The organism is Micromonospora sp. WMMD1102, from assembly GCF_029626265.1.
In the GTDB taxonomy this organism is placed as follows: Bacteria; Actinomycetota; Actinomycetes; order Mycobacteriales; family Micromonosporaceae; genus Plantactinospora.
In genome coordinates this window covers 7784849-7842519 of record NZ_JARUBN010000001.1, presented here as the reverse complement: position 1 = coordinate 7842519, position 57671 = coordinate 7784849, and the positions used below count along the sequence as shown (strand labels likewise).

General features: G+C 70.8%; 38 protein-coding genes, 3 rRNA genes and 1 pseudogene. 17 read left to right on the top strand and 25 right to left on the bottom strand.

Features of this window, described 5'->3' with window-relative positions:
• Positions 1–24: 24 nt before the first annotated feature.
• Positions 25–699, bottom strand: coding sequence for a class I SAM-dependent methyltransferase (locus O7626_RS35615; protein WP_278065358.1), 675 nt, complete (start codon positions 697–699; stop codon positions 25–27).
• Between the two features lie 282 nt (positions 700–981).
• Between O7626_RS35615 and O7626_RS35610 the strand changes: the two genes are divergently transcribed.
• Entirely contained in the window at positions 982–1563 is a 582-nt protein-coding gene (locus O7626_RS35610) for an XRE family transcriptional regulator (RefSeq protein WP_278065357.1), read from the top strand.
• Positions 1564–1697: 134 nt separating this feature from the next.
• On the opposite strand, the gene O7626_RS35605 is transcribed toward O7626_RS35610, so the two are convergent.
• The 6 genes from O7626_RS35605 to O7626_RS35580 form a co-directional block, all read right to left on the bottom strand.
• On the bottom strand, positions 1698–2120 hold the full coding sequence (locus O7626_RS35605; RefSeq protein WP_278065356.1) for a DUF6069 family protein: 423 nt from the start codon (positions 2118–2120) through the stop codon (positions 1698–1700).
• A complete protein-coding gene (locus tag O7626_RS35600; RefSeq protein WP_278065355.1) occupies positions 2113–2580 on the bottom strand; it encodes an SRPBCC domain-containing protein in 468 nt (155 codons plus the stop codon). Before O7626_RS35600 ends, O7626_RS35605 begins: the two co-directional genes overlap by 8 nt.
• Entirely contained in the window at positions 2580–2921 is a 342-nt protein-coding gene (locus O7626_RS35595; protein WP_278065354.1) for a metalloregulator ArsR/SmtB family transcription factor, read from the bottom strand. The genes O7626_RS35600 and O7626_RS35595 overlap by 1 nt, the downstream gene beginning before the upstream one ends.
• Before the next feature lie 114 nt (positions 2922–3035).
• Entirely contained in the window at positions 3036–4982 is a 1947-nt protein-coding gene (locus O7626_RS35590) for an ABC transporter ATP-binding protein (RefSeq protein WP_278066465.1), read from the bottom strand.
• A 152-nt stretch (positions 4983–5134) separates the two neighbouring features.
• Complete coding sequence (locus O7626_RS35585; protein ID WP_278065353.1) at positions 5135–6868, bottom strand: ABC transporter ATP-binding protein; 1734 nt, start codon at positions 6866–6868, stop codon at positions 5135–5137.
• 34 nt (positions 6869–6902) lie between these two features.
• Positions 6903–7559 (bottom strand): TetR/AcrR family transcriptional regulator, encoded by a 657-nt coding sequence (locus tag O7626_RS35580; protein WP_278065352.1) that lies wholly within the window; start codon positions 7557–7559, stop codon positions 6903–6905.
• A gap of 137 nt (positions 7560–7696) precedes the next feature.
• Between O7626_RS35580 and murD the strand changes: the two genes are divergently transcribed.
• Positions 7697–9124: a UDP-N-acetylmuramoyl-L-alanine--D-glutamate ligase gene (murD, locus tag O7626_RS35575; protein WP_278065351.1), complete on the top strand. Its 1428-nt coding sequence runs from the start codon at positions 7697–7699 to the stop codon at positions 9122–9124.
• A 144-nt stretch (positions 9125–9268) separates the two neighbouring features.
• Here murD and O7626_RS35570 read toward each other — a convergent pair whose 3' ends face one another.
• From O7626_RS35570 to O7626_RS35560, 3 genes are all read right to left on the bottom strand, one after another.
• Positions 9269–11278: a cell wall-binding repeat-containing protein gene (locus O7626_RS35570; RefSeq protein ID WP_278065350.1), complete on the bottom strand. Its 2010-nt coding sequence runs from the start codon at positions 11276–11278 to the stop codon at positions 9269–9271.
• Positions 11279–11584: 306 nt separating this feature from the next.
• The gene (locus O7626_RS35565; RefSeq protein ID WP_278065349.1) at positions 11585–12625 is read right to left on the bottom strand and encodes a hypothetical protein; all 1041 of its coding nucleotides are present in this window, start codon (positions 12623–12625) and stop codon (positions 11585–11587) included.
• 266 nt (positions 12626–12891) lie between these two features.
• Positions 12892–17271 carry an ExeM/NucH family extracellular endonuclease gene (locus O7626_RS35560; protein WP_278065348.1) on the bottom strand — a complete coding sequence of 1460 codons (4380 nt, stop codon included), beginning with the start codon at positions 17269–17271 and terminating at the stop codon, positions 12892–12894.
• Positions 17272–17514: 243 nt separating this feature from the next.
• Here O7626_RS35560 and O7626_RS35555 point away from each other — a divergent pair, with 243 nt between their 5' ends.
• Positions 17515–19446 (top strand): VanW family protein, encoded by a 1932-nt coding sequence (locus tag O7626_RS35555; protein ID WP_278065347.1) that lies wholly within the window; start codon positions 17515–17517, stop codon positions 19444–19446.
• 141 nt (positions 19447–19587) lie between these two features.
• On the top strand, positions 19588–20391 hold the full coding sequence (locus O7626_RS35550) for a serine protease (RefSeq protein ID WP_278065346.1): 804 nt from the start codon (positions 19588–19590) through the stop codon (positions 20389–20391).
• A gap of 112 nt (positions 20392–20503) precedes the next feature.
• Here O7626_RS35550 and rrf read toward each other — a convergent pair.
• The 5 genes from rrf to O7626_RS35525 all read right to left on the bottom strand — a co-directional run bounded on the left by rrf (position 20504) and on the right by O7626_RS35525 (position 27870).
• Positions 20504–20620 (bottom strand): 5S ribosomal RNA (gene rrf, locus O7626_RS35545).
• 90 nt (positions 20621–20710) lie between these two features.
• A 23S ribosomal RNA gene (locus O7626_RS35540) occupies positions 20711–23822 on the bottom strand.
• A 344-nt stretch (positions 23823–24166) separates the two neighbouring features.
• Positions 24167–25683, bottom strand: a 16S ribosomal RNA gene (locus tag O7626_RS35535).
• The 16S, 23S and 5S rRNA genes sit together here, the layout of an rRNA operon.
• Positions 25684–26236: 553 nt before the next feature.
• A complete protein-coding gene (locus O7626_RS35530; protein WP_278065345.1) occupies positions 26237–26884 on the bottom strand; it encodes a DUF305 domain-containing protein in 648 nt (215 codons plus the stop codon).
• A 98-nt stretch (positions 26885–26982) separates the two neighbouring features.
• Positions 26983–27870, bottom strand: coding sequence for a DUF1996 domain-containing protein (locus O7626_RS35525; protein WP_278065344.1), 888 nt, complete (start codon positions 27868–27870; stop codon positions 26983–26985).
• Positions 27871–28228: 358 nt separating this feature from the next.
• Here O7626_RS35525 and ligA point away from each other — a divergent pair, with 358 nt between their 5' ends.
• Positions 28229–30484 (top strand): NAD-dependent DNA ligase LigA, encoded by a 2256-nt coding sequence (ligA, locus tag O7626_RS35520; RefSeq protein ID WP_278065343.1) that lies wholly within the window; start codon positions 28229–28231, stop codon positions 30482–30484.
• A 43-nt stretch (positions 30485–30527) separates the two neighbouring features.
• Here the strand turns inward: ligA and O7626_RS35515 are convergent, their stop codons facing one another.
• The gene (locus tag O7626_RS35515) at positions 30528–31301 is read right to left on the bottom strand and encodes a putative protein N(5)-glutamine methyltransferase (RefSeq protein WP_278066464.1); all 774 of its coding nucleotides are present in this window, start codon (positions 31299–31301) and stop codon (positions 30528–30530) included.
• Positions 31302–31678: 377 nt separating this feature from the next.
• Between O7626_RS35515 and O7626_RS35510 the strand changes: the two genes are divergently transcribed.
• Complete coding sequence (locus tag O7626_RS35510; RefSeq protein ID WP_278065342.1) at positions 31679–32941, top strand: sodium:proton exchanger; 1263 nt, start codon at positions 31679–31681, stop codon at positions 32939–32941.
• A 68-nt stretch (positions 32942–33009) separates the two neighbouring features.
• Here O7626_RS35510 and O7626_RS35505 read toward each other — a convergent pair whose 3' ends face one another.
• Together O7626_RS35505 and O7626_RS35500 are read right to left on the bottom strand one after the other, a co-directional pair.
• Positions 33010–33174: a hypothetical protein gene (locus O7626_RS35505; RefSeq protein WP_278065341.1), complete on the bottom strand. Its 165-nt coding sequence runs from the start codon at positions 33172–33174 to the stop codon at positions 33010–33012.
• Positions 33175–33440: 266 nt separating this feature from the next.
• Entirely contained in the window at positions 33441–34673 is a 1233-nt protein-coding gene (locus O7626_RS35500) for a cytochrome P450 (RefSeq protein ID WP_278065340.1), read from the bottom strand.
• Positions 34674–34765: 92 nt separating this feature from the next.
• Here O7626_RS35500 and O7626_RS35495 point away from each other — a divergent pair, with 92 nt between their 5' ends.
• The 3 genes from O7626_RS35495 to O7626_RS35485 all read left to right on the top strand — a co-directional run bounded on the left by O7626_RS35495 (position 34766) and on the right by O7626_RS35485 (position 38184).
• Entirely contained in the window at positions 34766–35107 is a 342-nt protein-coding gene (locus O7626_RS35495; protein ID WP_278065339.1) for a DUF952 domain-containing protein, read from the top strand.
• A gap of 211 nt (positions 35108–35318) precedes the next feature.
• Positions 35319–36215 carry an acetyltransferase gene (locus O7626_RS35490; RefSeq protein WP_278065338.1) on the top strand — a complete coding sequence of 299 codons (897 nt, stop codon included), beginning with the start codon at positions 35319–35321 and terminating at the stop codon, positions 36213–36215.
• Positions 36216–36339: 124 nt separating this feature from the next.
• Positions 36340–38184, top strand: coding sequence for a heavy metal translocating P-type ATPase (locus O7626_RS35485; protein ID WP_278066463.1), 1845 nt, complete (start codon positions 36340–36342; stop codon positions 38182–38184).
• Here the strand turns inward: O7626_RS35485 and fdhF are convergent.
• From fdhF to O7626_RS35460, 5 genes are all read right to left on the bottom strand, one after another.
• Complete coding sequence (gene fdhF, locus O7626_RS35480; RefSeq protein WP_278065337.1) at positions 38156–40873, bottom strand: formate dehydrogenase subunit alpha; 2718 nt, start codon at positions 40871–40873, stop codon at positions 38156–38158. The two genes, O7626_RS35485 and fdhF, sit on opposite strands and share 29 nt — an antisense overlap.
• Positions 40870–42642 carry an NAD(P)H-dependent oxidoreductase subunit E gene (locus O7626_RS35475; RefSeq protein ID WP_278065336.1) on the bottom strand — a complete coding sequence of 591 codons (1773 nt, stop codon included), beginning with the start codon at positions 42640–42642 and terminating at the stop codon, positions 40870–40872. Before O7626_RS35475 ends, fdhF begins: the two co-directional genes overlap by 4 nt.
• Positions 42643–42874: 232 nt before the next feature.
• Positions 42875–43402, bottom strand: a complete 528-nt coding sequence (locus O7626_RS35470) for a hypothetical protein (RefSeq protein ID WP_278065335.1) — start codon at positions 43400–43402, stop codon at positions 42875–42877.
• On the bottom strand, positions 43399–45123 hold the full coding sequence (locus O7626_RS35465) for a PHP domain-containing protein (protein WP_278065334.1): 1725 nt from the start codon (positions 45121–45123) through the stop codon (positions 43399–43401). Before O7626_RS35465 ends, O7626_RS35470 begins: the two co-directional genes overlap by 4 nt.
• Positions 45124–45400: 277 nt before the next feature.
• Positions 45401–46939 carry a non-reducing end alpha-L-arabinofuranosidase family hydrolase gene (locus O7626_RS35460; RefSeq protein WP_278065333.1) on the bottom strand — a complete coding sequence of 513 codons (1539 nt, stop codon included), beginning with the start codon at positions 46937–46939 and terminating at the stop codon, positions 45401–45403.
• Between the two features lie 322 nt (positions 46940–47261).
• Here O7626_RS35460 and O7626_RS41640 point away from each other — a divergent pair.
• The 4 genes and pseudogenes from O7626_RS41640 to O7626_RS35445 all read left to right on the top strand — a co-directional run.
• Positions 47262–47432: pseudogene (locus tag O7626_RS41640) on the top strand (helix-turn-helix domain-containing protein); the annotation flags it as partial.
• Between the two features lie 78 nt (positions 47433–47510).
• Positions 47511–47936, top strand: a complete 426-nt coding sequence (locus O7626_RS41635; RefSeq protein ID WP_347404880.1) for a hypothetical protein — start codon at positions 47511–47513, stop codon at positions 47934–47936.
• Positions 47937–48042: 106 nt separating this feature from the next.
• A complete protein-coding gene (locus tag O7626_RS35450) occupies positions 48043–48957 on the top strand; it encodes an ABC transporter ATP-binding protein (RefSeq protein ID WP_278065331.1) in 915 nt (304 codons plus the stop codon).
• The gene (locus O7626_RS35445) at positions 48957–50606 is read left to right on the top strand and encodes an ABC transporter permease (protein WP_278065330.1); all 1650 of its coding nucleotides are present in this window, start codon (positions 48957–48959) and stop codon (positions 50604–50606) included. Before O7626_RS35450 ends, O7626_RS35445 begins: the two co-directional genes overlap by 1 nt.
• A gap of 255 nt (positions 50607–50861) precedes the next feature.
• Here O7626_RS35445 and O7626_RS35440 read toward each other — a convergent pair whose 3' ends face one another.
• Positions 50862–52154, bottom strand: coding sequence for a cation:proton antiporter (locus O7626_RS35440; RefSeq protein ID WP_278066462.1), 1293 nt, complete (start codon positions 52152–52154; stop codon positions 50862–50864).
• Positions 52155–52433: 279 nt separating this feature from the next.
• Between O7626_RS35440 and O7626_RS35435 the strand changes: the two genes are divergently transcribed.
• Complete coding sequence (locus O7626_RS35435) at positions 52434–53279, top strand: MOSC N-terminal beta barrel domain-containing protein (RefSeq protein WP_278065329.1); 846 nt, start codon at positions 52434–52436, stop codon at positions 53277–53279.
• Positions 53280–53416: 137 nt separating this feature from the next.
• Here the strand turns inward: O7626_RS35435 and O7626_RS35430 are convergent, their stop codons facing one another.
• Positions 53417–55231 carry a carbohydrate-binding domain-containing protein gene (locus O7626_RS35430; RefSeq protein WP_278065328.1) on the bottom strand — a complete coding sequence of 605 codons (1815 nt, stop codon included), beginning with the start codon at positions 55229–55231 and terminating at the stop codon, positions 53417–53419.
• A 253-nt stretch (positions 55232–55484) separates the two neighbouring features.
• On the opposite strand from O7626_RS35430, the gene O7626_RS35425 reads away from it, so the two are divergent.
• The 3 genes from O7626_RS35425 to O7626_RS35415 are packed head-to-tail and all read left to right on the top strand — an operon-like array spanning position 55485 to position 57595.
• Entirely contained in the window at positions 55485–55952 is a 468-nt protein-coding gene (locus O7626_RS35425) for a TOBE domain-containing protein (protein ID WP_278065327.1), read from the top strand.
• A gap of 56 nt (positions 55953–56008) precedes the next feature.
• Positions 56009–56746, top strand: coding sequence for a molybdate ABC transporter substrate-binding protein (gene modA, locus O7626_RS35420; protein WP_278066461.1), 738 nt, complete (start codon positions 56009–56011; stop codon positions 56744–56746).
• Between the two features lie 3 nt (positions 56747–56749).
• Positions 56750–57595, top strand: coding sequence for an ABC transporter permease (locus O7626_RS35415; protein ID WP_278065326.1), 846 nt, complete (start codon positions 56750–56752; stop codon positions 57593–57595).
• The last annotated feature ends 76 nt before the right edge of the window (positions 57596–57671 follow it).

The window sequence follows — 57671 nt, the reverse complement described above, 5'->3', positions numbered from 1 at the left end:
CCCGGCGTCGTCGGATGGTTGGGGTCAGTGCCGGCGGTGGGCTCTGACGACGACGTCGTGCACGGCTACCGTGTGGCCGCCGGGACCGGGCAGGGATCGGTGCCTCTCCTGCGCGGTCACGATCTCCCACCCGGCCGGGTCGAGGCGGCCGGTGATGTCGGCGGCTGTCACGGACGCCGAGGCAGGCGGCTCGGTCCCACCGTGGTCGTGGCCGTGGCCGTGGTCGTGGTCGTGGTCGTGGCCGGCCATGGAGTTCTGGTCGCGGTGGTGCAGGCGGCCGACAATGAGCAGGGTGCCGCCGGGGGCGACCCAGGACGCGATGCGGTCGTAGAAGTCCAACTGCGGCATCGCGGGATGCGCGTAGTGCGTGGTGACCAGGTCGTACCGGCCGGGCGGCTGCCAGGTGGACAGATCCGCCTCGACCCATCTCACCTTGCCGTTCACACCGGCGGCGGTGGCGCGTCCGGCCGCGTGCGCCAGCGCCGCGGCGGCGATGTCGACGGCGGTGACCTGCCAGCCGCGGGTGGCGAGCCAGATCGCCTCGGCTCCGGCACCGCAGCCCGCTTCCAGGGCTGTTCCGGGCGGCGGATCGCCGACCTCACGCACCAGATGTGGGTTCGCCTGGCTGGCAGCCATGGCTTGGGCCCGGTCCCCCCGCCAGATCTGGTCCCAGTACTGCCTGTCGAACGCGTGCGTCATCGAGCTTCTCCCCCGGTGACGACGGAGTCCCGGCCTACTGCCACGGCCCGGCCCGGGTCGTGCCGCACGGCTCCCGTGCGACGTGCCCGGGTCAGCGGCACGGCGGCGCTGAGGCCGGCCGCGCCGCCTCGCACGATCACCACAGCGCGAATCTCACTCGTCTGGCCTGTCACTGGCCGACCTCCGGTCGAGAGCGCGGCTGCCCTTCGGCACCGGCTCCTCGAGGATGCGGAGTAGTCCGACGATGTGGCAAAGAGTTTTGCCGAATGGCAAAATGGCTGCATGGACGACCCGACCAGACACACCCTCGCGGCCGTTGGACCACGCCTCAAACAGCTCCGTCAACGGCGCGACATCACCCTGAGCGACCTCGCCGATCGAACCGGCATCTCGATCAGCACGCTGTCCCGACTCGAAGCCGGCCTCCGGCTTCCCACCCTCGAACAGTTACTACCCCTGGCCCGCGCGTACGGCGTCACCCTCGACGAACTCGTCGACGCACCGCAGACCGGCGACCCACGCATCAACATGCGGCCGATACCCACCACCGATGGCAGGATCATCGTTCCCCTGACCCGCCGTCCCGGCGGCATCCAGGCCTACAAGTTCGTCCTCCCCACCGGACGCGACGACGACGAGCCCCGGCTGCGCACCCACGAAGGTTACGACTGGGCCTTCGTCCTCAGCGGCAAACTCCGCCTCGTCCTCGGCCAGCACGACCTCATCCTCGGGCCCGGCGAGGCCGCCGAGTTCGACACCCGAACCCCGCACTGGTTCGGAGCCACCAGCGCGGGGCCCGTCGAGTTCCTCAGCCTCGTCGGCAAGCAGGGCGAACGCGCACATGTCCGGACAACCGCCTCATAGCACTGCGGCGGTGGGCAAAACTCAGGTCCGCGACCTGGTCGAACACGGCTTCCACCCGTAGCCGGAGATCTCCGTGCTGAACTCCCGGCTGCGAGGTCGGGCGGCAGGTCCGGCCCCGCGCTGGCGACGCCCGATCAAGCCGCGCCCCGACTCGGCCCGGCCCGGCGTCGTGGGTCGAGGGCGGGTACCGCGACAAGGATGATCGGGACGAGTGTCAGGTGGCAGAGGGCCAGGATCGTCTTGCTGGTGGCATCCAGGTCGGCGGGCAGGGTCATCACCGCGATCGTGACGACCGCCAGCGCCGCGCCGACGATCGTCGCGACCCGGCTGATCCAGCCGGCGAGTGGGGCCAGCAGGGCGACGGCGGCGAGGCCGACCAGCAACGGTACGGCGCTGAAGCCGGCGACGGTCAGCGCGTCGACCTCGGCCGGTCCCTGTGGGGTGGTGAACCGGAACGTGCCGCCGGCCGCCCGGCCGACGGCGTAGAGCACGAGGTTGCCCAGCACCGCCGCGACGACGGCGAGCCCGACGATGCCGGGCCGGGGAAGCCTACGCATCCGAGCCGGCCCGGCCGTGCTCCCGGACCAGGTACGCCTCGATCCGGGCGAACGCACCCTGCCACACCTCGCCGACGAAGAAGTCCCGGACCTCGGGTGCGGGGAAGCCGCTCTGCACGACGGTCATCAGGGTGCCGCCGTCCCGCTCCTCGAAGGTGACCTCGACCCGGGTAGTCATGGTCTGCCCGTCCGGGCTGCTGCCGGTGGACTCGGTGACGAGCCGGTGCGGGCGGTCGATCTCGACGAAGGTCTGCGTCTCCCGGAACAGCATGTCCGGGCTCGGTCCCCAGACGGCGGTCTGCTGGCCGCCGATCCGGAGGTCGACCTCGATCTCCACGATGCCGGGTTGTTCGTCCAGGATGCCGTACCAGATCTTCTGCTTCTCGGCGTCGGTGTATGCGTCGAAGACCTCGTCCGGCGTGGCCGGGAGGTGTCGGGTCGTGCGCAGGTCGAGTGTCATCAGTCCTGTTCCTTCGTGCCTCGTCGCAGGGTCAGGTAGGCGTCCAGGCCGTCCAGGCGGCGGACCCAGAGGCGCTGGTAGAAGTTGATCCAGGCCATCGCGTCGTCCAGCGGGGCTTCCCCGAGGCGGCACTGCCGGGACCGGCCGACCTTCTCCGTCACCACCAGGCCGGCGTCTTCGAGCAGCTGGACGTGCTTCTTCATGCCGGTCAGGCTCATCCCGGCGGGCTCGGCGAGTTCGCCGATGGTGGCCGGCCCGTCGCCGAGCCGGACCAGGACCTGTCGGCGTGTGGCGTCGGCCAGGCAGCCGAAGACCCGATCGAGTACCTCTTGCTGAACCATGCGGTTCACCGTACAACACTGAACCTTACGGTTCAACATTGTTGAAGGACAGCGCCGGCGGGCGCGTCGGCAGCGCGCCCGCCGGCTCGGTGTCGCCGAACCCGCGATCCCGGCTCAGGCTCGCTGTCGGGGTGCCCCGGCGGGCACCCCGGCCGCACCGGCCGGCACCGCCGGCTCGACGTCGGCCACCGGCTGGGTGAACTGGGCCTGGTAGAGCCGGTGGTACGCGCCCCGCGCGGTGAGCAGCTCGTCGTGGCTGCCCTGCTCCACGATCCGACCCTGCTCCATCACCAGGATCAGGTCGGCGTCCCGGATGGTCGACAACCGGTGCGCGATCACGAAACTCGTCCGGTCGGCCCGCAACGCCGCCATCGCCCGTTGCAGCAACACCTCTGTCCGGGTGTCCACCGAACTCGTCGCCTCGTCCAGGATCAGCAGCGACGGGTCGGCCAGGAAGGCGCGGGCGATGGTGATGAGCTGCTTCTCGCCCGCGCTGACGTTGCTGCCCTCCTCGTCGATCACCGTGTCGTAGCCGTCCGGCAGGCTGCGTACGAACCGGTCGACGAAGGTCGCCCGCGCCGCCGCCAGGATCTGCTCCTCGCTCGCCTCCGGGTCGCCGTACCCGATGTTGTCCCGGATCGTGCCGCCGAACAGCCAGGTGTCCTGCAACACCATGCCGATCTCGCCGCGCAGGGTGTCCCGGCGCAGCTCGGTCAGGTCGACCCCGTCCAGGGTGATCCGCCCGGCGTCCAGCTCGTAGAAGCGCATTACCAGGTTGACCAGGGTGGTCTTGCCGGCCCCGGTCGGCCCGACGATCGCCACCGTGTGCCCCGGCTCGGCGACCAGCGACAGGTCGTCGATCAGCGGCTTGTCCGGCTCGTACCGGAACGAGACGTGCTCGAACTCGACCCGCCCGCGCCGGTCGGTCAGCCGGGCCGGCTCGGCCGGGTCCGGGCTCTGCTCGTCGGCGTCGAGTACGTCGAAGACCCGCTCCGCCGAGGCGACCCCGGACTGGAGCAGGTTCGCCATCGAGGCGATCTGGGTCAACGGCTGGGTGAACTGCCGGGAGTACTGGATGAACGCCTGCACGTCGCCCAGTGTCATCGCCCCGGAGGCGACCCGCAGCCCGCCGATCACCGCGATCAGCACGTAGCTCAGGTTCCCGATGAACATCATCGACGGCATGATGATCCCGGAGACGAACTGGGCGGCGAAGCTCGCCTTGAACAGCTCGTCGTTCTTCGCCCCGAAGGCCGCCTCGACCTCGCGCTGCCGGCCGAAGACCTTCACCAGCTCGTGCCCGGTGAACGCCTCCTCGATCTGGCCGTTCAGCACGCCGGTGTGCGTCCACTGTGCGATGAACTGCTTCTGCGACCGTTTCGCGATCTGCTTGGTGACCAGCACCGACACCGGCACCGCGACGAGTGCGACAACGGCCAGCAGCGGCGAGATCCAGAACATCACCCCGAGTACGCCGATCACGGTGAGCAGCGAGGTGAGCAGTTGGCTGAGCGTCTGTTGCAGGCTCTGCGCGATGTTGTCGATGTCGTTCGTGACCCGGCTGAGCAGCTCGCCCCGGGGCTGACCGTCGAAGTACGGCAGTGGCAGCCGGTTGAGCTTCGCCGCCACGTCCGACCGCAACCGCCGGATGGTGGCCTGCACCGCGTTGTTCAGGATGTAGCCCTGTAGCCAGCCGAGCAGGCTGGCGGCGAGGAAGAGCAGCACCGCCAGCAGCAGGACCTGGCCGAGCCGGGCGAAGTCGATGCCGACGCCGGGGACGACCTCCATCTTCAGCAGCAGTTCGGCGTAGCCGTCGTTGCCGGCCGCCCGGGCACCCTCGGCGGCCTGCTCGGCGGTGGTACCGGCGGGCAGCTGCCGGCCGATCAGCCCGGCGAAGATCACGTCGGTGGCGTACCCAAGAATCTTCGGCCCGGCCACCGACAGCCCGACGCTCGCGACCGCCAGCAGCACCACCGCGACCAGCGCGAGCCGGTGCGGCCGGAGCAGGCCCAGCAGCCGCCGGGCCGACGGGCCGAAGTTCATCGACTTCTCGGCCGGCATGCCGGCGTTCGCCCATCCCGGGCCGCCCCGGGGGGCTCCGCCGGGCAGCCGGGCCGGGGTGGCCTGCGCCGTCTTCCGGCCGTTCCCGCCCAGCACGCTCTGCTGGCCGTTCCCGCCCGGCGTGCTCTGCTGGCCGTTCTCGCTTGGCGTGCTCACGCGGTCACCCCTACGGTCAGCTGGGACTCGACGATCTCGGCGTAGGTCGGGCAGCTCGCCAGCAGCTCCTCGTGCCGGCCGGCGCCGACCACCGCACCGTCCTCCAGCACGATGATCTGGTCGGCGTCCAGGATGGTGGAGACCCGCTGCGCCACGATCACCACCGCGGCCCCGGCGGTGACCGGTTTCAACGCCGCCCGCAGCCGGGCGTCGGTGCCGAGGTCGAGTGCCGAGAACGAGTCGTCGAAGAGATAGATCTCCGGACGGCGGACCAGGGCACGGGCGATGGCCAGCCGCTGCCGCTGCCCGCCGGAGAGGTTCGTCCCGCCCTGGGCCACCGGTGCGTCCAGCCCGTCCGGCAGCTCGGCGACGAAGTCGCGGGCCTGGGCGACCTCGAGGCTGGCCCAGAGTTCCTCGTCGGTCGCATCGGGGCGGCCGTAGCGGAGGTTGCTGGCGATGGTGCCGGAGAAGAGGTACGGCCGCTGCGGCACCAGGCCGATCCGCTCCCAGAGCAGGTCGGGATCCAGCTCCCGGACGTCCACTCCGTCGACGAGTACCGCCCCGGCGGTGACGTCGAAGAGTCGGGGTACCAGCCCGAGCAGTGTCGTCTTGCCCGCACCGGTACTGCCGATGATCGCCGTCGTCCGGCCGGCTCCGGCCCGGAACGAGACGTCCCGGAGCACCGGCGCCGCCGCGCCCGGGTACTGGAAGCTGACGTCCCGCAGCTCCAGCTCGCCCGCACCGCGCACCTCGCGGACCGGCTCCCGGGGCGGGACCACCGACGACCCGGTGCCCAGCACCTCCATGATCCGTTCGGCGCAGACCGCCGCCCGGGGCACCATCATCAGCATGAAGGTCGCCATCATCACCGACATCAGGATGAACATCAGATAGGTCAGGAAGGCGGTGAGCGCCCCGATCTGGATCTGCCCCGCCTCGATCCGGTGCGCGCCGAACCAGAGCACCGCCACGCTGGAGAGGTTCAGCACCAGCATCACGATCGGGAAGATCAGCGCGCCGAGCCGGCCGACCCGCAGCGCGGTGTCGGTCAGGTCCTCGTTCGCCGCCTCGAAGCGGCGGGTCTCGTACGGCTCCCGGACGAACGCCCGGACCACCCGGATGCCGGTGATCTGCTCCCGTAGCACCCGGTTGACGGTGTCGATCCGGGTCTGCATCAGCCGGAACTGCGGCACCATCCGGCTGATCATCAGACCGATCGCCAGCACCAGCACCGGTACGCAGACAAGCATCAGCCAGGAGAGCCCCACGTCCTCGCGCAGGGCCATGACCACGCCGCCGAGCAGGGTGATCGGCGCCGCGACCAGCATCGTGCAGGTCACCACGACCAGCATCTGCACCTGCTGCACGTCGTTGGTGGTGCGGGTGATCAGCGAGGGCGCGCCGAACTGGCCGACCTCCCGGCCGGAGAAGCCCATCACCCGGTGGAAGATCGCCCCGCGTACGTCCCGGCCGAAGCCCATCGCGGTGCGGGCCCCGTAGTAGACGGCCGCGATCGAGCAGGCGATCTGCGCCAGGGTGACCAGCAGCATCCAGCCGCCGGTGCTGACGATGTAGTCGGTGTCGCCCCGGGCGATTCCCTTGTCGATGATGTCGGCGTTGAGGCTGGGCAGGTAGAGCGAGGCCATCGTGCCGACGAGTTGCAGCAGCACCACGGCGGTGAGTGGCCGGCCGTACGGCCGCAGGTAGTCGATAAGTAGTCGATTCAGCATCGACGATCCCCCGAATCGGTGACGCGGTGGCCGGTCATGACCGGTCCGGTTGGTGGTCTTCGGCGCCCTGTCCCGATCCGTTGCCGGTGCGTTCGCGGACCCCGTCGAGGAGTACGTCGGCGATCGTCTCGGGACTGAGCGGTCTGTTGTCGGTGATCCTCGGGTGCGAGCCGGCGAAGGTCAGCAGTCGCAGCAGGCGGGCCACCTCGGGCAGCGGACAGCGGAAGCGGTCGGCGTCCGGCTCCAGCACCCGGACGATCGCCTGGTAGATCTCCTCGTTCGGCGGCTGGTGCCCGGACGCGCCGCCCGGCCGTTTGGTCGAGTCCTCCGGCGGCCCGTGCATGCCGACCGAGTGCAGCAGGTTGAAGATGCTGGTGAGCCGGCGTTGCAGGATCGAGGCCAGCTCGACCAGCCGCTCCCGCAGTGGGGTCGACAGGTCGATCGCGGCCAGTTCCGCCAGCAGTGGGGCCGGGTCGAGCGCGGTCTCGACGGCGACCCGGACCAGCCCGTCCTTGTGCGGGAAGACCCGGAAGATGGTGCCCTCGGCGACCCCGGCCGCCTCGGCGATCTGCCGGGTGGTGACCTTGATCCCGTGCTCGGTGATCAGGGCCAGGGTCGCGGTGACGAGTGCGGCCCGCCGTTCGTCCGGCGGCAGCGGCCGGGCCCGGCCCGAGGGGGTCTGCGAGTTCACGGCGGCAACACTACTGAGTGAGTCACTCACTCACAAGCGAATTTCCGGAAGCGGTTGTGGAAGCCGGGCGACGTCCCGGCCCGCGGCCCCGGAGGCCGGGACTAGAGTTTGGGCGCGTACCGGAGGGAGTGGGTCAGGTGCAACTGGCAGATCTGCGCGGCCGTCGGGTCGCGGTCTGGGGCACCGGCCGGGAAGGCGTCGCGGCGATCAACGCCATCGCCCCGGTCGGGCCGGCCGAACTCGTCGCGGTGATGGACCGCGAGACGTACGCCGCGAAGCCCTGGACGGGCCGGCTCGCCGAACTGGCCCCCCTGCACACCGGCCCCGCCGCCCTGGCGGTGCTGCTCGGCTCGGACGTGGTCGTCCGCTCCCCGGTGATCGGCGAAACCCACCCCTGGGTGGTACGCCTGCGCGAGCGCGGCATCCCGATCACCAGCGGCACGGCGCTGTGGATGGCCGAGCACGCCGCGAACGCGATCGGGGTCACCGGCAGCAAGGGCAAGAGCACCACCACCAACCTGATCAGCCACCTGCTCACCGCCGTCGACCGGCCCAACGTGATGGGCGGCAACATCGGGGTACCGATGCTCGACCTGCCGCCCGCGCCGCGCTACGTGCTGGAACTCTCCATGTACCAGTGCGCCGACCTGACCGACTCGCCCGAGGTGGCCGTACTCACCTCGCTCGCCCCCGAACACCTGGACTGGGCCGGCGGCGAGGCCGAGTACTACCGGAACAAGCTGAACCTCGTAGAGCACGGTCCCCGGTGGGTGGTGTTCAACGCCCACGACGACCGGCTGCGTACCGAACTCGCCGCCCGGCCCGGACTGCCGCTGCTCCCCGCCGGCACCGCCGTCGACCCCGGAGCCGCCGAACCCGCCTCCCAGGCGACCACCGAACCCGCCTCCCAGGCGACCACCGAACCCGTCTTCCAGGTGACCGCCGAGCCCGACGGCACCCGCTGGGTACGCCTCGGCGACCGGCCGCTCTTCCCACGCGACGCGCTGCCCCTGGTGGGACGGCACAACGAGGGGAACCTCTGCGTGGCGCTCACCGCACTGCGGGCGGTCGGCGTCGACTGTGTCGCCGAACGGGACCGGCTCGCCGCCGCGCTCGGCACCCTGCCGGTCCTGGAGCACCGGCTCACCCCGATCGAGGACCCGTCCGGGATCACCTTCGTGGACGACTCGCTCTCCACGATCCCGCAGTCGGCGATCCACGCCATCGAGGCGTACGCCAACCGGCCGTTGACCGTGATCGTCGGTGGCGAGGACCGGGGGGTGGACTACGGCCCGCTGCGGGACTTCCTCGCCGGGCAGGGGATCGTGGCCACCCTGATCGGCATCCCCGACAGCGGTCCCCGGATCCTGGACGTGGTCAAGGACCTGGGCACCATAACCACGCTGGCCGCCGAGGACCTGCCCGAGGCGGTACGACTCGGCCGGGAGCGAACCCCGGCCGGCGGAGTGGTGCTGCTCTCCCCGGCGGCACCCAGTTACGGCCGGTTCGACAACTACGCGCACCGCTCCCGGGTCTTCCGCCAGGCAATCGAGGAGACCCGCTAACCCCGCCGCTCGCCGGGCCGAAGAGTGCAAGGAAGGGCCCCTTCTTATCGTTTTCTGTTGTAGAGGGGGCCCTTCCTTGCACTCGGACGACGAGAAGGGGCCGGTCTGTCGACCGGCCCCTTCCTTGTTAAACCGTCCTGCTGGTTACCGCTGCTCGAGCCGGTCCTTGAGACCCTCGACAGCCGCCTCCAGCTGCTCCGGGGTACGGACCTGGCTGGGGTCGGCCGCCGCCGCGCGAGCGGTGGAGGAGGTGCCCCGGTCGAGGTCGACGATCCCGATGTTGGTCGGGTTGTTCACCACGGTGTAGCTACCCGGGCCACTGATCCAGCTGCCGATCGGCGCCTGCTGCCCCGCCGAGACGACCGCGGCGGACCCGAAGATCAGCGCGGTGTCCAGCGACCCGCTGTGCTCGTCCAGGAACAGCTCGGGCTCGAAGGAGAGCGTCGAGCTGTTGCCCTGGGTGAGCAGCAGCGGACCGTTGATCGTCGCCATCAGGGCACCGCCGGAGAGCGCGTCCGGCCAGTTGGTCCCGGTGGCGAGACCGGCGAAGTCGGTGCCGCCGAAGAACGACCACGCGACGAAGAGCGAGGTCTCGTAGCGGCTGTCCCCGTAGATCTCGATCGGGAAGTACGGCAGCGTCGCCCCCGCACCCTGCTTGCCGATGCCGACGATCTGCGACGTCGACCGCACCCGGTCCAGGTAGGTCTTGGTGCCGGCCGTCAGCGCGTAGTCGTTGGTGAGCACGACCACCGCGGACTGGCCGCTGCCCGGCACGTTGAACGAGCCGGCCGCGGCACCGGCCGCGAGCGCGTCCGGGAAGTTCATCCCGGTCGCGGCGAGCACGTAGGTCGGGTTCGGGTTGATCTCGTTGGCGATCGCGACCGAGGTGGTGAAGCGGTCCGAGCCGGCGATCCGCTCGGTCTGGTAGCCCAGCGCCTTGATTCGGTCCTCCACCGCGGTGGAGAGCGCACCGGGGCTGCCGAGCAGGTAGACGGTCTTGCCGAGCGGCAGGATCCGCTTGATCTCGGCCTCGATGTCCGCGTTCAACGCGGTCGGCGTGGTCATCAGCAGCGGGCCCTGCTTCGCGGCGGCCAGCGCCGCACCGCCGAGCGCGTCGGCGAACACGTCCGACCGGGAGAGCACGACGGCGTCCGCGAACTGCCGCGCGTCGCCCTGGTCAGCCGCGGTCGCCCAGTGCGCCTGGGAGACGGCGGTGCCCGTGGTGAACCGGTTCGCCCCGGCGAGCCGGGCCACGGTGTCGGTCCGGCGCGGCTGGTAGGAGGGCACCCCGGAGAGTCCGGACACCGGGGTCGGGTTCGCCGCCCCGCTGCCGTTCGCCGGTGCGGTCGCCACTCCGGAGCCGTTGCTGAAGGCGATGGTGTTGCCATCCGGCGACCAGGTCGGGTGGTCGTGGGTCACCGCGTTCGAGGTGATCGCGATGACGCCGGTGCCGTCGATGTCGGCAGCGTAGATCTGACCGCCACGGACGAACGCCACCCGCTTGCCGTTCGGCGAGACGGACGGGTTGCTCGCGTCGTCCAGGATCTCCTGGAAGCTGCTGCCGTCGAAGACGCCGACCTCGGACGGCCCGGACGGTGCGTCGGCGCTGCCGCCCTGCACCTGGTAGACGAAGAGCGCACCCGGGCCGGAGTCCGGGTTGAGGTAGTGCCGGCCGTCACCCGGGGTGATCTGGCGCGGCGGGAAGCCGCCCGAGGCGACCTGCGCCTCGATCCGCCAGGGCGAGCCCGCCTCCTTGGCCGACCAGAGCACGCCGATGCCCTCGCTCCGGTAGACCGGGCTGCGGTACTCGACGTCCGGCGCGCCGTCCCACTTGGGCGAGACCCACCACCAGTTCCCGCCGTCGTTGTGCCGCAGGGTGGCGATGTCGCCGCTCTCGGTGGCGAAGATCGCCCGGCTGCCGTCCGGTGCCCAGGCAGCGCCGTTCACCGTGGTGATGCCCGAGTCCTGGTTGCCGAGTCGCAGCGTCGAACCGCCGTTGAACCTGATGGTGTCGGTGCCGTTGCTGGCGCTCAGCACACTCCCCGAGCCGGGGTGGCTCGCCTGGGCCGCCGTCGCACCGACAAGAGCGGTGGTGGCGCTGAGCGCGACGGCCGAGGCAAGCGCCAGCGGCCGGGAAATAGAACGTGGAGGCAAGGGGACTCCTCGCAACAGAAACGCGTCGCACTGCCCAGATAGGGAACGGTTGCCCCCCCGTGGGGCGACGCCTGGACAACCTTAAGGGTTTCTTTATTCCGCGCGCTGCCCCGTTTCGCTTCCGTGTCCCAAGTTGGTCCGTTAGGCCAGTCACACTCCGACGATCCGGCGGTTCGTAGCCCGATCCGGCGGTCTGCGGCCCCCGAAAGCCATGGTGTAGCACGGTCCGGGCAAGTAATCCGGTTTGCCGTCCACTGCGGACGGTGTATTGGGGCGCACGATCCGGTGCGCGCATCCGGATAGTGATTATCCGAGTACCCGCAACAGATTGCGTATCGACCGGATCGCGGACCGTATCTCCTGAAGGTAGCGGTCCGGGCCCGACGACTCGGCCGGCCCGTACCCGGGCAGCGAGTCCGGGTCCAGCCCCACCGTGTCCACCTCGCACCCGTAACCGAGCGAGAGCGTGCGCAGCGCGTCGACGTGCTGGAACGGCACGTAGAGCTGCGAGGTCAGCACCAACACCCGGTCCCCGGCCGCCGGCCGCAACTCCCCGGCCCAGAAGTGGTACGTGTCGGAGGTGTGCGCCCGCCGGGTCTTCGGCTCCGTCGACGGCGCCGCCAACACCCGCACCACCGGGCGGGCCACCGACCGGCTCGCCGGCCCGGCACCGGTCCGCACCGGCGCCGGCCGGTAGACGGCGACCGACCAGGAGTGGTGGTCGATCTCGCCCGCCGAGCGCCGCTGCTCGACGCTGGTCGGGCAACCGAAGGCGGCCCGGACGCCCAGGTCCATCGCGTCCACCTCGTAACCGCCGTCCAGCCGCGTTCCGGGCCGGTCGGCGGGCAACTGGAGCCGGTCGAGTTCGACCGGACGTAGCGGCCGAAAGCTGCCCAGCGCCGCGACCTCGCCGGCCTCGACGAACCCGGTGTCGAGCAGCCGGGCGGCGTAGGCGGTCCGTTGCAGGCAGGACCGGGCCAGCCCGCCCAGCACCAGCAGGTGGTCGTACCGCCGGCCGGGCACGGGTCGCGGGCCGGCCAGGCCGAGCGCCTCGGCGGCCGACCGGACCAGCTCGGCGACGGCGGGATCGAGTACGGTCTCGCCGACCTCGTCCCGCTCGACCGCACCGTGCCGGCTGCGGAAGTCCCAGTGCCGGGCCGAGAAGTCGTCCAGCCAACCGAGCAGCCCGTCCGGGGGAAGCCGGTCGTCGGGCAGCTCGGCGCCGAACGCGGCGACCAGGTCCCGCAGCGGCCGGGACCGGGCCCAGCCGGTCAGTCCGGCCACCAGGTCGGTCCGGGAGGTCGCACCGGCACCGGTCGGCAACGGTACGGGCTGGTAGCCGCTCACCCTCGTCCCTTCCGCCTCCGGGCCACGCCTCCGGTCCCCGGGGCACACGCGTCCCGACACACTCTCCGACAGACCACTCCGACAACCACCGCGACACACGACTCCGACACACGACTCCGACACACGACTCCGACACACGACTCCGACACACGACTGCGGGCCCGGAACCGGTGACCCGGAACCGGACCCGCAGTCGCGATGGAGCTAGTCGGCCGTCGGTCGGTCACCCCGACCGTCGTCGCCCGGCACCTGACACACCACGTCGTTCACAGCCTGGCACACTGCCCGACCTTCGGGCCCCGGACGGTGTTGATCCGGCCGTCGTTGCCCGGTGCCGGGGAGTTGGCCAGGCAGGTGAGCGGCCCGCTGACGGTGTTGCCGGCGACCAGCACCGGCTGGCTGCCGGAGTTGCCGAGCAGCGAGACCGGGCCGGACGCGGTGACGCCGTCGAGGCGTACCCCGCCGGTGCCGAGCGCGATCGAGACCGCACCGCTGACCCGGCCCTGCTCGACCAGTACGGCACCAGTCGCGGCGACCACGGTGACCGGGCCGGAGACCCGGGTACCGCTCAGGGTCAGCGTCTCCGGCGCGGTGGCGGTGACCGGGCCGGAGATGCTGCCGCCGGTCGCCACCAGCGACCCGCCCGGCAGCACAGTCACCGGGCCGGAGACGGTCGCGTCCTCCAGACAGGTGAGCCCGGCGAAGACGAACACGGGCCGGTTGTGCCGACCGCTGATCGTCGTGTCGCACTCCGGTCCCGGCTGGCCGACCGCCGAACGCGGCGCCGGGTCGGCGGTGACCGGCGAGTTCGCCGCGATGTAGTCGGTGAGCATCGTCAGGTCGTTGTCCCCGGTGGTGACCCGGTCGGTCCCCCCGGCCAGGGTGGTGAAGTTGTCCCCGCCGGCCGCGAGGAACGAGTTCACCGTCAACCGGTAGCTGCCGGTCGGGCTGATCGGGGTGCCGTTCAGGGACATCGAGGTGATCCGGGAGCCCTGCGGGGCCGCCGGGTCGTAGGTGTAGGAGAAGCCCCTGGAGACGCCGAGCCAGAGCACCGGCCGGGAGGCGCCCGCCGGCTGCCACTGCTGCTCCAGCACCTGCTTGAGCTGCGCCCCGGTGTACGTCTTCGTCACCACGTCGTTGGCGAACGGCTGCACCGAGAACGCCTCGGCGTACGTGACGACGCCGTCCGGGGCGTACACCAGGTCGGCCCGGAGACCGCCCGGGTTCATGAACGCGATCTGCGCCCCGCCCCGGCCCGGCGCACTGGTCCCGGCGAGCTGCACGTCGGCGACGAAGTTGCCGAGCACCGACTCCTTGCCCCGGTCCTCGTTGCCGGCCTCGTTGTAGGCCCGCCGGATGTCCGCGGTGATCGAGCCGAGCGCCCGCTGACCCAGCTCCTGGGCCCGGGCCTTCGCCGCCGCCACGATCTCGGCGACCGCCGGGTGCTGCGGCGCACCGACCACGTCGACCAGCGACGCGTCGGCCGCCGTCACCGTGCCGGTGGCCGGGTCGAAGGTCAGCTCGACCTTGCCCAGCCGCTTGCCGTAGTCCTCGGCCTGCACCACCGGGCGCAGCCGGTCGGTGCCGGGGACCGGCACCTCGAAGGCGTACGGCTGGTGGGTGTGCCCGCTGAAGATGACGTCGATCGTCGCGTCGGCCCTGGTGAACTTCCCGAAGACCGGGTCGTTCGCCAGCTCCTCGGCCGAGTCGATGTTCTCGGTCGCCGCCCCCTCGTGGGCGAGCAGCACCACCACGTCGGCCTCGCCGTTGGCCGGGTCGCCGTCGCGCAGCTGTGCGGCCACGGCGTTCGCCTCGGCCACCGGCTCCCGGAAGGTAATCCCGGCGATGCCGTCCGGGCTGACCAGCGAGGCGGTCTGCTCGGTCACCACCCCGACGAAGCCGACCCGGACCCCGCCGACGGTGCTCACCGAGTACGCCGGCAGTGCCCGCTGGTCGCCCCGGTAGACGTTCGCGCCGAGCAGCGGGAAGTCGGCCCGGTCGGTGACCCGGCCGGTGAGGTCGGCGATGCCCTTGTCGAACTCGTGGTTGCCGACCGCCGAGGCGGCCAGCCCCATCGCGTTCAGCGCGTCGATCGTCGGGTTGTCGTCGTCGATCGCCGAGACGAACGTGGAGGCGCCGATGTTGTCGCCGCCGGAGACGAAGGCGGTGTTCGGGTTCTCCGCCCGGAGCTGGTCGACCAGGCCGGCGACCTGGGCGGCTCCGCCGACCGGCCGGCCGTCCGGCGCGTTGCCGGGCGACTCCAGCCGGCCGTGGAAGTCGTTGACGCTGAGCAGTTGCAACTCGACCGGGCCGGTCGCCCCGGTCTCCAGCCCCACGACGATCGGGTTGTGGTCGCTGGCCCGGTACGGGTCCTCGGCGAAGAACGCCGGGTGCCCGTCGTACTGGAAGGCGTACGACTCGTGCGAGTTGATCTGCCAGACGTCGACCCCGGTGACCCGGTCCGCCAGCGACGCCGAGGCGACCGCGTGGTCCAGCGAGCCGGACTCGCCGCCGAAGACGTAACTGGCCTTGCCGGTGCCGTTCAGGTCGACGTACCCGGCGTCGTGCAGGACCCGCATCGGGTCCTCCTGGGTGTACGCGTTGAAGTCGCCGAGCAGCAGCACCTGGTCGCTGCCGCTGTCGGCCTCGAGCTGCTCGACGAAGGCGGCCAGCGCGCTGGCCTGCCGGACCCGGTCGCCGTTGAACGCGCCCTGCCCGTCGCCGCTGTCGGCGTTGTCACCGGTCGCCGAGTCGCTGCTGCTCTTCGACTTGAGGTGGTTGGCCACCACGGTGAAGGTGGTCGCGCCGGCCGTGAAGGTCTGCGCGATCGGTTCCCGGGCGTTGAACCAGACGGTCTCGTCGTTCACCGACCGGGCGGCGCCCTTGGGCTGTGCCCTGGCCGGCTTGAAGATGATCGCGGTGGTGATGAAGTCCTGCTGGGCCGCCGGTGGCAGCTCCGCCGGGGTACGCACGTAGTCCCAGGTGCCGGCCCCGGCAGCCGTGTTCAGCGCGCCGACGAGTCGCTTGAGCGCCTGCTGCGGGTCGGCGGCGTTGAACCGTACCGAGTTCTCGATCTCCTGGAGCGCGACCACGTCGGCGCCGAGTGCGTTGATCGCCGAGACGATCTTCGCTTCCTGGCGGGCGAGCGCCGCCTCGTCCGCGGCGCCCCGGGCGTCGCCGCCGAAGTGCACGAAGTAGTTGAGCACGTTGAACGCCCCGACCTTGAGGTCGCCGCCGACGTTCGCCGGTGCCGGGGTGCGCGGGTTGGTCACCTTGAAGCTGGTCCGGGCGGCCGGCGGGGTGTCGGCGTCGACCGGGGTGGTCGGCTGGAGCCGCCACTCGTCGAACCCGTACGAGAGCACGACCGGCCCGAACGCCTCGACCGAGTCGCCGACCCGCAGCGGGCTGCCCGGCGCCAGGTACGGCGGCAGCAGGCCGGCACTCGCCAGGTTCGTGGTCCGGCCGTCGTCGACGAGCAGCCGGGCCAGCTCGTTCGCCGCCGCCACGTCGCGGGCGGCGTCGGTGCCGGGCCGGGCGACGTCGGTCGGGATCACCGCGGCACGGTCACCGGCGGCGAGCACCACCTCGCCGTACCGGTTGGTGTTATAGACCTCGGAGACGGTGTAGTCGCCGACCGGGGCGACGAGCATCGACTCGACCGACTCCCGGGCCGGGGCGGCCAGCGGCAGCGAGAGCGCGGCCGGTGACGGCAGCCCGACGCCCTGCTCGCAGACCTGCACGTCGGTCCTGGCGCCGATGCTTACCTGGGTGAGCCCGTTGAACTCGCCCGCGGTGCCGCTGATCCGGATCCGGTCGCCGATCGCGACGCTCGGGTGGTTGGCGGCGTTGCTGGTCAGATAGCCGAAGATGCCGTCCGAGGCGGTGCCGGCGGCCGGCGCCCGCCCGCCGCTGCCGGCGGTCTGCAGGTAGATCCCGTTGTACCCGCCGGTGCGGTGGTCGCCGGTGACGACACCCTCGACGGTGACCCTGGTGCCGGAAAGCGGTGTCGCGTCGCCGGTGCCCTGCACCTGGGCGATGGTGTGGCTGACCGGGGCGTCGCAGCCGACCGGGTCCGGGTCGGGGTCCGGGTCGTCGCCGCCGTTGCGGGTGCCGAAGCTGTTCAGCGCGGGTGCCCGCCAGCTGCCGTCGATCCGCTGCAACGACTGGCCGATCGGGGTGCTGCCGGCCTCGGCCACGCCGATGTCGGTGGCCGCCTGCCCGTCGGCCGGTCCGCCGACCCCGGTCATCCCGCCCTCGTAGCTCAGGAACTCGGCGACGGTGCCGTCCGGGGCGACGAGTGCGATCCCGTCCGGGGAGCCGTTCTGGATCCCGTCGGTCGGGTACGTCGCGACGACGACCCCGGCCGCCGGCACCGTCCCACCCAACGTGCGGGTGTGGTACGGCGCCCCGTTGTTGCCGTTGTAGAGGACGAGCTGCCAGCCGGTCAGGTCCGTACCGGCCGGGGCCTCGACCTCGATCGCCTCGCCGGTGTCGGTGCCGGCGTTGTCGTAGTGGATCTCACTGAGCAGGGGCGTCGCCGCGGGCTCGGCGGCGAGGGCCACCGTTCCGCTTGTCACGCCGAGCGCACTGCTGGTGAGCAGCACACCCAGCGCCCGGAGCGAGCGTCCGCGTCTGTTCCGGCGCATCAAGTTGCCTCCGATAGGGGGTAGACGGTCGGAGCATATGCGGGCTCGGTGGCGAACCGAGAGCTGCCAGGTGTACGGAACACCATGGATGTTCGGTCGTACCCGGTCGAAGATCGGACTATTCGCATTTTTGGCTCCCGGGCGGACCCGTCGCCCGCCGCCGCGGAGTTTTGGCTACCGTAGTCGGTCAAGGTCCTCCCGGGCGGCTCTGGTGCCCGCCCGCCGCATCGCGCTGAGGTGTCCGTGAGTCAGTACGGCGAGAAGAGAGTCCCCGCCGACGAGCAGCCGACCGTGCAACTGGCCGCCGTCCGGGAGCCCGCCAAGGATCGCCCGACCATCCAGATCACCGCGGTCAACCTGCCGGCCGGCGGGCCGGGCCAGGCTGCTGGCCCGGCCGGCGGTGCCGGGAGTACCCCGGGGACCGTCACCGCGACGTCGGCCGGCTGGGAGACGCCGGTCCCGGGCTCGGACCCGCCCGGCGGCGGGCACCCGGCGGGGAAGCGCCGGCTGCGGCGGATCCTGCTCGCCGGCGGTACGGCCGCCGCAGTGCTGGTCGCCACCGGCGGCGCCACGGCCGGCTACGCGTACGCCGGTGAGGTGCCCCGGGGCACCAGCGTGCTCGGTGTCGACCTGGGCGGCAAGAGCCGGGCCGAGGCGGTCCAGGCGCTCCGCGCCGGCCTGGAGTCGAAGGCCGCCACCTTTACCAGCCCGGTCCAGGTGCGCGTCGGTGACCAGACCGGCGAGGTGTCGCCGGCCGCGGTCGGGCTGGCGGTGGACGTCGAGGCGACCGTCACGGCGGCGGTCGAGTACCGGCCCGGCCCGCTGAGCCTGCTCTTCGGCTCCCGGAGCACCGAGCCGGTGGTCACGGTGGACGCCGAGAAGCTCGACACCGAACTGCGGAAGGTGGTCGGCAGGGCCGGGCCACGGATGACGATGCCGGCGATCACCTTCAGCGGTACGACCCCGAAGGCGGTCTATCCGAAACCGAGCCGCGGGCTGCGGCCCGAGGAGTCGGCCAGGGCGCTGCGGGAGGGCTGGCTGAGCGGGCAGCCGGTGCAGGTGCCGCTGGTCGAGACGCACCCGGTGACCACCACCGAGGAGGTCGACCGGCTGGTCAGCGAGCTGGCCAGGCCGGCCGTTTCCGCTCCGGTGACGGTCAGCACCGAGCAGGGCAGCTTCACCATCGCGCCGGCCGCGATCGCCAAAAGCCTGGTGCTGACGGCGGACAAGGCCGGGAAGATCGCCCCCCGGGTGGACGAGAAGAAGCTGCGGGCCGCGCTTCCCGGCCAGCTCGACAAGGTCGAGGTGGCACCGAAGGACGCCAGCATGTCGATCCAGGGCAACAAGCCGAAGATCGTGGCCGGCGCCGGTGGCTCCCAGGTGGACACCGCCGCGCTGGCCCGCGACCTGCTGGCGGTACTCCCGAAGACCGACGGCCGTACGGTCGAGGCGAAGCTCAGGCCGGTCGAGCCGAAGCTCAGCGCCGAGGACCTGACCAAGATGGGGATCAAGGAGCGGGTCTCCACCTTCACCACCAAGTTCACCGGCGGTCTCGGCTCGCCGCGCAGCCAGAACATCGTGACGATCGCCCGGGACGTGGACGGCACGGTGGTGAAGCCCGGCCAGACCTTCTCGCTGAACGGGCACACCGGCGAGCGCGGCTACGCCCAGGGCTACCGCGACGCGCCGGTCATCCTGGACGGCAAGCTGGTGCCGGGGGTCGGGGGCGGCACCTCGCAGTTCACCACGACGTTGTTCAACGCCACGTACTACGCCGGGCTGGAGGACGTGGAGCACAAGCCGCACTCGTACTGGTTCAGCCGCTATCCGCCGGTCATCGAGTCGACCATTTTCTGGCCGGACCTCGACTTCAAGTTCAAGAACGACACCCCGCACGGGGTCCTGATCGACACCGCGCACACCGGCAGTTCGGTCACGGTGTCGATCTGGAGCACCAAGGTCTACGACAAGGTGACCACGGAGTGGAGCCCGCGCCGGAACATCACCAAGCCGAAGGTGATCAAGCTCCAGCCCGGCCCCTCCTGCATCCCCACGAACGGGATCGACGGTTTCACCCAGGACGCCTTCCGGCTGTTCCACAAGGGCGGAAAGGTCGTCAAGCGGGAGAAGTTCACCTGGAAATACCTGGCTGAACCCCGGTACAGCTGCGGCTGACCGGCTCCTCGCCCCGGTGGTATGACACAACCGCTATGGCATCGACACATTGCGATACAGCGATAGAGGTCCATACGCTGCCGGCATCGTGATCTGAGGCCCGCCCACGAGGCGGGCCGTCGATGTTCGGAGAGGACCCCCATGGCTCGTTGGCGCACCCTCACCCGCCTGGCCGCCGTCGCGTTCGTCGCGGCAACGGCCGGCGGCGTCACCCTGGCCGCACCGGCCAGCGCCGCACCGGAGAACACCGACGTCACACCCTTCGTCGTCGGCGGCACCCGCGCCGCACAGGGCGAGTTCCCGTTCATGGTCCGGCTCTCGATGGGCTGCGGCGGTTCCCTCTACAGTTCCCGACTGGTGCTCACCGCGGCGCACTGCGTCGGTCGTACCGGAAGCAACACCAGCATCACCGCCACGCTCGGCGTGGTGGACCTCCAGTCGTCGAGCCGGATCCAGGTCCGCTCCAACTACGTGTACCGGGCACCCGGCTACAACGGCAACGGAGACGACTGGGCGCTGATCCGGCTGGCCAGCTCGGTCACCGGGCTCGGCACCCTGCCGATCGCCACCTCCACCGCCTACGACAGCGGCACATTCACCGTCGCCGGCTGGGGCGCCACCCGGGAGGGCGGGGCGCAGCAGCGGTACATGATGAAGGCCAGCGTGCCGTTCGTCAGCGACTCGGTCTGCAACAGTGCCTCCTCTTACCGCGGTGCCGTCATCGCGGCAGAGGAGATCTGTGCCGGCTACCTCTCCGGTGGTGTCGACACCTGCCAGGGTGACTCGGGTGGCCCGATGTTCCGGCAGGGTGGCAGCGGGCTGGTCCAGGTCGGCATTGTCAGCTGGGGTAACGGGTGTGCGCGGCCGAACTATCCTGGCGTCTACACCCAGGTCAGCTACTTCTCTTCGGCGATCGCCTCGGCGGCGGCCAGCCTGGGCGGGTGACCGGTCGGGGTGTGGTCGGAACCGTGGGACCGACCAGCCCTCGCGCAGGCGCCAAGAACTGAAAACAGGAGTGGCGCCGCCCGTAACCGGGTGGCGCCACTCCTGTGAAGATGTCCGGCGGCGTCTTACTCTCCCACACCCTCCCGAGTGCAGTACCATCAGCGCTGGAAGGCTTAGCTTCCGGGTTCGGAATGTAACCGGGCGTTTCCCCTCCGCCATAACCGCCGTAACCCTATCAACAACACAAACAACAACCCACCCACACGTGGGAAACATTGTTCGTTTGCTGTGAATCACACAGTGGACGCGTAGCAACCTTGTAGTCAAGTCCTCGGCCTATTAGTACCGGTCAACTCAACCAGTTACCTGGCTTACATCTCCGGCCTATCAACCCAGTCGTCTCACTGGGAGCCTTACCCCCTAAACGGGGTGGGATACCTCATCTTGAAGCAGGCTTCCCGCTTAGATGCTTTCAGCGGTTATCCCTCCCGAACGTAGCCAACCAGCCGTGCCCCTGGCGGGACAACTGGCACACCAGAGGTTCGTCCGTCCCGGTCCTCTCGTACTAGGGACAGCCCTTCTCAAGTATCCTACGCGCACGGCGGATAGGGACCGAACTGTCTCACGACGTTCTAAACCCAGCTCGCGTACCGCTTTAATGGGCGAACAGCCCAACCCTTGGGACCTGCTACAGCCCCAGGATGCGACGAGCCGACATCGAGGTGCCAAACCATCCCGTCGATATGGACTCTTGGGGAAGATCAGCCTGTTATCCCCGGGGTACCTTTTATCCGTTGAGCGACACCGCTTCCACACGCAAGTGCCGGATCACTAGTCCCGACTTTCGTCCCTGCTCGACCCGTCAGTCTCACAGTCAAGCTCCCTTATACACTTACACTCAACACCTGATTGCCAACCAGGCTGAGGGAACCTTTGGGCGCCTCCGTTACATTTTAGGAGGCAACCGCCCCAGTTAAACTACCCACCAGACACTGTCCCTGAACCCGATAAGGGCCCGAAGTTAGATACCCAAACCAACCAGAGTGGTATTTCAAGATTGCCTCCACCTACACTGGCGTGCAAGCTTCACCGGCTCCCACCTATCCTACACAAGCTAATTCAGATACCAATGTCAAGCTATAGTAAAGGTCCCGGGGTCTTTCCGTCCTGCCGCGCGTAACGAGCATCTTTACTCGTACTGCAATTTCGCCGGGCCTGTGGTTGAGACAGTGGGGAAGTCGTTACGCCATTCGTGCAGGTCGGAACTTACCCGACAAGGAATTTCGCTACCTTAGGATGGTTATAGTTACCACCGCCGTTTACTGGCGCTTAAGTTCTCAGCTTCGCCCCGAAAGACTAACCGGTCCCCTTAACGTTCCAGCACCGGGCAGGCGTCAGTCCATATACATCGAATTACTTCTTCGCATGGACCTGTGTTTTTAGTAAACAGTCGCTTCCCCCTGCTCTCTGCGGCCATACAACGCTCCACCAGCAAGTGGCTTCACGTCTCCGGCCCCCCTTCTCCCTAAGTTACGGGGGCAATTTGCCGAGTTCCTTAACCACAGTTCACCCGATCGCCTCGGTATTCTCTACCTGACCACCTGTGTCGGTTTAGGGTACGGGCCGCTCGGAACTCGCTAGAGGCTTTTCTCGGCAGCATAGGATCACTGACTTCACCTGAATCGGCTCGGCATCACGTCTCAACCATATGATGTGCGGATTTGCCTACACACCGGCCTACACGCTTACCCCGGCACAACCACCGGCCGGGCTCAGCTACCTTCCTGCGTCACCCCATCGCTTGACTACTACCCGCCAGGTTCCCACGCTCCCCACCATTGATCCGAAGATCGCAGGCAGCTCGGGTGGTTAGCACAACGAGGTTCATCACGGGCGCTCCTACACGGGTACGGGAATATCAACCCGTTATCCATCGACTACGCCTCTCGGCCTCGCCTTAGGCCCCGACTCACCCAGGGCGGATTAACCTGGCCCTGGAACCCTTGGTCATCCGGCGGAAGGGTTTCTCACCCTTCTTTCGCTACTCATGCCTGCATTCTCACTCGTGCCGCGTCCACAACTAGGTCACCCCGCTGCTTCACCCCCGGCACGACGCTCCCCTACCCACCCACACACCTGGATGACGTTCGAAAACATCACCGAGTTAAAGTGTGAATGCCACAGCTTCGGCGGTGTACTTGAGCCCCGCTACATTGTCGGCGCGGAACCACTTGACCAGTGAGCTATTACGCACTCTTTAAAGGATGGCTGCTTCTAAGCCAACCTCCTGGTTGTCTATGCGACCCCACATCCTTTTCCACTTAGCACACGCTTAGGGGCCTTAGCTGGCGATCTGGGCTGTTTCCCTCTCGACTACGAAGCTTATCCCCCGCAGTCTCACTGCCGCGCTCTCACTTACCGGCATTCGGAGTTTGGCTGATTTCAGTAACCTTGTAGGGCCCCTAGACCATCCAGTGCTCTACCTCCGGCAAGAAACACACGACGCTGCACCTAAATGCATTTCGGGGAGAACCAGCTATCACGGAGTTTGATTGGCCTTTCACCCCTAACCACAGGTCATCCCCCAACTTTTCAACGTTGGTGGGTTCGGCCCTCCACGCGGTCTTACCCACGCTTCAGCCTGCCCATGGCTAGATCACCCCGCTTCGGGTCTAGAACACGCGACTACACGCCCTATTAAGACTCGCTTTCGCTACGGCTACCCCACACGGGTTAACCTCGCCACATGCCACTAACTCGCAGGCTCATTCTTCAAAAGGCACGCCGTCACCCACAAAAGCAGGCTCCGACGGATTGTAGGCGAACGGTTTCAGGTACTATTTCACTCCCCTCCCGGGGTACTTTTCACCATTCCCTCACGGTACTCGTCCGCTATCGGTCACCAGGAAGTATTTAGGCTTACCAGGTGGTCCTGGCAGATTCACGGCAGATTTCAGGAGTCCGCCGCTACTCGGGAACACCCACAAGAAAGACCAGATGCTTTCACCTACCGGACTATCACCGCCTACGGTTGGCTTTTCCACACCATTCAGCTAACACCTGGTATTTGTAACTTTCCGGATGGTTGTCAGCCCACCCCATGGAGTCCCACAACCCCGACCACGCAACCCCTGACAGGTATCACACGCAACCGGTTTAGCCTACATCCGCTTTCGCTCGCCACTACTCACGGAATCACTATTGTTTTCTCTTCCTACGGGTACTGAGATGTTTCACTTCCCCGCGTTCCCTCCACACACCCTATGAATTCAGGTGCAGGTGACACCACATGACTGGTGCCAGGTTACCCCATTCGGACACCCTGGGATCACAGCTCGGTTGACAGCTCCCCCAGGCCTATCGCGGCCTCCCACGTCCTTCATCGGCTCCTGGTGCCAAGGCATCCACCGTCCGCCCTTGACAACTTGACCACAAAGATGCTCGCGTCCACTGTGCAATTCTCAACAAACGACCAACCCACCACCCACAACCCCACACCAACAACCCACCAACAAAGGGGCCCGGTATGCGGGGCCAGGCGTGCCTGGCACAAGACAACAACCACACGGTTGTTCCCTCAGGACCCAACAGGATGCTCTACACCCACCACCAGCCGCACCAACCCAACACTTCCACACCCCACCAAGGGGCCGTACTCGTCAGATCAGCCGTTGCCAGCCGTGAACTTCGCCAGTGTCTCCGCCAACGAGCACCCCGCCACCACATCCGGGCAGCGCGGGCTCCTACCCGACCTTCGCCGGGAGGTGCTCCTTAGAAAGGAGGTGATCCAGCCGCACCTTCCGGTACGGCTACCTTGTTACGACTTCGTCCCAATCGCCAGCCCCACCTTCGACCACTCCCTCCCACAAGGGGTTAGGCCATGGGCTTCGGGTGTTGCCGACTTTCGTGACGTGACGGGCGGTGTGTACAAGGCCCGGGAACGTATTCACCGCAGCGTTGCTGATCTGCGATTACTAGCGACTCCGACTTCACGGGGTCGAGTTGCAGACCCCGATCCGAACTGAGACCGGCTTTTTGGGATTCGCTCCACCTCACGGTATCGCAGCCCATTGTACCGGCCATTGTAGCATGCGTGAAGCCCTGGACATAAGGGGCATGATGACTTGACGTCATCCCCACCTTCCTCCGAGTTGACCCCGGCAGTCTTCGATGAGTCCCCACCATAACGTGCTGGCAACATCGAACAAGGGTTGCGCTCGTTGCGGGACTTAACCCAACATCTCACGACACGAGCTGACGACAGCCATGCACCACCTGTGACCGCCCCCGAAGGACCCCACATCTCTGCAGGTTTTGCGGCCATGTCAAACCCAGGTAAGGTTCTTCGCGTTGCATCGAATTAATCCGCATGCTCCGCCGCTTGTGCGGGCCCCCGTCAATTCCTTTGAGTTTTAGCCTTGCGGCCGTACTCCCCAGGCGGGGCGCTTAATGCGTTAGCTGCGGCACAGAGAACCGGAGAGGCCCCCCACACCTAGCGCCCAACGTTTACAGCGTGGACTACCAGGGTATCTAATCCTGTTCGCTCCCCACGCTTTCGCTCCTCAGCGTCAGTATCGGCCCAGAGACCCGCCTTCGCCACCGGTGTTCCTCCTGATATCTGCGCATTTCACCGCTACACCAGGAATTCCAGTCTCCCCTACCGAACTCTAGCCTGCCCGTATCGGCTGCAAGCCCACAGTTGAGCCGTGGGTTTTCACAGTCGACGCGACAAGCCGCCTACGAGCTCTTTACGCCCAATAAATCCGGACAACGCTCGCGCCCTACGTCTTACCGCGGCTGCTGGCACGTAGTTGGCCGGCGCTTCTTCTGCAGGTACCGTCACTTGCGCTTCGTCCCTGCTGAAAGAGGTTTACAACCCGAAGGCCGTCATCCCTCACACGGCGTCGCTGCATCAGGCTTCCGCCCATTGTGCAATATTCCCCACTGCTGCCTCCCGTAGGAGTCTGGGCCGTGTCTCAGTCCCAGTGTGGCCGGTCGCCCTCTCAGGCCGGCTACCCGTCGTCGCCTTGGTAGGCCATCACCCCACCAACAAGCTGATAGGCCGCGAGCCCATCCCAGGCCGAAAAACTTTCCACCCCCCACCATGCGGCAGGAAGTCATATCCGGTATTAGCCCCCGTTTCCGAGGGTTATCCCAAAGCCTGAGGCAGGTTACTCACGTGTTACTCACCCGTTCGCCGCTCGAGTACCCCGAAGGGCCTTTCCGCTCGACTTGCATGTGTTAAGCACGCCGCCAGCGTTCGTCCTGAGCCAGGATCAAACTCTCCAACAAAAACCGTGGAAAATCAAAACCCAGCAACAATAAAAACACTTGCTGCCAAACAAACAAACATTTGGCACTGGCTTATCAAGCACCCTGTTGAGTTCTCAAAGAACAACCACACACCGAACAACCAGTCCAACTGGACCGCCACCCGGGGCTTCTTGTTCCGCTGCCTGGCGTTTCCGTCAGGCACTTGTTGTACCTTACCCGACTGTTTCTGCCTCGTCAAACCGGTGTCTCCCGGTTTGTCATGCTTCGTCCAGCCGTCGTGCACCCGTACGGGCGCGCCGGGTTACCGTCGCGATCGTTCGGGGTTTGGCAGGCCGGCCGCCGCGGTGTTGCTCTGCGGTCTTGCCCGGTGCCCTGCCGGGAGAGAAAGTTACACGGCCGGGGCGCCAACGCCAAATCGGGGTGGCCCGAACATTAGAAAACGCGCTAAAGGCGGAATGTCGGAATCGTACCTACCGCGGACCACGTCAGGGTCGTGCGCTGCGCGATCACCGCGACAGCCGCACCGAGCCGGTCGACTGCGACACCGAGCCGGTCGGCTCGGGTGAGGTTCTCAGTCCGGAAGCCGGCCGAGCTGATTCAGGTAGGCGCTTCCGGTCCGGACGATCGCACCGGCCAGCGCGGTCGTCTCGGAATCCGCGCCGGCACGCTGCTCGGCACCGGCAATCCGGACGGACTGCTCCAGGTGCGCAGCGAGGTGTACGCCGAGGAGGCGCCGGAACTCGGCCTCCGGTGCGCTGCCGAGGGTGGCCAGCTCGACGGCGGTGACCATGCCCGGCATGTCGTGCCCCTCGTGCGGGTTGGTCCTCGGCGCACCGGAGCGGTCCAGCAACCGCACGGACCGGTCGAGGTCGACCCGGTGGGTCTGCCGGATCCGCGCGGCGAGACGGCGTACGGCCGGGTCTGCGGTGCGCCGCGGCACCAGGTCCAGCAGGGGCAGTACCCGCTCGTGCATAGCGATGTTCAGTTGCAGCCAGGCGACGTCGGTGCCGTTGAACGGGGCGGCCGGACCCGGTGCGCCGGCCTCGGACGGCGCTCCGGGCGTACCCGACGGGTCGGGCGGGTGCGCGGGGGTGGCCCGGGCCGCGCCGGCGGGCGTACCCGGGACCGGGGAAAGTGGTGCGGCGGAGCCGGCGCAGCCGCCGGCCAGCAGGACCACGACGAGCAGCGCGGCGGTGCCCGGGGCGGCGCGGCGTCTCATCTCCGTGGTCCCTTCTTCGGTCGCTTACCGCGCTCCCGGTCGCCGTTGGCGTGGCTGGGCCCGGCCGGAGTGGCCGGACCCACCCACGCGGCCCACGATCAGCTCGGGCGGCCGTCAGCACCGCACTTGATCACCGGGCGGATGCAGTCCCGGACCCGGCGGAGCATCTCCGCCTCGGGCCAGGCGTTGAAGAAGTCACCGTGCATGGTGTAGCCGCCGCCGGAGGCGAGCCGGAACCGGGCCGGATCACCGCTCACCGGATAACGCAGCACCTGGCGCAGCTTCGGCACCGCGACCGGGTGGCTGGACGGGCAGGCCTGGTTGACCGGGTACGCCATGTGGCTCTTGTGGTCCGGCGAGTCGAGGTCCCTGCCGTTCCAACACTGCGGGAAGTCGAGGTACGACTCGATCATCGTGCCGGCCGGACAGTTGACGAAGTCCTTGGACGCGCCGACATGCCCCGCGTGCAGGCAGGACCACCGGGCGATGGTGGTCGAGTCCGGGCCGGTCGCCCTGGCGTTGCCGGCGACGATCCGCAGGCCCAGCGGCAGGGGTTGGGTGTTGGCGACGATGTCGCTGCGCACTCCCTCGCCGAGGTAGTAGAACGTGACGATCGTCGGCTCCACCGGCACGTTGTCCGCGTAGAAGGTGGGCACCCAGTAGGACGAGACGTCGACCCGGGGGTTGCAGGTGGTGCTGGAGTTCAGCAGGTCGGCGAGATTGGTGTACGCGTTCGTGGTCGTCGCGCCGAAGAAGCTGTGCATGTGCGAGGCGCCGGGCAGGCCCGGGAAGATGATCGGGTCGTCCGGCAGCCGGTGGCTGTACGGGCAGTCGGCCAGGAACTCGGCGACCCGGACGACCCGGGCCTGCGCCGGCTCCGCCCGATCGACCGCGGCATAGCCGCCGAGCAGGGCGAACAGCGCTACGAACAGCGACACGATCCTCAGCCGGCGGCGCGGCGCGGACAGGGGTACGGCCCTTTTCATGGGCACTCCTAGCGGTGAGCGGCCAGCGGGGAATCCGGCACCGCCGCCGTAGGCTTCGGAGACCGCTGGTCGGAGGGTGGTGGTCTGCCCCCGTTCGAGATGCCAGAGAGCGCTCTCTCCAGTACTGACAGCTTGGGCCCGCCGTCGAAATCTGTCAATACCTCCGTCCGGACGGCACTTCCGCCTGGACGACGGTTCGGAGTTCGGCGGTTCGGAGTGTGGAGGCCGGAGTCTGGAGGCCGGAGTGTGGAGGCCGGCGGAGGCCGGGGTCCGGTGGTGGTGGTTGTGGGCGACGCTTCGTCGTACCCGGTCTCTAGGCTGAACGCCGAGCTTGCGGGCCTGACGGGAGGGGGACTTCGTGGCGCACGAGGCAGTGGGGACGGCAACCGACGAGCGGCCCGAGCAGCCGGGTGGAGCCGGGGGCGAGCCGGTGGTCGACGCCACGCTGGCGCAGCCCTTCCCGGACCGGCCGGCCTACCAGGCGGCGATCGCCGAGATCCGGTCGGCCGCCGCCGTCTATTACGCCGGCTCCGACCTGGCGATGGACGACGCCACCTACGACGGATTGCTGGCCCGGGTCGTCGCCACCGAGGCCGCCCGGCCGGACTGGAAGCTCGACGACTCGCCCAGCGAGCTGGTGGCGGCCGGTGCCGGGCTGGTCGGCGACGTCGTGCACAGCGTTCCCATGCTCAGCCTCGACAACGTCTTCGGCGCCGAGGAGCTGGCCCGCTGGGCGGCCCGGCTGGACAGGCTGCTCGGCCGTCCCGCCGCCGGCTACACCGTCGAACCCAAGATCGACGGGCTGGCCATCGCCGCCCGCTACGTGGACGGCCGGCTCACCCAGGTCGCCACCCGGGGCGACGGGCTGGCCGGCGAGGACGTGACGCCGCAGGCCCGACGCGCCGCTGGGCTGCCGGAGCGGCTCGCCGAACCGCTGACCGTGGAGATCCGCGGCGAGGTCTACATGACCGACGCCGACTTCGCCAAGGCCCAGGAGATGCGCACCGGGCACGGCGAGCCGACGTTCGCACATCCGCGCAGCGCCGCGGCTGGCACGCTGCGGGCCCAGGACCGGGCGTACGATGCTCCGCTGTCGTTCCTCGGCTACGCCGTACACGGCCTCGACGGCGCCGACGGGGAGACGGAGCCCCGCCCGCACTCGGCCACCATGGCGTACGTCGAGAGCCTCGGCGTCGCCACCACCGCCGGTTCGCCGGTCGGCATGCCGCTCTGCACCACCGTGCAGGAGGTGCTCACCGTGGTCGAGACCCTCTACGCCCGCCGGGGCGAGCTGGGCTTCGGCATCGACGGCGCGGTGATCAAGGCCGACCACCCGGCCGACCGCGAACTGGCCGGATCGGGCACCCGGGCACCCCGCTGGGGCGTCGCCTACAAGTTCCCCGCCGACACCCGCACCACCACCCTGCTCTCGATCGAGGTGCAGGTCGGCCGGACCGGCGTGATCACCCCGGTCGCCGTACTCGCTCCGGTGCAGGTCGGTGGCGTCACGGTCACCTCGGCCACTTTGCACAACTTCGACGACCTGGTCCGCCGCAACGTCCGGGCCGGCGACACCGTTTTCGTCCGGCGGGCCGGTGACGTGATCCCCGAGATCACCGGAGCCAAGCTCGACGAGCGGCCGGCGGACTCCACGGCGTACGAGCCGCCGGCCCGGTGCCCGCGCTGCGACGGCGAGATCGACCGCTCGCAGAAGCGCTGGCGCTGCACGCAGGGCCGGGCCTGCGGCGCCCGCGAGTCGCTCTCCTACTACGCGGCCCGGGACTCGATGGACATCGAGGGGCTGGGCAGCAAGATCATCGACCTGCTGGTCGGCGCCGACATGGTCACCGATCCGGCCGACCTCTACGACCTCGACCCCGGCACGCTGGCCACCCTGGAGCGGCTGGGCGAGACCTCGGCCCGCAAACTCGTCGCCAACATCGAGGCGTCGAAGCGCCAGCCGCTCTCCCGGGTCCTCACCGGCCTCGGCGTACGGATGACCGGCCGGTCGATGTCCCGCCGGCTGGCCCGGCACTTCGGCACGATGGAGGCACTGCTGGCCGCCTCCGTCACCGACCTCCAGGAGGTCGACGGCGTCGGCCCGGAGCGGGCCGTCACCATCGCGGCGGAGCTTGTCGAACTCGCCCCGGTCGTCGCGAAGCTCGCCGCCCGCGGGGTCAGCATGGCCGAGCCGGGGGTGCCCGGTCCGAGCGCCACCGCCGACGGCGGGGACGGTGCCGGCGACCCGGACGCGCCGACGGCGAGCGCGCTGCCGCTGCGTCGGCCCGACGGCAGCCCGATGACGGTCGTGGTCACCGGCTCCGTGCCCGGGTTGACCCGCAACGAGGGCAACGAGGCGGTCGAACGGCTCGGCGGCAAGTCGTCCGGCTCGGTTTCCAAGCGGACCGATCTGGTGGTCGTCGGCGAGGGCGCCGGCAGCAAGGCGGAGAAGGCCGCCGGCCTGGGCGTACGGGTGATCCCGGCGGAGCGCTTCGCCGAACTGCTCGCCGCGCACACCGCCGGTGACGCGGCCACGATCACCGAGATCCTGGCCGTGCCGGAGGGCGAGGCACAGCCGGAGGGCGAGGCTCGACCGACCGGCGTGGCCGGCTGAGCCTCGTTAGGGGCGGGGGCGGCGGGCGCCGGCGGCGGGGCGGTCAGCGGCGGCCGACTACCACCGTCGCCGGGAGGTCGTCGTCGGTGACCACCACCGGGGCGAGCCCGGCTTCGGCCAGCGCGGTCGAGGCCACACCGGCCTGGGCCGAGCTGGTCTCCAGCAACAGGTGGCCACCGGGCACCAGCCAGTCCGGCGCCCCGGTGGCCACCCGGCGGAGCACGTCGAGGCCGTCGCGCCCGCCGTCCAGCGCCACCAGCGGCTCGTGCAGCCGGGCCTCCGGCGGCAACAGCTCGACCGCCTCGCTCGGCACGTACGGCACGTTCGCCACCAGCACGTCGACCCGGCCGCGCAGCCGGGCCGGGAGTGGCTGGTAGAGGTCCCCGGCGTACACCTGGCCGCCGAGCGGGGCGAGGTTGCGCCGGGCGCAGCGGACGGCGGCCGGTTCGATGTCCACCGCGTACAGGTCGACGTCGCCGACCAGCGTCGCCACCGACAGCCCGATCGCTCCGCAGCCACAGGCCAGGTCGAGCACCGTCGCGCCGGGTCGGGCCAGCCCGACGGCCCGGCGGACCAACAGCTCGGTACGTCGGCGCGGCACGAAGACTCCCGGGTCGACGGCGACACGCAGGCCGCAGAAGTCGACCCAGCCGACGATGTGCTCCAGCGGCAGCCCGGCGACCCGCCGCTCGACCATGGCCAGCAGCTCGGCCGGGCTCCCCGCGGCCGTACTCAGGATCTCGGCCTCGTCCTCGGCGAAGACGCAACCGGCGGCCCGGAGTCGGCGGACGACCTCCGCGCGATCCGGGGTGGACATCTGGGTGGAGTGGGGTGATGTGAACACGTACAGCCCTTCGGAACGCCTGCGGGCGCCCCTCGGCTAGCGGGAGCCGGCGTACCCGGAGATGGCCGCCGGACCCCGGGGCGGGAGCACCCGGCCGATCGACACGGAAATCGGTCCCACCTCCTCAGGTCGGGCGACGCGAGGCCCACAACGTACCCCAGGAGCGGGCCGGCGGGTGGGGCACCGGCGGGCACGGGCGGCACGGAGCGGTGTCATCCGGGCGATTCCGCCCCTGCCGCCGACCTGGTCCGGCAGGCTCGACCCAGGCGGGCTCGACCTCGGCCAGCTCGACCCCGGGCAGCTCGCCCCAGACAGGCTCGACCCCAGGTGGGGGTGGCGACGACGTGCGGGTGGGACTCGATGTCACGGTGTCCGCCCGGGGAGTGGCGACCCGGGTCGGCCTCGCCGTACTGGCCGCCGTACCGGCGGTGGCGATGCGGCTCTCCGGCGTCGACCTGCCGGCCGTCGCCGGGATGGCGGTCTTCGGCGTGGCGGTGCTCGCGGCGGTCGCCCTGTTGATGTGGGCCTCCGAAGTGGCCCGGGTCGACCTGCCGGGGAGCCTGGCACTGGCGCTGCTCGCCCTGGTGGCGGTGCTGCCGGAATACGCGATCGACATCTACTTCGCCTTCGCCGCCGGCTCCGATCCCGCGTTCGCGGCGTTCGCCCTGGCCAACATGACCGGGGCGAACCGGCTACTGATCGGGGTCGCCTGGCCGCTGCTGGTCTTCTTCGCCATCTGGGCGGTACGCCGCCGGCGGCAGCCCGGTGATCCCACCGGAGTGAGCCTCTCCGCACACCGCCGGACGGAGACCGTGTACCTGCTGATCGCCACCGGCTACGCCCTGGTGATCCCGGTGACCGGACGGTTGGCCTGGTACGACAGCATCGTGCTCGGCGCCCTGTTCGCGCTCTACCTCTCCCGGGTCGGGCGCGCCGAGCACGCCGAGGAGGCCCTGGTCGGGGTGGCCGCCACCCTGGCCCGGGCGCCGGCCGTGCGCCGCCGGCTGACCGTCGCGGCCCTCTTCGGCACGGCGGGAGTGGTGATCCTCAGCTCGGCCGAGCCGTTCGGCAGGTCTCTCGTCGAGGCCGGCAAGTCGCTCGGCATCGACGAGTTCCTGCTGGTCCAGTGGCTCGCCCCGGTCGCGTCGGAAGCACCCGAGGTGATCGTGGCGATCGCCTTCGCGCTGCGCGGCCGGGCCGACGACGGACTCGGTGCGCTGCTGGCGGCGAAGCTCAACCAGTGGACCCTGCTGATCGCCTGCCTGCCGATCGCCTTCTATCTCGGCGGCGGGGAGTTCGCCGGGCTGGCCCTGGACGCGCGGCAGACCGAGGAGCTCTACCTCACCGCCGCGCAGACCCTGCTCGGCGTGGCCGTCCTGGCCGACCTGCGGATCTCCCGGGTCGAGGCGGCGACGCTGTTCCTGCTCTTCGCGGTGCAGTTCGCCCTGCCCACCCAGACGGTCCGGTACGGCGTCGCGGTCGCGTACGTGGTGCTGGCCGGGATCCTGCTGTTCCGGCAGCGCCGGGAACTGCCCGCCCTGCTGCGGGCGACCTGGCCGACCGGCCGGGCCCGAACCGGGCCGCCGTCCGGGCGCCGTCCCGGCCCGGACTGAGCAACCCTGGTGACACCTGCGGGTACGCCCGTGGCGGGTGTCGCCGCCGGCCGTACCCGCGTTCCGACCTACAGGTAGCCCTTGGCCTCCTGCTTGGCGACCATCGGTTCGGCTCCCTTGCCCGTCTTCTTCAACGCGTCGCGCAGCTGCTTCTCGGTCATCTTCGAGCTGCCCTGGATGCCTGCGTCGTGAGCGCGTTGCCGCAGGTCGTGAAGTTCGTCCCGATCATCCATCTCGAAGCCTCCCAGTTCCGCCGACGAGGGGCACCGCGACTCGGCCCCATCCTCCACGGCCCGGCTTCCCCCGATCGTGCCGGGCAAACCGGGCCGCCGGCCGAGCACCCCGGTCACCGCGCCGAGCGGGCCGCCCGGACCAGCCGCCCCGCGCTCCGCTCACGATTTCGCTCCGGTCACGCATTTGGCTCCGGTCACGCATTCAGCTCCGGTCACGCATTCAGCTCCGGGCGCCGCACCGGGTCCCGGGGGCCCGACGCACACGGTCAGCCCCGGACGAGGACGAAGCCGCTGCGTGGCCGGGTCGGCACCCGGCTCAGCGAGATCCGGAGATCCTGCTCCGGCACGTGGTAGTCCAGCTCGGCGAGCCGGCCGGTGAGCGCGCTCAGCAGTGCCACCGTCGTCGTCTCGCCGGGACAGCGGTGGCCGGTACGCGGATCACCCCCGCCCTGCGGTATCAGCTCGAAGGCGCCGATCTCCCGGCCGACGAACCGCTCCGGGTCGAAGGTGTACGGGTCCGGCCACAACTCGGCCGAGTGGTCCTGGCCGTACAGGTCGAGGATCACCAGCGAGCCGGCCGGGATCGGTACGTCCTGCCAGCTGAGGTCCCGGACGGCATGACCGGCGACGAACGGCGCGAACGGATAGAAGCGCCGGACCTCGTGCCCGAACGCGGTGAGGTAGTCCGCGCTGCCGGCGCGCAGCCGGGGGCGGAGTTCCGACCAGCGGTGCAGGGCGTGCGCGGCGAAGGCGACGAACCAGCTCACCGCCACCGTCGGCCGGACCAGGTTGAGGATCTCCACGGCGGCCAGCCCGGAGTCGAGCCGCTCACCGTCGACGCCCCGGTAGTGGGCGATCGCCTCGACCGCCGATCCGGCGTCGACGCTCCGCCGTCCCGCCCGGACCTGGTCGACCAGCTCGGCCAGCCAGCGCTCCCGGCGGCCCCGCGCCTGCCGGGCACGCCAGTGCCGGGGACCGAGGGTGCCGAAGCCGTCCACCAACGTCACCATGTCGGCGGCCATCCCGTCGACCTCCGACTCGGCCAGCGGCACGCCTACCCACCGGCAGACGGCTCGGGTGAGAACCCGGCTGGCCTCGTCGAAGAGTACGACGGGCTGCCAGGCGGGCCAGCGACCGACCGCCTCGTCCCAGGCCGCCGTGGCGTACCGCTGGAGGTTGACGATCGCCTCGGGGGTGAGCAGCGAGGTGAAGATCGCCTTGCGGTGCCGGTGGGCGGCGCCGTCGAGGGTGTGCACCGCACGGCGACCGAAGAGCGTGTCCTGCACCGGCCCCGGGATCGCACCGTGCCGCCGGACGTGCTCCTCGTCGTAGAAGAACCGGGCCGCGTCCGGACCGCATAGCGCCACCGCCCGATGCCCGAGCAGCCGGGTCTGGACGGTCTCGGCCCGCTCCCGGCGGCGGAGGTTGGGCAACCAGCCGTAGCCCTCGACGAAGAGCCGCAGCGTGTTGTCGGCGAGCAGGGCGGGACGCGGAGGCATCTGCCCTTGATGCCCGGGCAGACCAGGACTAAACAGGATCCAAACCGGCAGAAGAGTCGTACGGGCTGGTCGGTGCCGGTACAGTCACCGAAGTGATCTTTCACATCGCCGAGGAGGCGGACTGGGCGGCGGCACAGGTCGCCGGGGACTACCGGATCTCCACCCGGGGCCGGAGCCTTGCCGACGAGGGGTTCATCCACGCCTCCCGCCGCGGTCAGGTGCTCGGGGTGGCCGAGGCGGCGTACTCCGACGCCGGCCCGCTGCTGTTGCTCCGCATCGACCCCGACCGACTCTCCAGCCCGGTGCGCGACGACGAGGTCGCGCCGGAAATCGTCTTCCCGCACATCTACGGCCCGCTCAACCTGGACGCGGTGGTGGAGGTGGCACCCCTGGCCCGGACCGCCGACGGTCGATTCGTGCTGCCGCCCGGCTGACCCGGCTCACCACCCTCGGCCATCGCCAGCAGTCCGAACACCGGGAACCGGGAGTTTAATTCCGTTGCGGCTGGCAGGAGCCGCCGCCTAGGTTCCCGGTACGCCGACGAGCCGGAAGGAGGTCAGAACGTGTCCGATGTTCTGCGCCCCCTCCGCGCCCCGGCGTCCACGCGGATCTGACCCGGGGCGCCCAGCTCTGGAGGATCGCCCCATGACCGATCTGGTCGTCCGCCCGCTCGTCGCGGGCGAGGAAAGTCTGTTCGACTCGATGCCCGATCCGCTGCCCCAACCGCGCCAGTTCGGCTACGCCGAAGGGCTGGCCGGCGGCGGCTACCGTCCCGAGCACACCTGGGTCGCCCTGAGCGGCGGCCGGATGGTCGGCCGGGCCGCCTGGTGCCTGCCGCCCGGTGCCGTCGGTGAGCCGTGGCTCGAACGGTTCGACCTGGCCGCCGAACCGGAGGTGGGCGCCACGCTGCTGCGCGCCGCGCACCGGGCGTTCGGCGGTCCCCGGACCTACTACGCCGCCCTGCCGGCACACTGGCGCCGCCGGCCGGAGGTGCTGGCCGTCGCCGAGGCGCCGATGGCGGCGGCCCGGCTCGCCGGGCTGGTCGAGCGGGGAGAGCGGCTGCGCTGCTCGTGGACGGGTACCCCACTCCCGACGCCGTCCGGGCGGTACACCTTCCGGCCCGCGGCCGGAGCGGCGGAGGTCGACGCGCTGGTGGCCCGGGTCGCGGATCCGGAGGTGCTGACCGGCAGGGAGGTCGCCCACGCGGTCCACGGAGTCGACCTGGCCACCGACCCGCTGGCCTGGCTGGGCAGCTCGGCGCAAGCCTGGCGGATCGCGCTGCGGGCCGGGGAGCCGGTCGGGCTGGTCGGCACGGCCGGCGACGCCTGCTATCCGCTGATCGCCTATCTCGGCCTGCTCGACGAGGCCGCCCTGGGCGAGCTGCTGGCCGAGGCGGTGCGGGTACTGGCCGACGGCGGCGCGCACGAGGTGGTCGCGGACGTGGACGCACATCGGGTACGCGTAGTGGCCGAACTGGAGCGGACAGGTTTCCGGCAACTGCGCTCCCGGGTGGTGTTCGTACCGGAGCGGTGCGGCACCTGATCGGCTGATCGGCCCGCCCGGAACGCTCCCGGTTGAGAGGCTGGACCTGTCGACCGGGGGTGAGCACGTGGGTCGGGCGGGTGGCGGGGCGCCGGCAGGTCCTACCCGACGGTGGCGGGAGTTCGTGCCGCCGTCGGCGTTGACGGCGGTGGTGCTGGCGGGAGTCGCCCTGTGGTTCGCCGGCCAGCGGCTGGCGGCGGACGCCTGCTGGGCGGCGGCCGCGGCGGCGACGCTTCTGGTGACGCTGCGCTGGCTGGTGCGGGCGTTGCGGCAGCACCGGATCGGCGTGGACGTGATCGCGACCCTGGCGATGCTCAGCGCACTGCTGGCCCGGGAGTACCTGGCCGGGGCGGTGGTGGCGCTGATGCTGGCCACCGGGCACACGCTGGAGACGTACGCGCAGGGCCGGGCGAAACGGGACCTGCACGCGCTGCTGGCCCGGGCGCCACGGACGGCCCGCCGTCGCACGTCCGGCGGGGACGTCCAGGTCGTCGACGCCGACCAGGTACGCGTCGGTGACCGGCTGCTGGTGGGTCCCGGCGACGTGGTGGCGGTCGACGGCTTCGCCGAGGAACCCGCGACCCTCGACGAGTCGGTGGTGACCGGCGAGTCCCGGCCGGTGCAGCGGCGGGCCGGGGAGAGACTCGCCAGCGGAGTGGTGAACGCGGGTACGGCGTTCGGGCTGCGCGCCGCCGCGACGGCGGGGGAGAGCACCTACGCCGGGATCGTCCGGCTGGCGGAGGCGGCGAACGCGGGAAAGGCGCCGATGGTGCGGCTCGCCGACCGGTACGCGGCCGCGTTCGTGCCGTTCACCCTGGCCCTCGCCGCCCTCGCCTGGGGCCTGTCCGGAGAGTTCGTCCGTGCGGTGGCGGTGCTGGTGGTGGCGACACCGTGCCCGCTGCTGCTGGCGACCCCGATCGCGATCGTCGCCGGGCTGTCCCGGGCGGCGCGGCGCGGCGTACTGGTCCGGGACGGCGGGTCGCTGGAGTCGCTCGGCCGGGCCCGCACCCTGCTGGTGGACAAGACCGGCACGTTGACGACCGGCCGGCCCCAGGTGGCCGGGGTGCTGACCGGGGCGGGTGGGGACGCCGACGAGTTGCTACGGCTGGCCGCCTCCGTCGAGCAGCTGTCGCCGCACGTGCTGGCCCCGGCGGTGGTACGGGCGGCCAGGGAGCGGGGCCTGCGGCTGGTCGTCCCGGAGCAGGTGACGGAGGAGGCCGGACAGGGCGTGTCCGGTCGGGTCGAGGGCCGGCTGGTACGGGTCGGCCAGCACGGCGCCGACCTGCCGGACTGGGCCGTACGCGCACGGCAGCGCGCCGAGTCCGACGGCCGGTCGACGGTGTGGGTGAACGTGGCGGGAGTACTCGCCGGAGCGGTGCTGCTGCACGACCCGGTCCGCCCGGACGCCGCCGAGACGGTACGGCGGTTGCGGGATTCCGGATTCTCCCGGGTGGTCATGTTGACGGGTGATCGGCCGGAGGTCGCCGCGCGGGTCGCCGGGGCGGTCGGGGTGGACGACGTGGTGGCCCGCTGCCCCCCGCCGGAGAAGGTCGCCCGGGTGCGGGCCGAGTCCGAACGGGCCGTGACGGTGATGGTCGGGGACGGGATCAACGACGCACCGGCGCTGGCGGCGGCCGGTGTCGGGGTGGCGTTGGGCGCCACCGGCGCGACCGCGTCGGCGGACGTCGCCGACGCGGTGCTGTCGGTCGACCGGCTGGACCGGCTCGCCGACGCGGTGGAGATCGCCAGGCGGTCCCGGACGATCGCGGTGCAGAGCGCCGTCGCCGGGATGGGCATGGCGGCGCTCGCCATGGTCGCCGCCGCGTTCGGACTGCTGCCGCCGGTCGCCGGCGCGTTCCTCCAGGAGGGCATCGACGTGGCCGTGATCCTCAACTCGCTGCGCGCTCTCGGGTCCGGGGAGCTGCCCCGGGTGCGGGGAGTCATCCCGGGTGCAGGGCGACGGCGGTGACCTTGTATTCCGGGCAGCCGGTGCTGGCGTCGGCGCAGTCCGAGGTGAGCGCGTTCGTCGCCCGGTCCGGGAAGGCGAAGGTGGTGAAGACCTGCCCCGGTGCGACGGTGTCGGTGACCCTCACCGGGAAGGTCACCCGGGCTCGCCGGCTGGCCACCTCGACCAGGTCGCCGTCGGCGAGCCCGAGCCGGGTCGCGTCGTCCGGGTGCAGGTCGAGCACCTCCCGGGGGGAGAGTTCCAGATTCGGGGTACGCCTGGTCATCGAGCCGCTGTTGTAGTGCGGCAGCCGGCGGCCGGTGACGAGTACGAACGGGAACGCCGGGTCGGGTTCCTCACCCGGCGGCAGGTACGGGCGGGCGGCCAGCGCGGCCCGGCCGTCCGGGGTGGCGAACCCGTCGAGGTAGAGCCGCGCCTCCCCGGGCCGGTCCGGGGCCCGGCACGGCCAGTGCAGCGGCCCCTCCCGGTCCAGCCTGCCGTGTGAGATCCCGGCGAAGGTCGGGGTCAGGCTGGCACACTCGGCCAGCGCGTCGGCCGGGGTCGGGCAGCCGAGGTCGATGCCCATCGCGGCGCCGAGCAGGTGCAGGATCTCGAAGTCGCTCCGCGCCTCGCCGGGCGGCGGCAGCGCCGGATGGACCCGCTGGACCCGACGTTCGAAGTTGACGAAGGTGCCGTCCTTCTCCAGGAAGGAGAGGGCGGGGAGGACGACGTCGGCCTGCTCGGCGGTACGGGACAGGAAGAGGTCGTGGCAGACGACCAGGTCGCAGGCGGCGAGCGCGGCCTGGACGCGGCGGCTGTCCGGGTCGGTCTGGGCGATGTCCTCGCCGATCACGTAGAGGGCCCGCAGCCGGCCGGTGGTGGCGGCGTCGAACATCTCCAGGATCCGCAGTCCGGGCCGGTCGGGCAGTTCGGCACCCCAGGCCCGGGAGAACCGGGCCCGCACCCGCGGGTCGGCGACGGGCTGGTAGCCGGGCAGCAGGTCGGGCAGCGCACCCATGTCGGAGGCGCCCTGGACGTTGTTCTGCCCGCGCAGGGTGAGCACCCCGCAGCCGTCGGGCGTGCCGACCGCGCCCTTCAGGATCGCCAGGTTGGCCAGGGTACGCACCCCGTCGGTGCCGTGCGCGTGCTCGGTGATTCCGAGGCCGTAGACGATCGCCGGCCGCCGGGCGGTGCCGTACAACCGGGCGGCCTCGGCCAGGGTCCCCGGGTCGACGTCGGCCAGCCCGGCGGCCCGGTCGAGCGGATAGTCGCGGAGCAGCTCGGCGAGCCGGTCGAAGCCGCTGGCCCGGTCGCGGACGAAGCTCCGGTCGACGTGTCCGCCGTCCAGCAGCGCCCGGGCGATCCCGTTGAAGACGGCCACGTTCGAGCCGGGCCGGGCCGGCACGTGCACGTCGGCGAAGCCGACCAGGTCGATCCGGCGCGGGTCGACGACGACCAGCCGGGCGCCGTCCAGGACCCGCTGTTTGATCCGGGCGCCGACCACCGGGTGCGCCTCGGTCGGGTTGGCCCCGGCGACCAGGATGCAGTCGGCCCGGTCGAGGTCGTCGAAGGGGTTGGTGCCACCGGCCATCCCGAACGAGGCGGTCAGGCCGGCCGCCGACGGCGAGTGGCAGAGCCGGGAGCAGTTGTCGACGTTGTTGCTGCGCAGCACGGTCCGGGCGAACTTCTGCGCGAGGTAGTTCTCCTCGTTCGTCGCCCGTGCCGAGGAGATCAGCCCGATCGCCTCGCCGCCGTACCGGTCCCGGACGGCGGTCAGCTTCGCGGCCACCACACCGAGGGCCTCCGCCCAGCTGGCCGGGCGCAGCGGTGACCCGCGCCCCGCCTCGCGGACCAGCGGGGTGTCGAGCCGGTCGGCGGCCCGGGTGTAGGCGTGCGCGAACCGGCCCTTGACGCAGGCGTGCCCCCGGTTGACCGGGGCACCGTGCACCGGGGTGATCGCGGCGACCCGCTGCTCGGCGTCAGGCCCGCCGGATCGCCCCGGACCGCCGCGCAGGTGCACCCGCAGTGAGCAGCCGACGCCGCAGTAACCGCAGGTCGTGGTGGTGTTGTGGTCGATCGGTGCCGGGTCGAGCAGCCCCGGCTCGGCCAGCGCGCCGGTCGGGCAGGTGTCCACGCAGCCGCCGCAGGCCACACAGGGCGAGGAGAGCCACTGCTGACCGGTGCCGGCCACCACGACCGTGTCGAAACCGCGCCCGGCCAGCGAGAGCGCGAAGCTGCCCTGCACCTCGGCGCAGATCCGCACGCACCGGCCGCAGGCGATGCAGAGGTCGCGGTCGAGTTTCACGTACGGGTGCGAGTGGTCGACGCCCCGGTCGTGGCCGGCACCCTGGAACTGGCTGACGGTGACCCCGAAGTGCTGGCAGGCGCGGACCAGCTCGCTGCGCTCGGCCGGGATCCGGAACGCCCGCTCCGGCTGCTCGGAGACCAGCAGCTCCAGCGCCAGCCGGGCCGCGCCGGCCGCCCGCGGGTCGTCGGTGCGGACCGCCATGCCCTCCCGGGCCGGCGTGGTGCAGGAGGTGACCGGGCGACCGCCGTGCACGCTGACCAGGCAGATCCGGCAGGAGCCCTGCGGGGACAACCGCTCGTCGAAGCAGAGTCCGGGCAGGCCCGTCCCGGCGGCCCTCGCGGCGGCCAGCACGCTGCTTCCCTCGGCCACCTCGACGGGTACGTCGTCGACAGTCAACCGGATCACGGCGACGACCCGGCGAACTCGTCCGCGTACGCCCGGGTGACGCTGCGTACCGCACACGCCACGCCACGGCCGAACGCGCAGAGGCTGGCGGTGTCGAGTACCTCCAGCAGCGGCTCCTGCCGCGCCAGCAAGTCCGCCGTCCCGATCGGCTCCGCCGTCCCGACCGGTTCTGCTGTCCCGGCCGGTTCTGCCGTCCCGGCCGGTTCTGTGAGACGGTTGGCGAGTTCCAGCCCTCGGCGGGTGCCGACCCGGCACGGGGTGCAGGCGCCGCAGCTCTCCGCCGCACCGAACGCCCACTCGTGCCGCAGGACCGCCGCCGCCGGCACCGTCGTGTCGAAGGCGATCAGGCTGGCGTGCCCCAGCGGCACCCCGGCCCCGGCCAGCGGCCCGGTCAGCAGCGGCAGGTCGAGCTGCTCCGGGGTAAGGAACCCGCCCAGCGGGCCGCCCACCTGCACCGCCCGCAGGGTGTGCCCCGGACGCAGCCCCCCGCCGACCTCCTGCACCAGATACCGCAGCGGCACGCCGTACCCGACCTCGTAGACCCCCGGTCGGCGGAACAGCTGGCTGAGGCAGACCAGTTTGGTCCCCGGTTCGTCGGGGTGACCGAGCCGGGCGTACGCGGCCCCGCCGTGCCGTACCACCCAGGGCACGGCGGCCAGTGTCTCCACGTTGTTCAGTACCGTCGGCCGGGCGAGGAATCCCCTGCTCGTCGGGTACGGGGGCCTCGGGCGGGCCTCGCCACGCAACCCGGAGACGGCGTGCATCAGCGCGGTCTCCTCCCCGGCGACGTACGACCCGGCACCCTCGACGACCCGCACGTCGAAGTCGTGGTCCGAGCCGTGTACGCCCCGGCCCAGATGCCCGGCCGCCCGTGCCCGCCGCACCGCCGCCCGCATCGCGGCGACCGCCTCGGGGTACTCGGAACGGACCAGCACCAGACCGTGCCGCGCGCCGACGGCGAAGGCCGCCAACGCCAGCCCTTCCAGGACGCGGTGCGGGTCCCGCTCCATCAGCAATCGGTCGCAGTACGAGCCGGGGTCGCCCTCGTCGCCGTTCGCGACCACGTAGCGGGGTCCGCTCTCCCCGGCGGCCATCGACCACTTCCGCGCGGTCGGGAAGCCGGCGCCGCCCCGCCCGCGCAGCCCGGACGCGGCGATCTCCCGGTTCACCCGCTCCGGCGTGCCGCCGGCCACCACATCCGGCCAGACCTGCCACTCGCCCTCGACCCCGAGCAGCCCGGCCAGCACGACGGGCGGGTCCACCAGGCTCTGGTAAGGGATCGGCGGCGGGGGCCGGACGGCCGAATCGGTGGAGCTGTCGCCGGGTTGTCGGGCGAGCAGGCCGCCGAGGTCCCGGCCGGTGCCGGGCCGGTCGCCGTCGAGTACCGCCGGTGAGTCGTAGCAGTACCCCAGGCAGCGCACCGCCTGCAAGGACACCGATCCGTCCGGCGCAGACGTCCCCCGGGGTACGCCGAGGACCCGTTCCAGCTCCCGGACGTGCTCCCCGCCGGTACTGGCGAAGCAGGAGGCGCCTTCGCAGACCCGTACGTGCCGGCGGCCACGGCAGCCTTCGGCGAAGTCGGCGTAGAAGGTGGCCGCCCCGGTCACCGCCGCCACCGGCAACCGGAGTTCGTCCGCGACCCGGGTCAGGTCGTCCGGGCCGATGCCGCCGCGCTCGGACTGGATCTCGCGCAGCCGTTCCAGCACCGCCGTCCCCGGCCGGCCCAGCCGAGCCTGTAGGCGGACGAAGACCTCCCTCGGCTCGGTCACCTCTCCCGCCTCCCGCGTCACCTCGACCGGACTCCCGGGTCGTCCCGGCCGGACTCCCGGGTCGGCCCGGCCCCGTCCGGACGGTACGTCCACGGGCCCGACCTGGCCGGGCGACCAGCGGCAATGCACCCGAAGGAAGGGGTTCCTCCCCCACGCCCGGGCACTCGACGATGTCGCCGTCGTCGCCGGGGCCTTCCGGGCCACCGGGAACAGCCAGGGCCGGGTGTGGCCTCTAGTGGTCGGCGCAGCAGGGGGTCGGCTCCGGCACCTCGAAGGGCGCCAGCCGACCCCCGGCGACCGGCATGGTGACAAGCGTCAGCAGCCCGTCGCGCCAGTGCGGCCGGACGAAGTCCCGGGTCTCGACAGGTGTCTCCGGGTCGACCGGCAGCCCGCCGAGCTGCACCACCCGCTCGACGGCGCTGACCGCCAGCAGCTCGGCGACGCTGAGCGTGCCGACCAGTCGCGGTACGCCGGGAAAGAACACCGCCCGGCCGGACCGCCGGGCGGTGTGCTCGGCGGCGGCGTGCCCGGCGGCGGCCCGGTGTCCGGGGTCGGTGCCCGGCAGGCCAGCCGGGAGGTCGGTGTCGGCGGCCAGGCTGATCGCGACGTGCGGGTACGGCACCCGCACCAGGTGTGTGCAGGCGACGAGGCCGGGCAGGCCGAGCGGCTGCACGTGTCCGCGCAGCCAGTGCTCGGCCTCCCGGTCCGTGCGGTGCCCCAGGCTGAACCCGTGCACCGGCCCGGCGGCGGTGGTGGTCAACTCGGCAGCACCCAGATCGGGTTGGCGTAGAACCACAGGTCCTGCCACGGGTCGGCGGCGCCGGCCACGTCCAGCGCCGGACCGACCGGGTCGACGCCGGCACCCATCAGACCGGGCTGGCTGCGCTTGCCGTCGGTGCCCCGCACCCGCAGGTAGAACGGTTCGGTGACCCGGCCGAACGAGTAGCGCAGCGAGACCCGGCCAGTGCGCCCGTCGACCTCGAAGGACTTGACGACCCGGGTGTCCGGCGCGGTGAAGGTGTCCTGGTCGGAGACCGGGCCGGTCACCCTGCCGGCGATCAGGTCGACCCGGGCCAGTACCGGCACGAACTGGGACCAGTTCGGGGTGTCGGCCAGGTCGACGTCGATGGTCACCTCGACCGCCGTTCCCCGCTTGACCCGCAGCACCCCGCCGAGCGTCGTACCGGAGTTCTTCCGGCGGTCGCCCGCGACCCGGGCCCGCACGTCGAGCCCCTTGAGCAGGCCACCGTGGTCCACCCAGACCCGCCCGGCGCGCAGCCCGTCCATCACCGCCTTGTAGCGGAAGGAGCTGGCACCGACGTGGGTACGGCTGTACTGGCCCGGCCAGTAGTCACCGGCTTCGGTCAGCAGCGGCCCGTACACCGGGTCGGCGTACCTGCCGTCGCGGTCGAAGTTGCCGTCCGGCCCCCGCTGCGAGGTGTCGAGGTAGTTGACGTGCGAGTCCGAGTTGGCGCTGATCCACCACGCCTTCCCCTCGGCGAGCAGGCTGTCCCAGAGCCCGCCGACGGTGGCGGTCATCCAGTCGTAGCCGCCCCAGGTCCGGTAGCTCTCCGGCGGGTAGCCGGCGAACGAGTCCGCCGACGGGCTGTTGTCGTAGTAGCCGCGGTTGCGTCCCGCGCTCGCCCGGGGCAGTCCGGCCGCCTGGTGGCCGGGGGCGCCCTCCATGCCGATCGCCACGGTCGGGTCGGCGTCCCGCCAGGCCCGGATCTCGTGCGGCGAGTCGATGCCCCGCCGTGCCGGATGGTTGGCCAGGAAGAGCGCACCGTCGACGCGGCGGCGGCGTACCTGCTCGCCGAGGAACTTGATGCCGGCGATGGCGAGCGCCTCGTTCGCCGGGGACGAGGCGCCGGCACCCTTGACCGAACCGTCGAACGCGTCCTCGAACTCCTTGAGTACCGCGACCTCGTTCCGTCCGGGGTGGACGAAGACCGTGGCGTGCTCGGCGGCCGGGATGTTCCACTCCAGGCCCTGGAAGACGAGGAGGTCCCTGAGCTTCTCCCGGGTGGCGACGATGTCCGGGTTCACCTTCGCCACGCCGATCTTGGCGTGCGTGACGCTGCCGTGGTCGGTGACGACCATCCAGTCCAGTCCGTACGCGTGCGCGTGCCGGGCCTGGTCGATCACCCGGTACTGGGCGTCCGAGCTGTACTGCGTGTGGATGTGGTGGTCACCGGCCAGCCAGGTGAACTCGCCCGTCACGTTCCCCTGGTGCTGCGGGTCGTGGTCGTCCCCGTGCTCGTCGTCGTGGCGGTGCGCGTGCGCCGGCGTGCCGCCGAGGACGCTCGCCGCGGCGGCGGCGCCGGCACCGAGCAGCCCCGCGCGGCGCAGGAAGCCACGACGGGAGACGTCCGCCGGCGACAGCTCGCTGTCGGGTACGGCGGTGTCGAGTGCCGGCGGCAGGTCGGCGCCGGCCGCATGCTCCCGGTCATGGTGCTGGTGGTGCGGGTGGCCGTGGCCCATCTGCTGCTCCCTTTGCAGGTCAGAACGTCGAGGTCAACCTCGTGCCGCACCGGGAACAGCAGATGTCGCCCCGACATCGCGGATGCGAACATGCGATTGCCAGCATGTGTGCCAACGACCTGTTTCGATCCAGTCGATACGTGGGGCGCCGGGTTCGTCACCGCAAGCCACGCCCCGTACCTGACAGGGCGGGCTCGGCTGGTGCCGAGCCCGCCCTGTTCGTCCCGGGCCCGTCGGGCGGGTCGTGGGTCAGACGGTCAGATGGTTGGTTGGTTGGTCAGCGTTGCAGGGTGAGGAGTCCGGGGCGGTAGGGCAGCAGGCCGTAGTCGCCGCCGGAGTTGGGGGAGCGGCCCTGGTAGAGGAGTTGGAGGTTGCAGGGGTCGACGGTCATGGTCTGGTCGGCGTTGGTCCGGATCAGCTCGCCGTGGCTGATGTCGTTGGTCCAGGTGGCGCCGCTGTTGGCCTTGCCGGCGAAGGGGTTGCTCTCGCTGGTGGCGTTCGGGGTCCAGGAGCCGCCGAGGCTGGTCGCGGTGAAGGAGCGGAAGTAGCGACCCTGCGAGCCGATCGCCTCGACGATCATGAGGTACCGCTGCTGGCCCTGGAGTTTGTAGACCTGGACGGCCTCGAAGAGGTTGTTCGTGCTGTCGGTCATGATCGTGGTGTAGTTGGAGCCGAAGCTGCCGGGGAAGTTCCCGATCGGCATGCTGGAGCGGTAGATACGGCCGTTGTCCCCGGCGAAGAACAGGTACATGTTCTGGTCGTCGCCGATGAGGGCCTGGTCGATCGGCCCGGTCCCGGAGTTGGAGATACTCGCCGTCGACAGGGTCTGTTGGGCCGACCAGCCGTTGGCGTTGGTCGGGTTGCTGGAGGTGCGGTAGGAGAACGCGGTCCCGCCCCACTGGTAGGCGAGCACCCAGATGTTGCGCGGGGCGAAGTAGAACAGCGACGGTGCGACGGTTCCGGACGACATCGCGTTCTGGCTGGCCGAGCCCATCTGGTTCCAGTTGGAGAACAGGCCGAAGTTCATCGACCCCCACGAGGTCCCGGTGTCGTGCGTGGTGGCGTAGACGAGGTGCTGACCGTTGTAGGGGGCGTAGGTGAAGTCCTTCAACGACACCCAACCCGACCTCGGCTGCGCCAGGGCACCGGTCGACGACCACCGGTACGACGACGGCAGGTTGCACGTACCGGTCGGCGGCGGGGTCGTGGTCGGCGGCGTGGTGGGGGTTCCGCCACCGTCGACCCGGACGAGCTGCCACTGCTGGTTGGCGCCGTTCCAGTCGTCGTACTGCACGACGTTGCCACCATCGGCGGTCGAGGCGCCCTGCACCTCCACCACCTTGTTGCTGTTCCGGTTGACCAGCCGCACGTAGCCGCCGTCGGAGTCGGCCAGCCGGAACTGCTGGTTGGTCCCGTTGCCGTCGGCCCACTGCACGATGTTCGCGCCGTTCGCCGTCGAGAAGTTGTAGACGTCCAGCACCTTGCCCGACAGCCGCGACTTCACCCGGTAGTAACCACCACCGGAGTCCACGAACTGCCACTGCTGCTGGTTGCCGTTGTTCCTGGCCCACTGGGTGATCCGCGCACCGTCGTTGGTGGCCAGGTTGTAGACGTCCAACGCCTTGCCACTGTTCCGGTTGACCAGGACGTACCACGCGTTCGTGTCGACGGTCGCGGCCGCGGCGGGGGTCGACGCCACCACCGCGACGGCACCGCCGAGCAGCACCGTCGCCGCGCCGACGGCGACGACCCGTTTCAAGTACCCGCGTCGCCGCAGTGGCGGCGCGGTCGATGGAGACCCACCGAAGGCAGACATGATCCTCCTCAAGACCAGAAGCCGAACGGCCGGACCGCCACCTGCCGAGGACGCGGCGGTGACGGATCGACCGCGACGCATGGCGAGAACCTGCGTCGCTAGTGTGAGCGTTAACAAGGTGTCCCGATTGCCCTCGCCATAACGCCTGAGCGAAGGCCCGACGACGCAGGCTCGCCCGGTGAGCCGACACATCGCCGTCCTTGAACATCGACTGTGAGCGATAACATGACGTTCGTCAAGTCGTGCTGCTCCGGGTTCACGGGCGTCCGGGCTTGCGGTCGATTGAACGAGTGTTTAACGTAGTGCTGTGGCATCGGCCGACATGGTTTCCGGTGCGCGGGACGGCGACCTCGCCACCGCGGACCGGATCCGCGACGCCGCCGTCGAGCGGTTCGGCCAGGACGGCTTCCAGGTCGGACTGCGGGCCATCGCCGCGGACGCGGGCGTCACCGCCGGCCTGGTCGTGCACCACTTCGGTTCGAAGGACGGCCTGCGTCGCGCCTGTGACGAGCAGGTGCTGGCAGTCGTGCGGGAGCAGAAGACGAAGACGCTTACCGACGGCACCGCGTCGATGTTCCTGGCCCAGCTGGCCGAGGTCGAACGGTTCGCGCCGGTGGTGCGCTATCTGCTGCGCAGTCTCCAGGCCGGCGGCGAGCTGGCGGCCACCCTGCTCGAGCAGATGATCGCCGACGCCGGGGAGTACCTGGCCGCCGGAGAGGCGGCCGGGGTGGTCCGACCCAGCCGTGACCGGGCCGCCCGGGCCCGATACCTGGCCTACCAGGCGACGGGTGGCGCGTTGCTGTGGTTCACCACCCACGGCGCGACGGCCGGGCCCGAGTCGTTCCGCACGCTGTTCCGGCACTACGTGCAGGAGATCACGCTGCCCGCCCTGGAGCTCTTCGCCCAGGGACTGCTCGTCGACCGGTCGATGCTCGACGACTACCTGATGTACGTCCCGGATCCGCCGGAGAGAGCCGCGGCCGACGCCGCCCGCTAGTCACCACACACACCCCGCCAGGGGTGCTCTCTCTCGCACCTTCCGACGACACGTTGCCCAGGGCCGCTCCGACTTCCCTGGCCTGCCTGGAACGGGACGTACCGCCATGACTGTTGCCATCGACATCCACCATCTCGAAAAGTCCTTCGGCCGGGTGAAGGCGCTGGACGGGCTCGACCTGTCGGTCGAGACCGGCCAGGTGCACGGCTTCCTCGGCCCGAACGGCGCCGGAAAGTCCACCACCATCCGGATCCTGCTCGGACTGCTGCGCGCGGACGCCGGACAGGCCCGCATGCTCGGTCACGACCCGTGGAAGGACGCGGTACCGCTGCACCGCCGGCTGGCCTACGTACCCGGCGACGTCGAGCTGTGGCCCAACCTCACCGGCGGCGAGGCGATCGACCTGTTCGCCCGGCTGCGCGGCGGCACCGACCCGGTCCGCCGCGACGAACTGTGCCAACGGTTCGACCTGGACCCGAGCCGGAAGGGCCGGACCTACTCCAAGGGCAACCGGCAGAAGGTCGCGCTGATCGCGGCGCTGGCCGGCGACGTCGAGCTGCTCCTGCTCGACGAGCCGACCGCCGGACTGGACCCGCTGATGGAAGCCGTGTTCCAGGAGTGCATCCGCGAGGCCAAGGCCAGCGGCCGCACCGTCCTGCTGTCCAGCCACATCCTCGCCCAGGTCGAGGTCCTCGCCGACCAGATCTCGATCATCCGACAGGGCCGGATCGTCGAAACCGGCTCGCTGGCCGAGCTGCGACACCTGACCCGTACCTCGGTCGAGGCGACCGTCGACCGGCCGGCCGACGCGCTCGCCGGGCTGACCGGCGTACACCGGTTGCGGGTCGAGGACGGTCACGTCCACTTCGAGGTCGACGCCGAGCACCTTCCGACCGTGGTACGGCAGTTGGGCGAGTTGGGTGTGCACGGGTTGACCGCCCGGCCGCCGACCCTGGAGCAGTTGCTGCTGCGCCACTACGACGACCGGCTCGGCCACGACCGCGAGCCGGAGGTGGCGTGATGACCACCAGGACCGTCGACCACCCCGCCGCCGCACCCGGGACGGTGTTCACCGGGACCGGCACCCTGCTGCGGTTCATGCTGCGACGCGACCGGATCCGGTTCCCCGGATGGGTCCTCGGACTGACCCTGATGATGGTCTACTACTCGGCCGCTCTGAAGAGCGTCAGCCAGAGCCCGGAGGACCTGGAAGGGCTGACCGCGTTCTCCGACAGTCCGGTGGGCGCGCTGTTCGGCGGGCCCGGTTTCGGGTACGACGAGCTGAGCATCGAACGGTTCCTCGCCGGCCAGTACGGGCTCTACCTGCTGCTCGGCGCCGGGCTGATGGGGCTGCTCACCGTCGTGCGGCACACCCGGGCCGAGGAGCGCACCGGCCGGGCCGAGCTGGTCCGCGCCAACGTGGTCGGCCGGCACGCCCAACTCACCGCCGCACTGCTGCTCACCGCCCTGATGGGCGGGCTCGTCGCGCTGCTGGTCGGCGCGGTGATGACCGGCAACGGGTACGACGCCGGCGGCTCGCTGCTGTTCGGCTTCTCCGTCGGCACTGTGGCGCTGGCCTTCGCCGGCATCGCCACGGTCACCGCCCAACTGTCGGAGTACCCCCGGGCGTCCGCCGGCCTGGCCGGTGCCGTTCTCGGCGCCGCCTTCCTGCTGCGCGGCCTCGGCGACATGGCGGCGGTCCAGGGCAGCGGCCCGGCCTGGCTGTCCTGGCTGTCACCGCTCGGCTGGTCCCAGCAGACCGCACCGTACGTCCACGACCGCTGGTGGCCGCTGGCGATCTCGCTGGCGTTCACGGCGGTCACCGCCACCGTCGGGTACACGCTGTCGACACGTCGCGACTTCGGTGCGGGCCTGATCCCGCCCCGCCCGGGTTCGCCCCGCGCCGCCGGCTGGCTGGCCGGCCCGCTCGCGCTCGCCTTCCGGTTGCAGCGGGCCAGCCTGACCGGCTGGAGCGCCGCCCTGCTCGTCAGCGGCCTCGCCTACGGATCGTTCACCCAGCCGATGCTCGACGGCTTCGCGAACGCGCCCGAGGACCTGGTGGCGGTGATGGGCGGCTCCGAGGACCTGCTGGCGGGCTTCCTCGGCCTGATGGGGCTGACCATGGCCTTCACCGTCACGATCTTCGCCGTACTCGCCGTGCACGCGTTGCGCGCCGAGGAGACCGACGGCCGCGCCGAGCCGGTACTCGCCACGGCTGTCGGCCGCCGCGCCTGGATCGGCAGCCACCTCGCCGTCACCGCCGCCGGCGTACCGTGGCTGCTGCTCGTCGCGGGCGCCGGGATGGGGGTCGGCGCGGCGGTGAGCACCGGTGACGCCGGACTCGTCGGCGGCCTCGTGCTCGGCCACCTGGCCCACACTCCGGCGGTCTGGCTCGTCCTCGCCGCCGCCGCGACGCTGTACGCGGCCGTACCACGGGCACTGCCGGCGATCTGGACAGTCCTCGGCTACGCCCTGCTCGTCGGGTTCTTCGCCCCGATCCTCGACATCCCCGCCGGTGCCGTACGCCTGTCGCCGTTCGAGCACATCGGGGAGTACCCGCTCGACGGGGTCAGCGTCGCCGCCGTACTCGTGCTGACCGCGCTCGCTGCCGCGGTGACCCAGGCCGCGGTGGCTGCCTTCCGCAGACGCGACCTGTCCAGCACGGCCTGACCGGCAGATCGAGGTCCCGGCGGGCCCGAGCGTCGCCTCGGGCAGCGGAGTGGAGATTTCGCGAAGGCGGCGGGTGCCGATCCGCCGCCTTCGCCGCCGCCCTTCCGTGCGGCATGCCGGCCGGCGGCCGAGGCCACACCGTGGTTCCGGCCGTCGGTCCGGCGCCCGGCGGACGGTCCACCGCCCGGCGAACGACGAGGCGTTCCCGGTCGGGCGGTCGACCGCCCGACTGGCCGGCCAGTCCACCGAGGCCGGTCAGTCGCCCGGCGGTCGGTCGTTCCCCGGCGGCCGGTCAGTCGCCCGGCGGGTTCGGCTCCTGCTCGGTGGTTGGGAGCGCCTGCGGATCAGCCGGCGGCCCCGCGTCTCCAGGCGTTGCTGCCAGGCCGGCAGCAGATCCGGGTCGAAGCCCCGCGCGACGATCACGTCGGTCGAGGAGTGCAGGAGGATGCTCAGCACGATGGTGAGGGCGACCAGCGCGAACGTCTGCTCGGCTCCGGCGATCCCGGAGGCCAGCAGGAGCAGGCCGTAGACGACCGAGGCGAAACCCTTCGGTCCGAACCACATGGCGGCCAGTTGCTCGCGGAGGTCGAGTCTCGCGCCGAGGAACGAGATCCACAGCGCCACCGGGCGGGCCACGACCAGGGCCAGGATCGCGAACAGCCAGCCGGTCCAGGAGACGTCGGCGAAGAACGCCGGCGACAGCAGCGCGCCGAACACCAGCAGCGCGGCGAGTTTGAGGATCTCGGCCACCAGTTCACCGAAGTGCTCGAACGCCTCCCGCTGCTGGCGACCGACCGTGGCGACGGTGATGCCGGCGGCGAACGCGGCGAGGAACAGGTTGGCGTGGCTGGCCTTGCCCAGGGCGAGGACGAGCAGGCCGATCGCGACGGCGTTGAGCGGCAGGTACTGCGGGGAGACGGCGAACCAGCGGGTCTGTTCCAGCCGGATCGCGATCCACGGCACCGCGATCCCGATGACGATGCCCAGCAGCAGCTCGGTGCCGAGCATCGGCAGGTGCAGGTCGTCCTCGTGCGCGGCGACGGCGAGCAGCACCACCACGAACGGCAGGGCCAGCCCGTCGTTGACCCCGGACTCGACGTTGAGCAGATGCCGGAGCCGGCCGGGGACCCGCTCGTTCCCGACCAGCGCGGCGGCGAAGACCGGGTCGGTCGGGGCGAGGATCGCACCGACCAGCAGGGACTCGACCCAGTTCAGGCCGGCGACGTAGTGGGCGAGGGCGGCGGTGACCAGCAGGGTGAGCGGCAGCCCCCAGCCCAGAGCGCGCCCGGGAAGCCGCCACGCCGCGCGCAGGTCGGCCCAGCCGACCCGCATCCCGTCGGTGAACAGCACCGCGAAGAGGGCCAGCTCCGCCAGCGTCGCCACCTCCGGCGACCGGGCTGTCACGTGGACGAGACCGAAGACGCCGTCCCCGACGAGGAAGCCCGCGACCAGGAACAGGACCGCCGTGGACAGCACCGTACGGTGCGCGAGCGCGGACAGCAGTACCGCCAGCAGCAGCACAACGGCGAAGATCAACAGCAGCGACATCCGGGGTTCCCGTCCGATGGGCATGGCGATCATGTCGCCGACCAGACTTCCCGGCACACCGAGGGAACAACCTACCGGTCGGCCGTCTCGATAACGACACCCAGCCCGCCCCCCGCCCTGCGGCGGGAAGGCGACACCGCTCCCGTCCCCGCGGTGACCTGTCGCCGGTACGTGGCCGGGCACGGTGCGGAGGAGTACGCGCGGCGCCGACCGCCGCACCCGGGCGCTGGCCGGAAAGCGGTTACCCCGCTGTAGGCCACGTCGTGCCATCCTGACCCGATGCGAGTGGTCTCGATTCACACGTACCCGGTGAAGGGTTGTCGCCGGATGGACCACGACTCGGCCCGGGTCGAGCCGTGGGGCCTGGACGGCGACCGGCGCTGGCTGATCGTGGACGAACACGGACTCGGCCTGTCCCAGCACCAGCACCGGGAACTGGTGACGATGCGCGCCGTGTCCCGGCCCGGCGGGCTGACCCTGGAGGCGCCGGGGTTGGCCCCGCTCGACCTGGCCGAACCGACCGACGGCGAGGCGAGCCAGGTCCTGGTGTACCGGGGGCGGTACCCCGCACAGGTACGCGCCGCCGGCCCCGAGGCCGACGAGTGGCTGGGTCGGCTGTTGGGACGCGCCGTTCGGCTGGTCTGGCTCGGTGACCCCGCCGGCAACCTCGTGCCCTGGGAGGTTCCGGCCGGCTCCGGCGCCGAGGTGAGTTTCGCCGACGGAACCCCGCTGCTGCTGGCCAACACCGCGTCGCTGGACGCGTTCAACGACTGGCTGCTCGAGTCGGACAGCCCCGAGGGACCGCTGCCGATGACCCGGTTCCGCCCCAATGTGGTGATCAGTGGTGCCGCGCCGTGGGCGGAGGCCGAGTGGGTCGGCCGGCGGATCAGGATCGGCGGGGCCGAGTTCCACGGCGCCGCCGAGTGTCCCCGCTGCGTGGTCGCGACGATCGACCAGGAGACCGGGGAGCGGGGCCGGGAGCCGCTACGGACGCTCGCCGCGCGGCGGAACGTCGACCAGAAGCTCCTCTTCGGTCTCCAGCTGACCGTGCGGGCCGACCCGGGCGGGGCGACCCGCGACGGTCGTACGGTGAGCGTCGGCGACGCCGTGGAAGTGCTGGCCTGACGTCGCGGCGGGCATCCGCACCGGAACACGGAGCCCGGCACCGGGTCGTGCCGGGCTCCGCCGGTCGAGCGGCGGTCGCCGATGGAGGATTGGCGCCGTCGGGACCGCCGACGCTGGCGAACGCCGCCGCTACCCGGTCAGGTCGCGGTGCAGGTCACCGCCGGGGCGGTGTTGCTGCCGTTCCAGGTGCCGATGAATCCGAAGGTTGTGCTGGCCCCGGCGCCGAGTGCGCCGTTGAAGGCGACGTTCGTCGCCGTTACCACCGAGCCGCTGGCGCTGATGGTCGCGTTCCAGGACTGGCTGATCGTCTGGCCGTTGCCGAAGGTCCAGGTGACCCGCCAACCCCGGATCGCGGACGAGCCGGCGGTCACCCGTACGTCGCCCTGGAAGCCGCCCTGCCACTGGCTCGTGACGGCGTAGCTGGCCGTGCAACCGCCGGTGCCCGGCGGCGGGGTGGTCGGGTTCGGCGGCGTGGGCGGGGTGGTCGGCGGGTTGGTCGGCGGCGGGGTGGTCGGCGGCGGCCAACCGGGGCCGCCGGGCGGCCAGCCGACCAGGCCGCCACGGTACTGCCCGGCGGTGACGGTCATCAGCCGGCTGGCTCCCGCGATGCTGCCGCCGGTGGTGGCCATGCCGCCGACGGTGGTGCCGGAGAGGCTGCCGCCCAGGTAGACGTCGTAGGTCTGCCCGTTCTGGATCTGGTTGGAGGAGAAGACCACCTCCCGGAAACTCTTGGGGGCACGGTAGGAGACGATCACCTGGCCGCCGGAGACCAGGTGGAGCAGGGCGCCGGCCGGCTGGCTGCTGGACAGCTGCGGGGCGGCCCAGCCCTGGCCCGAGGTCGGCGGCACGCTCAGCACCGCCATCGAGGTCGATCCGGCCCCGAGCACGGTACCGCCGTTGAAGTAGACCGGGCCGTTCGAGTCGATCGCGCCCTCGCCGGGGCTGCCGGTGCTCGGCCCGCTGACCACGACCGTGCCGGCGGTGATGGTCACCGAGCCGTTGGAGTCGATGCCGTCGATCGTGGAGTTGACCAGGGTCGTCCCGCCGGTGATCCGGACGAAGGCGTTCGGCGCCACGTCGAAGTCGCCGTACCCTTCCTCGGTGGCGTTGAGCGCGTCGTCCCGGGCGGTGACGTTGACGTTGCCACCGCTGATGGTGATCTGCCGGCTCTCGACGGCCTCGAAGGCGTTGGTGACGGTGACGTTGCCACCGGAGATGGCGACGGTGTTCTCGCCCTTGATGGCGTCGTCACCCGCGCTGACCCGCACGGTGCCGTTCGAGATGGCGAGCCGGCCCCGGTCCGCCTCGGTGTCGTCGGACTTGATGCCGTCGCCGCCGGCGGTGACGTCGAGGGTTCCCCCGGTGATGTCGAGGAAGTCCTTGCCCCGGATGCCGTCGTCGACCGCGTTCACGGTGATCGTGCCCGACTCGATGACCAGTCCGTCCTTGCTGGTGATCCCGTCGTACGCGTTGCCCCGGACGTTCAGCGCCCCGGTGCCGGTGATCCGCAGGTCGGCACTGCTGAACAGGGCGGCGTTCGGCTCGTCGGTGTTCGGGTCCGGATAGACGTACGTGGTCGCGTCGGTGAGCCGGCTGGTGGTGCCGGCGGCGAGCGTGATCACGACCTGGTCGGCGTCGGCGACCTGCAACGGTGCGTTGCTGGAGTTGGTGATGGTGGCGCCGTTGAGGATCAGCTCGACGGTGCCCGAGGCGGAGGTGTCGACGTTCAGGTAACCGTCGTTGAGGGTGCCGGTGACCTCGTAGGTGCCCGGTGCGGTGATCGTCACGGCCCGACCGGCGATCACGACGTCGGCGCTGGGGCTGGTGGCGCTGGCGCCGGTCAGCGTGATCGGGACGGTCGCCGCAGCGATGGCCGGTGCCTTCATCGGGCCGGCGACCAGTGCGATCGCGAGCCCGACGGCGACGACGGCTCTCGGTGGGATGCGTTTCATGGCTCTGTCCTGACTCGGGTGCGGATGGGACCGGACGCCTGGGCGAACACATCGACAACTATAAATGAAGTCGGGTGGATTTCGAGGCCGCGTCGTCATCGCGGGCGAGCCATCGGAGGCATGGCCCCGCCCAACCTCGAACCGCAACCGATCCGTCACCGTGCAACTGCGACCCCCACAAGGGAACGGCTATCGCGGATACGGCAGATTTGGCCGATGGACCGGGGCAGTTGCGGTCGGCTAGGTTGACGGCGTGACGGTGTTCCGGATGGGTGAGGCGGCCGAGTTGCTCGGCGTCAGCGTGGACACGGTGCGGCGGTGGATCGACGCCGGACGGCTGCCGGCGAGTCGGGACGAGCACGGCCACCGGATGATCGACGGGGTGGACCTCGCCGGGTTCGTGCGCGCGCAGGCCACTGGTCCCGACGGCCGTACCGACGGGTCGTCGGCGCGTAACCGGCTGCGCGGCATCGTCACCGCCGTGGTCAAGGACGCGGTGATGGCGCAGGTGGACATCCAGGCCGGCCCGTTCCGGCTGGTCTCGCTGCTGAGTCGCGAGGCGGCCGACGATCTCGGTCTCGAGGTCGGTTCGGTGGCGGTGGCAGTGATCAAGTCGACCACGGTCGTCGTGGAACGGCCCACGACACCTGCGGTCAGCAGGGGAACATCCACGGCAGGTAGCGGGACACCCGCGGTCAGCAGCGGAAGGACCGGCTCGTGAGAGGACGACGGTTCCGCACCGCCCTGGCCGGCCTCACCGCTTCGGCGTTGGTCGCACTGGCCGGCTGCGGCGGCGGGGACGGTTCCGCCGGCCCGCGACCGTCCGGCGGCGCCGCGCTGACCGGCAACGTCACGGTCTTCGCCGCCGCGTCGCTCACCGAGTCGTTCACCCGGATCGGCAAGGACTTCGAGGCGGCGAACCCCGGGGTACGGGTGACGTTCAGCTTCGCCGGCAGTTCCGCGCTGGCCACCCAGATCAACGAGGGCGCGCCGGCCGACGTGTTCGCCTCCGCCGCCCCGGCGAACATGAAGGTCGTCACCGATGCCGGCAACGGCGACGGCACACCGACGACTTTCGTACGCAACCAGCTCGTCATCGTGGTGCCGAAGGGCAACCCGGACGGGGTGACCGGGCTGACCGAACTGACCGGACCCGACGCCAAGGTGGCGCTCTGCGCCGAGCAGGTGCCCTGCGGGGCGGCCGCGAAGAAGGCCCTCGACACCGCGGGCGTGAAACTCACCCCGGTCACCCTGGAGCAGGACGTCAAGGCCGCCCTGTCGAAGGTGAAACTGGGCGAGGTCGACGCCGCGCTGGTCTACCGCACCGACGCGAAGGCCACTACCGCCGACGTCGACGGGATCGAGTTCCCCGAGTCGGCCGCAGCGGTGAACGACTACCCGATCGTCGTGGTCAGGAACGCTCCCAACAGGACCGCCGCCCAGGCGTTCGTCAGCCACGTACTCTCCGACGCCGGCAGGACCGTCCTCACCGCTGCCGGGTTCCAGGCCCCGTAGCCGATGTCGCTGCTCGACGACGCGGTGGCGCGGCCCGGCCAGGCAGCGCCACCGTCACGCCCCAGACGCACCGGGCGAGTGCCGGTCGCGTTGCTCCTGCCGGCCTCACTGGGATTGCTCTTTCTGGTGCTGCCACTGGTCGGGCTGCTGGTCCGCACCCCGTGGACCACGCTGCCGCAGCGGCTCGCCGATCCGGGCGTGGTCACCGCGCTGCGGCTGTCGCTACAGACCGCCACCCTGGCCACCCTGCTCTGCCTGCTCTTCGGCGTACCGCTGGCCTGGCTGCTCGCCCGGGTCGAGTTCCCCGGCCGCCGGGTCGTACGCGCCCTGGTCACCGTCCCGCTCGTCCTGCCGCCGGTGGTCGGCGGCGTCGCCCTGCTGCTCGTCTTCGGCCGCCGGGGACTGCTCGGCGGCTGGCTCGACGCCACCTTCGGGATCACCCTGCCGTTCACCACCGCCGGCGTCGTACTCGCCGAGGCGTTCGTCGCGATGCCGTTCCTGATCATCGCCGTCGAGGGCGCACTACGCGGCGCGGACACCCGCTACGAGGAGGCCGCCGCCACCCTCGGCGCCAGTCGGTGGACCACCTTCACCCACGTCACCCTGCCGCTGGTCGCCCCCGGCATCGCCGCCGGAGCCGTACTGTGCTGGGCGCGGGCCCTCGGCGAGTTCGGCGCCACCATCACCTTCGCCGGCAACTTCCCCGGCCGCACCCAGACCATGCCACTGGCTGTCTACCTGGCCCTGGAGACCGATCTGGAAGCCGCGATCGTGCTCAGCCTGGTCCTGCTCACCGTCTCCGTCGCCATCCTCGCCAGCCTCCGCGACCGCTGGATCACCGCGCCGTGACCGCCGACCTGACCGTGTACGGCGGCGCGCACGGCGGCGGTGGCGCGTCCGGCGGCGGTGGCGCGTCCGGGCCGGC

Excerpts from the sequence above, each read along its gene's own strand:
- O7626_RS35615 (WP_278065358.1), bottom strand. The coding sequence starts at position 699 with ATGACGCACGCGTTCGACAGGCAGTACTGGGACCAGATCTGGCGGGGG.
- O7626_RS35610 (WP_278065357.1), top strand. The coding sequence starts at position 982 with ATGGACGACCCGACCAGACACACCCTCGCGGCCGTTGGACCACGCCTC.
- O7626_RS35605 (WP_278065356.1), bottom strand. The coding sequence starts at position 2,120 with ATGCGTAGGCTTCCCCGGCCCGGCATCGTCGGGCTCGCCGTCGTCGCG.
- O7626_RS35600 (WP_278065355.1), bottom strand. The coding sequence starts at position 2,580 with ATGACACTCGACCTGCGCACGACCCGACACCTCCCGGCCACGCCGGAC.
- O7626_RS35595 (WP_278065354.1), bottom strand. The coding sequence starts at position 2,921 with ATGGTTCAGCAAGAGGTACTCGATCGGGTCTTCGGCTGCCTGGCCGAC.
- O7626_RS35590 (WP_278066465.1), bottom strand. The coding sequence starts at position 4,982 with ATGCCGGCCGAGAAGTCGATGAACTTCGGCCCGTCGGCCCGGCGGCTG.
- O7626_RS35585 (WP_278065353.1), bottom strand. The coding sequence starts at position 6,868 with ATGCTGAATCGACTACTTATCGACTACCTGCGGCCGTACGGCCGGCCA.
- O7626_RS35560 (WP_278065348.1), bottom strand. The coding sequence starts at position 17,271 with ATGCGCCGGAACAGACGCGGACGCTCGCTCCGGGCGCTGGGTGTGCTG.
- O7626_RS35550 (WP_278065346.1), top strand. The coding sequence starts at position 19,588 with ATGGCTCGTTGGCGCACCCTCACCCGCCTGGCCGCCGTCGCGTTCGTC.
- O7626_RS35530 (WP_278065345.1), bottom strand. The coding sequence starts at position 26,884 with ATGAGACGCCGCGCCGCCCCGGGCACCGCCGCGCTGCTCGTCGTGGTC.
- O7626_RS35525 (WP_278065344.1), bottom strand. The coding sequence starts at position 27,870 with ATGAAAAGGGCCGTACCCCTGTCCGCGCCGCGCCGCCGGCTGAGGATC.
- O7626_RS35515 (WP_278066464.1), bottom strand. The coding sequence starts at position 31,301 with ATGTCCACCCCGGATCGCGCGGAGGTCGTCCGCCGACTCCGGGCCGCC.
- O7626_RS35505 (WP_278065341.1), bottom strand. The coding sequence starts at position 33,174 with ATGGATGATCGGGACGAACTTCACGACCTGCGGCAACGCGCTCACGAC.
- O7626_RS35500 (WP_278065340.1), bottom strand. The coding sequence starts at position 34,673 with ATGCCTCCGCGTCCCGCCCTGCTCGCCGACAACACGCTGCGGCTCTTC.
- O7626_RS35490 (WP_278065338.1), top strand. The coding sequence starts at position 35,319 with ATGACCGATCTGGTCGTCCGCCCGCTCGTCGCGGGCGAGGAAAGTCTG.
- O7626_RS35465 (WP_278065334.1), bottom strand. The coding sequence starts at position 45,123 with ATGGGCCACGGCCACCCGCACCACCAGCACCATGACCGGGAGCATGCG.
- O7626_RS35460 (WP_278065333.1), bottom strand. The coding sequence starts at position 46,939 with ATGTCTGCCTTCGGTGGGTCTCCATCGACCGCGCCGCCACTGCGGCGA.
- O7626_RS41635 (WP_347404880.1), top strand. The coding sequence starts at position 47,511 with ATGTTCCTGGCCCAGCTGGCCGAGGTCGAACGGTTCGCGCCGGTGGTG.
- O7626_RS35450 (WP_278065331.1), top strand. The coding sequence starts at position 48,043 with ATGACTGTTGCCATCGACATCCACCATCTCGAAAAGTCCTTCGGCCGG.
- O7626_RS35445 (WP_278065330.1), top strand. The coding sequence starts at position 48,957 with ATGACCACCAGGACCGTCGACCACCCCGCCGCCGCACCCGGGACGGTG.
- O7626_RS35440 (WP_278066462.1), bottom strand. The coding sequence starts at position 52,154 with ATGTCGCTGCTGTTGATCTTCGCCGTTGTGCTGCTGCTGGCGGTACTG.
- O7626_RS35435 (WP_278065329.1), top strand. The coding sequence starts at position 52,434 with ATGCGAGTGGTCTCGATTCACACGTACCCGGTGAAGGGTTGTCGCCGG.
- O7626_RS35430 (WP_278065328.1), bottom strand. The coding sequence starts at position 55,231 with ATGAAACGCATCCCACCGAGAGCCGTCGTCGCCGTCGGGCTCGCGATC.
- O7626_RS35415 (WP_278065326.1), top strand. The coding sequence starts at position 56,750 with ATGTCGCTGCTCGACGACGCGGTGGCGCGGCCCGGCCAGGCAGCGCCA.